We start from the raw sequence: 52,699 nt of genomic DNA, 5'->3' as shown, positions 1-52,699 counted from the left end.
CTGGACGCTCAGGAGGTTGCGCTGGTTAACCTGCGCGAGCGTACTCGTTATTAGCGCGATAGCATTGTTCTGAATACCGCCGCTGGCCTTATCAGTTTGTGCACCCAGCTCTTCCAGGCGTGATGCCATTGAGGAATCGAGGTCCGTGACAACCTGGCTAAGGTCAGTGATTGATGCTGTATTCTGAGCACCTACAGCAGCTGCTGAATCAGCTTTGTCAGATGCGGCCTGAGTGGTAGCCGTCAATTGACTTACCGCAGAAGCGCGCGCTTCAGTTTCCGTAGCTAACGCCTGGCGAACATCAGTAATACCCGCTTCATTCTGTGCAGTTTTCGCCTCTAGACGAGTAACATCCGTGACGCGTGCCTCCGTCTCAGTGGCGATCACCTCCCGGAGCTGTTCGAAGGTCGCAGAGTTAGCGCCCTGCTGGGCTGTCTGCCGCACGACAACATCAGCAATAGCAAGCGCGTTGCCGATGATTGCTTCTGCTGTCTGCTTATTCGATCCAACCGCCGCTGCAAGACCGTTTGCATTCTCTTTGATTGCATCAGCCAGTTCTGCGAACTTTTCACTGCTCTCCACCGCGCTCTCGATCAGGTCTTTGAACGTCTCGGAGTCTTTAATTTCCTCCAGGATCACATCTGTGATGTCGGAAACATCGATGCTGGCTTGTCCTCGCACCCATTCTGTGTACCCTGATTCGTTGCCGCTGCGGTCCACCAGCTGCGCGCGGTACCAGAAAATCTGCCCAGCCTTAAGGCCCATCTGCTGATATTTGCGCTGCGGATAAGGCACATCGGCCAGCAGCATCGCATCGTCTTCGGTACCGGTCAGGCTGTACTGAATTTCCGTCTTCAGCGTGTCGTCGGTATTCGCCGGGAATCCCCAGTTCAGCTCGATACCGAATACCACGTTTTCAGAAGCGATGAAGCCAACCGGCTTAGGTGGATTGCCCACTTTACCCGTCAGCGTTTTCTCTTCTGAATAGCCCCATCCGGATGAAATTTCTGCGGCATTGATTGCGCGCACGCGCACCAGGTAGCGCCCGGCATAAATCCCCGGGACGTCGAATGACGTGGTGGAGCTGCGCGGTACGTTAACCCAGTTCCCGTCGTTGCGGCGCCATTGCGCTTCATAGGCGATAGCGTTCTGCGCCTGGTCCCAGCTCACGCGCATTGTTTCGACGCTGATGTTTTGCTGAACCACGGAAAACGAGCTGATCACGATGTTCGCAGGCGGCGACTGGTTACCCGGCGGGATCACGCTCACCGGCCGCTGGTCAATGATGGCTCCGGTATCGATACGGGCATATTTATCCGGATCGTGCGACGCGCCGGTGATTGAGAAAGTGCCATCCCCGTTGTCGGAGACGCTGACAACACGATACTGCTGCGCGTAGAGCTCGTCCGATTCAACCACCCAAACAGCTTCGGCCTGTGGCGTCTCACTGTATGCCGTGGTGACCGTGACTGATTCCCCGTTCACGGCCTGAATGGTCCTGCTCTGCGACGCTCCGGAAGGCAGGTTGAGAATAAGGCGATCACCTGCTGCTGCGTCTGCCACGCGGTCAAGTTTGATAACGCGACCGTTAACAGCGCTGATACGTCCGCCCATAACTTTTCCGGAAAGCAGCTCGTCTGCCACGGCGATGATGTAGCCTGGCTGCGGGATGTTGCCGTCCAGCCCGACATCAAACGAAACAACGCGATCCTTGTTGTTGGTGAGAATACCCCAGCGCCCCTTTCGGTTCGCTTCTGACTGTCTGGTGCAGCCGATGGCTGTCATTTCCAGCTGATTGAAGCCGTATCGCGCCACCAGCGCCTGCTCAAATACCGGCTCCATCGCGTCGGCATAAGCGTTACCCGGGTCTGACCATGAAACCAGCGCTGTGGTGTAGCGGCTTTTCGTGGTGCTGCTCGAATAGGTGAATCGACCGCCAACAACGTTAGCGCGCGTGTAGCTGTAATCAACATCGCGCGGCATGTCAGCCAGGGCCACAATCTGATCCCCGCCCCAGTAGGTCATGCCACGGAAGATAGCAGCAAAATCGCGCAGGACTGTGTAGGCGTCGTTCCGGTCCTGAATGTACACGTTGCAGGTGTAACGTGGCTCGGTACCGTTGCCTCCTTTGCCGTCTGGTACCATCTGATCACAATACTGGGCAACCTGATAAAGCGTCCATTTATCGATGTTAGCGGCAGTCAAACGGTGACCGAGGCCGAACCGGTCAGAAACAACCAGATCGTAAAAAATCCACGCAGGGTTATCCGTCCATGCCCACTTAAACGCCCCGGTCCATGTCCCGCTGTAAGAGCGGGTTTCCGGGTCGTAAGTATCAGGAACCCGAATAACGCGGCCACGAGGCTCACAGGAGATCTGAGGTATAGAGCCATTAAACTGGCTGGAGTCGAATTCAATGTAGAGAAGCGCGGTGTTCGGATATCGCAATTTCGCATCAATCACCTCAGTGAAGCTCTGTAGCGTCATCGTGTCGCCGATTTTCGCGCTGTTGGCGTCAGCGGTAATTTTGCGTAGTCTGATTGTCCAGGTGCTGCCCGCCTGAGGTAAATCAATACGGTGGCTACGTTCATAACCTGAGGTCGTTTTCCCGGTCACACTGGTATTGAGGACTGTCTGCCATGTCCCGCCGTCCGTCTGCAAGTCAATCGCATAATTAACCGAGTAACCAACCAGATCGCCATCGTCCTCCTGCTTGAAAAGCGAAGGCCATTTCAGGCGTAAACGAACCGCCGAAAGCTGTGTATTGGTGAAGGTTCGTGTCCACGCTGTACCGCTCGTTACCTCGGTTCCCACGCTGATTTCGTTTTCGGTACCGGGAATGCCCTGAATGTACTTCTGGGCCTGAGTACCCGAGCGAAATTCCCACGTAACGCCGCTGAAGTTTTGGGAGCCGTCGGCGTTCTCCAGCGCCGTTCCGTCCAGGTAGATATCCTTCCCGGTGAGCTGTCCAGCAAACTCCCCTTCCCCAAGCGCAACGAGGATCTTGGCCTTCGCTACAGATTGCAGATCATCAGGCTGTTCGGTAGGAGTTCGGGAGCTGGAACTCCCCCCTTTTCGTCCGGTAATTGTTTTAGCCATATCGCGCCCATAAAAAAAGCCACCCGAAGGTGGCTTGTAAAAAGGTTTGTTATCTACTGCTGATCTTCGACATAAATTCCTGCAGAAATAATCGCTCCGCCGATTCGACGCTTACCATAAAGCAGAGGCACCGGGTACCCCTGTGCCGCGGTGTTTGTAACACCGCCGAATGCATACGATGCACGGTTATCTGCGCTTTGTTTGCTGGCTATGCCTGATGGCTGTGGTGAAAGAAGCTGAATAACCCCACCGAGGACCAACGAGGCGCCAGTGGCAGCAGCAAACCCCGTCAATCCACCAGCAGCGAAAGCAGCGCCAATACCGCCAGGGCCAGTCAATACAGCAGCAGTAATAAGCACGGCCCCTAGGATTGTCTGCAAAAGACCAGCCTTTTTACTCCCTATTACTACAGGGACAATCCGGATCACTTCGCCGGTGACGGGAAAGCCGAGATCATCAACGCCAATATTCTTTTTATCTCTATAAACGGCATACGTCAGCCCTCGGGCTTTGCTTGTGTTTAAGAATTTCTCGAATCCATTGATGGTTTTCGCGAGTGCATTAATGGCTTCAGCAGTAGTGCGAACCAGACGGTGATGAACCCTTCCATATGTCTTAGCTAGCACGCCACTTAGCTCAATTCTTGTCATTACCTCTTGCATGCTGCCCCCATAAAAAAACCACCCGTAGGTGGTTTGTTAATTTACGCTCTCAAAGCCCAGCTTTTTTCCTTGCTTCTTCAAGGTAGTTTTCTTTCGACTGGTCTTTGTTATTTGCCTCGAAGTTTGGATCTACTATTTTTGATAATTTCTGGTCGATAGACTCAAGTAATTCAACCTGCCTGTTCGCTCTGACGCTGGCGCGGTTGATGAAAAACCAGAGAATTAACCCAATAAAAATACCGACGAAGATCCAACCAAACCCAACTGTATACATATCGTTCTCCTTGCTGTGTACTACACGATAGTATCAGTGACAGTTTGTTAAATAAAATTCTGATGTCTAAGAATCTTCATCGTCCTTTCCTGCCAGTAGCCCCCATACGGCACGCGCTGGCTCAGATGTCCGTACAGGTGGTGCAGCAGCATATTTCCCTCCAGCAGAATTCCCGCGTGGTTCCACTTATCAGCCTGGACCTGCATGATCACCATATCGCCGGGTTTCGGTGGCCCGTCGAATTCACGGAATCCGCACTCATACCAGCAATCCTGATAGAAGTTGTCTGGATAGTCGTTTTCCCACCAGGGATAATCCACACGGTAATCGTGGAGCTCGATACCATGCGTTTGCCGGAAATAGCTCATTACCAGCCCCCAGCAGTCGAAATGTCCAAGCACAAACGGACGCTCCAGCAGCGGCAGTTCTCCGCGCGGCTGGATGGTGCGTAAATCACCCTCCGGCCAGCTCACAATATGCCAGGGTAAAAGCGTTGCGTCGCATTGCGCTTTATCCAGTTCGCTCGGTTGCGTTGTGGCGTCAGGGTGACTGTGAACGATGGCGATCACCGTTCCCCAGTCTTCAGCAGTTGCATAGTCTTCGGGGCAAAGGACAAAATTGTCTTCCGGCGCCGCGGCAAGATTCCGGCACGGGAAATAACGTTCAACGCGGCTTTTCTGCGCCACCACGCCGCAGCACTCGCGAGGGTATTCAGCAGCAGCATGCGCCATAATCGCATCGATGGTTTTCTGACGCATATCAACTCCTGATCAAAGACGTGCCCGGGAAGCCACCAAATGAGAGTTCGTTATTTTCGCCGAATCGGAGTTTGCAGGCCGTCAGCGTGCCGTTGCATTCATCCAGCGACGGATCGCTTACCGGGTTGTTGTTTTTGTCGAAATAGCGGGTGCCGGCATAGTCGCAGCCGTCGCCGGTACGATATTTATTCCGGATGCACCAGGTACACAGGGAATGAAGCTGTCGCGTCGGGATCATTTGCCCCTGCAGGTCCATCGGGCTGGACAGAGCAAATTCAACGGTTTCACCGGCAAGCTCGCCCGTTTTCCCGTCGATATACCAGACCTGCAGCTTCTCCTGAGTCGGGTCTGCTGTGGGGTTGCCGTCTGCGAAATTTCTGGCATCGAGATATTTCTCTTTTGTGTCGTGAATAGTGACTTTCGCCTGCAGCAGATCGTCATAGGCAAGACACAGAGCAGAAATGGAGCTTTCGATGTTCGCAACCGTCAGTGATGGTGTTGCATTACTCCCACTGGTTGATTTCTCCAGACCTTCCAGTTGATACGGCCAGGCGGCGTATTCATTTCCCTGCCACCAGATTGGTTTCGCCGGAAGCTTGGACTCATCCCCACCAGCGGCGATTATTTCCGCTTCCGTGTGGGGAATGCTGTAATTGTGAAAGCGGAGAACGTCCGTTAGCCCAAAGGAAGAACCGTCCACCTCAATCAGACGAACATCGTTTCCGGATTCCAGCTTCTGATAATCTGCGTTTAAGCTCATGGTTTAAATGCCTGGATGAATGTTGCTTCAAGGTTGAATTTTCCCGCGCCAAGCCCGGTGGGTTTATACGTTTCGCAACGATACAAACCCAAAGGTTCGAGCGGTGGCTTCCACTGAAAGGCTTTCGTTCCTTCATGCCTGTCGAGAAAAGTCTTTATGGCAGAAATGTAGGTTTCGTTGCCAGTGAAGTTGAGCGTCCATTGCTGACTCCTCGGGTTTAGTCCATCCCCTGAAACCTGCTCATATCCATCGCCAAACTGGGCTTTTCTGACGCGGAAACTTGTATCAGCCTCCGCGTTAATCCGTGGGCACCAGGTGAAAGTTTCAATGGCCATAATTATCGGGTTCCTTTCATTGCGTTCCAGATGTCGCCGCCGGGACGAATGTCACGCATCACATTCTGCTTATAACGCTGATCAACGAATCGACCGACATCAGCGCCAAATTGCTCAAGTCCAGGTGAAGTTTGTGTAGTGGTATTTCCGTTCCCGTCGATGGTTATATAGACCTGCGGTGCAGAAGATGTAGCCTGTCCGCCGCCAGTTCCAACAGAACGAACACCGAGAGAACCATCCGGCGCGCGGGTCAGCGGCATGATCGCCTCCGGCCCAGCCTCGCCCATGATTCCTGCCCCGCCTTTTGCGAAAGCGAACATCGTGGGGTTTCTGACGATCCCATTACTGAAAGCGCTCAGAGAGGGGGAGTCATAAACGCCGCCTTTGGCGTTAAACTGGAAGTTCGATCCGTAACTGGAAACCGCCGTACCGGTGCTGGCTGATGCTCCCGCCCCGCCCCCGAAGAAGCTGCCTACACTGCCGATGAGAGAGCCAAAGATGCCAGAACCGGAAGAGGCCCCACCCATCGCGCTAACCACCGCCATCTGCAGAGCCACTTTTTCGATAATCTGCAGGACAGAAATACCCCACGATTTCCAGCTAACCTTATTGCCTTCTAGCATTGAGGTGACGTTACCAAAAGCGCTGTCGAGTGTGGTTTTCACCCCATCAGAAACCGTGCCGGATACGTTACTGATTTCATCAAACCAGTTTGCATAGCCGCGTGATACTCCGGACATCCAGTCCGCTTCAGCTGCTGCAATAGCCTTGTATTTCTTATCCAGAGCATCGAGGGCTGCGGCGCGCTGCGCGATGGCCTCGGTACCGCCGTCCGTTTTAGCAAAAACACGGTAGATCTGTTGCGTCTCGTCGAACCGGCTGCGCTGGCGATCGCTCATGCCTGCGGTTTCGGTTGTCAGCGCTGCATCATCGTTAAATTTGCGCGCGGCTTCCGTCAGGTCTTTCAGCGCGTCGGCCTGCTCACGCACTTTTTTAACGTGATCGTCAGCGAGTTGCGTCAGCCTGGCGAGTTCAGCAGACTGAGCCTGAATGGCTTTACGCTGCTCATCCGTCCATTTTGCGCCGGTCTGGTTTGCGGCGGCATAAAGCTCGGCGGCCTGCTCACCTTCTGAAGCACGGACTTTCTGTACTTCAATCGCAACACTGAGATCAGCCATTTTACGGCTGTACTGCTCAGCCTGCTGGGCGGCATCTCGATCTGCCTTTTCAGCAGCGCGCGTGGCGTCTGATTTTGCCTTCTGCGCAGCAGCAACATTTTGAGTATTGTTGTACTCATCCTCTGCGGCTTTGATATAGGAGGCTGCATAAGTGGCATTTTCCGGACCGGTGCGCCCCATCTTTTGCAGATCGTACTGAGCCTGCTGACGTACCTTTTCAATACCCGTTAAACTTGCAAGGCTGGCTTGTTGCTGTTTCTGCAATAATGTCTGCGCATCTTTGTCAGAAACAGTAGCCTGCGGCAAACGGAATGGGCTGGCGGTCAGCGAATTATTATGCTCAATGGCGGCATTGATGCCATCGAGGACCTGCCTGAATGCTGCCCCCTGCCCGGTCATCTGCAACAGGTTGCTGTAATACACATTCGCCGCTGCAGCATTCTGACGCAACAGAACATTATGCCTGTCGGTTGTGGCGACTAACTGTTTTGATACCTCGTCACGCCGACGCTCAGCATCGGCAAGTTGACCATTAATCTCAACCAGCGACTCCTGGGCTGTATTGTATGACCAACTCCCCTCTTCGCTGTTTTTCATCGCAGCACGGGCGTTGTACTGCTGCTGCGTCAACTCTGCGATTTTGCTGTTGAGCTTTGAGATCTCTTCAGCCTGTGCCCTCATTGATACAGCAGTTTTATCAATCTCGTTGCTGTTATTCCCCTGCACCACCAGACCTGAGACAGGCTTTGCATTGGCGATCGCCTCCCCATATTCCAGAGCGGATTTTCTGGCCTGTTCATTCTTTTCATAGACATAAAGCCAGGCGGCACCCATCGCAAGAATGGCCCCAGGGATGCCACCAACAAGAGATAACAAGCCATTAGCCCCTGTCCTGAGCATGCTGACGGTGCCTGTAACCTTATTAAGGCTATCCTGGGAGGCAGAAACTGCCCGGTTAGACTGGATAAGACGCGCATTCGCAGCAATCATTTCGCTGCGTTTTTTTATCAGATTGTCTGTCGCAATCATCGAGGCGTTAGAGCCTTTTGCAACATTCGTTTCTGCCAGGGCAAGGTTATAAGCTGATGTTGCTGCTTCTGCATCGGCAGCAGCTTTGCGCTGAACCTGAGCAGCAGCGTAAGCCTGCGCGCTGGCAAGGCTCACCTGGCTTTTATAGTTGTTGAGTAATTCACTGGTTGCCGTCGCTGCACTACTGGCCACATTACCAAAATAGCGGGCAACGCCAACGGCAGTTAAAACACCGAGTCCGTTAGCGACTCCGGTAATATTATTGGCGAGGCCGTCAAGTACACCAGCTAGAGCAGAGGAAGCCCCGACAGCATCATTCGCGCCTCCTACCCATGCCATGAAGGCATTTTCAACTTTCTGCGCCGATCCGCTGACACTGGCTGGCAGCGTATCGAACTCCTTGCGAAGTTGATCGACGTTGGTCAGCAGTGGCATGATTTTTTCGGTGGTCAGCTGGCCGTTATTTGCCATGTTGCGCAAGCCGCCGACCGTCGTACCCAGCCCGTCAGCAAGTAACTTCGCCAGTCTTCCGCCGCTCTCCATGATGGCATTAAACTCTTCCCCTCGCAGAACGCCTGAACCCAGCGCCTGGCTCAACTGTGTGATAACGGAACTCGCCTCTTCTGTGCTTGCGCCAGACAGCTTCAGTGAGGTTGCTACGGTTTCCGTAACTTTTGCGACGTCAGCAGAAGCGTAACCGGCATCACGAAGGGACTGCGCAATTCTGCTGTACAGGTTGCTGTTTGCCTCGAGGGATGTTCCGGTACGCTGGCTAATCTCCATCAGCACGCGCTGGGATTGCACGTAATCCTCGCTGGAAGAGGACGCAAGGCGAAGACGCCCGTTCAACTGGTTCCACGTGTCGGCAAACTGAATCAGCTGATGCGTGGCAAATGCACCAGCCCATGCACCGGCAAGCCCGGCAGCTGAAGATCGCACGGCTGCAAGCTGAGAGTTCAGGTCAGCCAAAGAACGCTGAGTTTCACGCGTTGCCGCTGCAGCTTTTTTCCCGCCCTGTTCCATAGTGCGGTAGTAATCGGTTCCCATGCGGGACGCTCTGGCGATCTCTGACTGGAAAGAAGATGAGTTCGCCGAAATTTTGATGATTAGCTCGCGCAGCGTTGCCATATTTCACCCATAAAAAAGCCCGCAGCCGCGGGCATCAAAGACTGGACATCCATTCTTCAAGTTTAGAGACTTCAGCGCCTTCTTCCTGCTCACCCCATTTCAGCATCACGTCAGGAATGGTGAATTTCCCGCCCTGAGAGTTCAGCATTGCAACGGAGATCTGCGCCGCCTGAGCATCGGCGCGCCAGTCACCAATCGGACTGATGCGGTCGAACTCGATCCACATTTTGAGCTCGCTGGCGGTCATGGTCTGGAGCAGTTCGTGGAGAGTGCGCCCCAACCGGAGCGCCAGCGACATCAGGAAGAAGGTCAGCGGCTGCTTTACGGCTTTCCCGCTTCTTCCTGGCTCATGCCGAGGTTGAGGGCCTGAGCCAGCAGGCGGGAGTGCACCGGGCCATAAATCTCAGAAACCTGAGCCTGATCGTCATCGCCGAACACGCGTTCACCGTTTTCATCCAGTAAAACGTCAATAAACAGAACGACGTCGGCCTCTTTGTTACGCAAAAACTTCTGCGATTCGGTCAGCAGAGGCGGCTCTTCACCTTCCGGGATCTGAGGATTGACGATTTCCCGGAACTTTACCCAGGCATCGCCGGAAGGTTCGCGCAATGTGACCTTTGCACCGTCCCACTCGGGCACGGTAACACCCGGTTTTGTGCGATACGCTTTCGATGCAGTAAGCGCCACGTTGCGTAATGAATTCTGTGATTTCTTTTGCGCCATTTCATTCTTCTCTTTTTCTGGATCGGGAGATTAAAAAAAAAGCGGCCGAAGCCGCTCAGGAACCAGGTGCGTAAATGCGTTTTGGCTTGCCGCGTACACGCAGGGAATAGGTCGCACCGACAACAGAAGAGGTTGCCGCAGACCAGGAACTCTGGCGAACTTCCACAAGAACATAAAAACCGTTACCTGACGGGAACTCTACGCGGAGTGCGCGCAATTCATCGTTTTCATATGCTACCTGTAAGGCTTCCTGCGCAGCTTCATCACCAACCCAGTTACGGGTAATGCTCATTTCAGCAGGCGCGGCGAGGCCGTTGGTTTGCTCCTGCTCAGTTGAGCAGAGCGTAGTGACGTCGATATCCCCTTTCTGCCCGCCGGTGAAAGTGATTTCCTTCGTTGCGCAGGCGGCTTCCAGCCAGGTAACACCAGCGCCCGGGAATGTTGAAGAGTTAAAATCCTCTGCTGTAACTGGTGCGCCGGAGACGGCAAAGGTCATCCCCTTAGTGACTTCATACTTACTGGTCATGATTTCTCCAGATGAAAAAAACCGCCTGAGCGGTCTGTTGTGGTGAGTTAGCTTAAACGGTTACCTGAAATTCGAGCGTGGCCCGGTGATAGCGCAGATCCGGCTCATAGCCGGGCGTTTTTACGATGTTAGCTGGCTCAAGAACCTGCATGGCATCGAGCGCCATATTCCTGATCGTGCGCGCTTCAGTAATGGTGCGGGAATAAACATCGACCTGCACCGAAACAGAAGATTCAGCCTGGCCGCAGAGAACATCAGCGGCCGCGTCGGTGATAATTGAGAAAATTACCCAGGGCGGCGAGATTGAAGGATTCCCGTCACTGCCGAGCGGTGCAACGTAGGGATAAACCTGCCCCCCGGCCAGCGGCGCCAGCAGAGGATAGAGATCGTCTTCCGTCATTTGCTTAATGCCTCGTCGATGGCCTGGTTCATTCGCCTGATTGCAACCTCTGTCGCCTGCTCCTGGCGAACATCAAACGCGGAACGGATGAAAGGATGTGGCGGCATATTCACCGTACCCATTTCGACGAATCGCCAGTAAAAGGCGTTTCTCGGGTTATTCGCCTTCATCGTGTTATCGCTGTTCCCGGTGCGCGGGTTAACACCACGAATGTGGACACCGGAAGAAATTTCCCCGCGGCGGCGGCTTTTTTGGGTCACCACCACCACGTTTTTTTTCAGTTTCCCGGTGCGCACCGGTGCACGGGCGATCACTTCTTCCTTAAGCACTTCGGCGCCGGCGCGCGTGGCATCACGCAGAACCCTGTTATTCTCAGCGCGGCTGAGCGCCTCAAGGTCTTTTGCGATGTCATTTAAACCAGAAAAGTCGAGGCTCGTTTCAATCATTTTTCAGCTCCCGTTTTGCAAAGAATTTCCAGGCGAGTGCCAGTCGCATTTGCTACAGGAGGACCGATGATATTTAGCACCTGACCTTTATACGGGCCGCTGAGCACTTCCAGACGAGAAGAGGCATTCAGCTCTGACCTGAAGCGCATCCAGACGCGAATCGTTGCCTGCGCCGTTTCCGCGCCGCCTGAAAGCTGCTCTCTGCCGCTGATCCCCTTTACCTCAGCCGGGACCGGGTTGCCACCTGTCCACGATTCAACCGGCTGACCAGATGGATCGCGCGAAGTCGTGAAGGTGAGAATTTTTACCCGGTGCCTGAATCGTCCAGGTTCCATCAGGAGCCCTCCTCAGGTTCAGATTTACCGCGCCAGTTGCGATGGATGAACATCATGCGTTCTGCTGCAGCGTTCTCATATAGCTGTATTTCGCTTTGCGCGGTGCGGTGTTCAAACATGTCAGCAAAGACAAGGAGAACGGCGCCCTTAACGGCTGCAGGAATATCAGCTGCAACTTTCCATGCTGGTTCATCGCACCAGCGTATGCAGTAGTCAAAAGCTGCCTGAGCGTACAGGGTAATCAGCTCGTCCCTGTCGTCTTCCTCAAATTCAATCTGCTGCTTAAACAGGCGGAGGCCAATTACATCCAGAACATCTATCGCCATACGTTAAAAGGGCGGGTCTCCCCGCCCCCTCCATCATGAGCCAGAAGAGAAACTGCCCTTGATGATTGCCGTCGGGCGATAGTGCGCCAGCGCCAGGCGTTCTTCACACAGGATGGTCAGCATGTTTTTCACGAAGTTGTCGCGATCTTCGCGGCTGACTTCTACGGTGGCATCCATGCGATCCCAGACCTGAGATGCCATGTCGAAACCGCCCACAGTGAAGGTACCCGCTGCCTGTGCCTTGGTCGGTACCACCGGCAGGCCCCACATGATGTTGCTGGTAAACGCCTGAGGACCACCGAAGATATAGCGGCCTTCGTTGTCTTTCAGCAGCGCAATGTTGTGCCAGTCGCGCGGGTTCAGGACGATACCGGAAGCGCTAAACTCAGACTCTGTCACCTGATAAATGGCGTGAGCGATAATGTCGGCGCGGGTGTCGCCGGTTGCATTCAGCGAGGTGTCGTAGGCGGTTGCCACTTTGTTCAGACCTTCCAGGTTATCCCCGGTACCGTCGCCGTTCAGCAGCTGGCCTTCTTCCTTCAGCGCCAGACCGTACATGAGGCGGTTGTTGACGTATGACTGCAGCATTGGCGCATCATCCATAACCTGACGTGACGCCTGCACCCAGTGGGCGATGGTCTTCACGTTCGCGGTCTGCTTACTGAAGGTAATATCCGATTCAGGTTTCAGCGCCTTCTCGGCCACCACATCGGCGTTATTGGTAAACACCTCTTCACGGACATATTCCAGGGAGTTACTGGAAATGCGGCCCTGCGCCAGCAGATCACGAATGGTCAGACGGCGCAGGCCCGGCATGATGATGCCTGGAACCTGCATCGGCTGGATCAGGCTACCTGCAGAATCAGAATCACTGCCCAGCGACTTGTTAAAGGTTTTCGCGTCGAAGCTGCCTTTGCTGCCGTTCCAGGACTTCTGCAGTTCTTCCGCTGCGCGTTCGGAGAAGGATTTCTTCTCACCCGGATTTTCGGCACCGGAGGCCAGTTTCTGCTCAAGATCGAAGAGGCGAGTGCCGGATTTGGTCAGTTCTTCCTGTACTTTCGCAAGGTCCGACTGCAGCTGTTTGGATACCTTACCCGTGCTTTCGATTTCAGCTTTCTGTGCATCGAAAAGCTGGGACATTTTCTGCTGGGACTCTTCGATAGCTTTTTGAATGAGAGCGAGTTCAGACATAATTAATTACCTAAGTTAGAAGGGAAAGATTTGATGCTCTGAAGCAGAGCGTTTATTTGTGCTTCGTTTCCGTCGCCCTCGGACTCGCTCCGAATCGCTGACTTAAACCGGGCTATTAACCCTACTGCCTGTGATTTGGTGAGGCCGACTGAATCCCTCAGCCAGTTCTCCACATCACGGATCGTTTCAATGCCATCGACACTTTTCATGGCTGCGATGCCAGCCTGTTCGTTGGCCGGGAAGGTGCAGACGCTTATTTCGCGCAGTGCCTGGACATTCTTGAAAATGCGGCCGGTGGGAATGATGGTGTAATCATCTTTTGCAACCGAAAAGCCAACTGACATCCCCTCAACCGTACCGTGCTGCATTGCAGCTTTCAGGTCGGTGGCCCCGCTGTGCCCTGGCGTCAGTTGACCGCGCACATACAGTCCTTTTTGGTCTTCTGCCAGGTTGTCCCATTTACCTACCGGCAGTTCCCACGTCCTGTGGTTGAAAAACATCGCCACTTTGCGGGTCTGGTTCGCCAGCGCGTTTTTAAATGCCCCGGGCAGAATGATGTCGCCATCGGAATCGGTGTTGTTAAAAACAGAGGCGTAGCCTTCAAAAATCCCCTGTTTACCGTCACCGGTGAATTTGATTTCTGTCTCGTCGAAGGACAGCGTTTTTACGATTTCAGGCATTACGGCCCCCATAAAAATTAAGCCCCGTTATTACGGGGCTCTTTGTTGGTTCCTAAGTCGGTGATCGGCACGTATTGCGACTGGCGCATTGCCACATCGCCACCCTGCAATGGCGGGAGGTTGTCCGTTCGTCGCATCTCGTTGATGGTGCGTAACCCTGCTTCTCCCATTGCCTTCATAAAAGCAGCGCGGGATGCCGAATCGCCCCTCAGCAGGCCGTCGAGGTTGTGCTCAGCATGAATGCGGCCAACATCCTTAGCAGGAATAAGCCACCGCTGAATGCTGTTTTCCCACCGGGAGATATAGGGCTGCAGGGTGTACTGCAGGAAGCCGAGATTCTGCTGCTCGATGCCCGATCCCCAGCTCGTTGATTTCTCGACGTCGCCGACAAGGTGAGGCGGTACGCCAAAGAACCGCGCCAGTTCACTTACCTGAAATTTTCGAGACGCCATCATTTCGGCATCCTGCGGCGTTACGCCAATTGCCGATGTGGAAAAGCCCGCTTCCAGAATCCAGAGGCGTTTTTTAACCGGACCGCCGGCGATCTCTTTGAAGTTCTCTTCGACCTGCGATCGCTGCTGTTCAGTCAGCACTTTCTCGCCGGTTGAGAGGATTTGCGGAGACTTGGCGCCGTTGGCAAAGAAATCTCGCTGCTGGTCCTCCATCGCAACTGCCACACCTGCCGATTTACAGGCAAAAGCAATGGGTGACAGGCCGACCAGCCCGGTGAATCCGAAGCCTTTAAGGTGAAAAATCTCTCTCTGCGAAAAGTCGGCGTATTCGCTGTCGCGTTGATAGCGATAAACCACTTTTTTTCCGACGAGTTTCACATCCATATTGGCAGACTGAAGCGGGAGAAGGCTTATCACGTCACCCGCGCTGTTGCGGTCCACCAGTGCATACGCGTTACCGTAGAAACAGAGCTGCATCGTCATGGCCTCCCTGAATTCCTGGGCGGTCATGTACTGATTCGGTGAGTAGCGCAGCAGTCGCGCCAGCGGATTGCTCAAACCCACTTTTTTGCGGTTGTCATTCTGGTCGGTTTCTAAGACATCAAGCGGTAAGCATGCCGTGAGCGTTGAAATCAGGCTCACGCAGCGCCAAACCGTCGAAATTTGCAGTATCCGTTCATCGTTAATGGATGAATCGCCCAGGTGTCCGTGGGCCGAAACAGGCCCCGTCTGTGAGCCCTGATTTGGGGTGACTAAACGCCCGCCGACAAACCAGGACTGCAGCCTTGCCCACCAGCCGTTATTGGTTCGCAGGTCAATCGTGTATTTAGGTTCTTCCATCACATGCTCAGCGGTCGGAAAATGAAGTCATCGAAGTCACCACCCTGTTCGGTAACTTCCCCATTAGCAGCACCAACGGACATTGTCATTGCGACCATGCCATCAATACGGCCTGTTGCTTTGGACTTATCGAGCTTGCGGTTGCCTGCAGCATCTTTAACCACCACCGCATTCACAGCACACATCGTTAATACGGGGTGCATACCATGCCTCACGCGACCGTTAAGCATTAGAGACTCCAGCGTGTCTACAGCTGGCCCCATATCCTTAAAGCCCTGGCCGAACTCGACCAGCGGGAGGCTCAGCCCAATGGCATCGGCATCCTTCCTGAACTGGTCAATGCGCCAGCGGTCAAAAGCCATCGAGGTAATGTCGAAATCACCGATAATTTCAGCGATATCCGCAACGACGAATGAGTAATCAACCGAAGCGCCTGGCGTGGTGCGCAGCAGCCCTTCTCTCACCCAAACGTCATAGGGTGCGCGGTCCGTTTTGGTTCGCTCTTCAAGAGTCTTTTGCGGTGTCCAGAAGAAGGGGAAAACATCCCAGACACCATCATCTGCTTCGCCAGCGATAACCAGCGCCGTTAAGTCGTTCCTGGCTGACAGATCCAGCCCCGCGTACCACTTCCTCGGGGTGTTAATCGGCATCTCTCCGCAAAGCTCCCACACGCTGCGGGAGATAAACGGCGATACGGTAGAAACGCGCTGATTGAGGTTGAGATTTCGGAAGGTGTTTTCGAAGCTTGGCATTCGGCCTGCTTTCTCGGCCTGGCGCGCCATGTCTTTTTCTGACCTGAATGTTCCCAGTGCCGGGTTCGCAGCCAGCCAGGACTCGCGTTTACTGATATCAGCGTCCTTTGGCGCTTCATAAACGTGGCACACGATGTGCGGATCTTTCGATTTGACCGCATCATCAATCCAGATGCTCAGCAGGTCAGCATCGTTTGCTGCCTGCGTACTGATAACAATCAGCAGCGGGTTTTCATGCGCCCCCTGCGCGGTAGTTATTGCATCGATAAAATCATCCTGCGGCCCCCTAACCTGCCCGGTTTCATCGAGAATGGCCAGAATGGGGGAAAGGCCGTGCGTCGTCTTTCCTTCTGCGGATAAAGCCTTGTATTCGACGTTACACGGCAGGCCGATCAGCTTTTTGCCGCTTGGCGTAATGTGCACAATCTCCTGCAGCTTAGGGTTCAGGTTGACCATCTTCACCGCGAGGTTAAAAACGATGGCCGCCTGTTCCCGGCTAAGTGCACCGCTGACAATCTGCGTGTTCTGGACCGCTTCAGGACCCACCAGGTGAGCCAGCAGGATTCCAGCGATTAAGCCTGTTTTACCGTTTTTTCGGGCGATGCTGAGGATCGCCATATCCGTTCCGGCTGGATTGTCGTAAACCGCCAGGATGAAATCTTTCTGAAAGGGGTCCAACCGCATAGGCTGGCCGATAAGCTTGCCTTCCGGCACGATGCAAAAGCGCTCAATGAACGCTATTACACGCTCACCTCGCGTCATAGTCTTTTATCCGTGCTTGGGAAAGGCGATCAGGTTGTCGTCCTGGTCCTGATGCTCGGTTTTGGTATTTCGTGCATCACGATCATTCTGATTGCGTTTCTTCTGGTCGCGGCTTTCGCCGTTGGTTGCGTGGGAATGGATCTGGAGGTCACGGCGCTGAGCCAGAATAGTTCGCTGCAGCTCAACAATCTGCTTGCGTAGGTCTTTGATAAGCCCTTCGTCGCGGCCCTCTCCGCGTGCTCGCTCTTCTTTGCGTAAATCCTTACGTAAAACCGTTATATAGAGCTGGTTATTTGCCAGTTCTACAGCGGCCAGAAGGTCGGCCGGCGTCCAGCTGTCCAGAGCTTTCGATCTGATATTGTCATGCCAGAATGGTTCGGCTTTTTTTTCCAAACCTGCATGGGACGGAGGATCGATGGTGTCCACTGCTGCATTTTTCATGGCCTGAACCGCTGCCGCCGAACTGTCGGAACGGGTTCGTTTATCTGCCATATGTCAACACCTTAAAACTAAAAAAATCGGGTTAGCGTTAAAATCAAACTTTGGCGGCGGTCATTTGGGGCAAAGGTTTTGAAGATTTGATCCCCCCCCCTGCCCTGATGCGATTCGTTCTCATTTAATTTCATTGCATATGAAATGATTTCACTCATTCATTATCCGCTTCACTTCATCATTCCAGGGCGTCTGTTTATCAACCTGTTCGAGTTTCTGATCGCCTTTACCGCGCCCGGAGACAACATGCCCTGAAATGGTCACCGTCGGCACCTCCTGCCCTACAGCGTGCGAGAACTGAATGGATGTCACGTCCTTCATCTCCACGCCATCAATCACCAGGCGAACGAATTTTCCATCGAGGTATTCAATGCTGAGGTCTTTCATTACGTGCTCCAGTGAGACGCAGGATCGAGCGGGTAGCCGTTGGCATCACAACCTATTACCGCGCCGCTCTTCTCCATTCTCTGTTTCGTTGAGTCATGATGCGCTTTGCACAGTGGCTGCCAGTTATCTTTACTCCAGAACAGGAGCTGTGCTTTCGATATGGCCAGAGGGTTACCTGACTTAAGCGCATCTTTAAGTTTGTGGGGCTCGATATGGTCAACCACCGTTGCTGGGGTTATGCGCCCCTGCTGCTCGCACATCACACATAGTGGGTGCTGCTGCAGGAAACGCAGACGGGCCTTATCCCATCGGCTGCCATATACGCGGGGCTCTTTGTTCATGCCAGTCTCCATGCGCGGCGGCGTTCCGTCCTCGGTTCGTTGTCAGGGTGACGCTCAACCGTCGGGAGGTCAGCGTGATCCACCAGCGAGTAACACGGATAAATCACCCGGCCACCGAATGCCTCACCGACGGCGTAATCAGCTGCCAGCGTTTTATTCCATGCGTTAAGCATGCGCGCCAGCCTGCCCCGAGGAGGGCTGTAACATACGCCGTGAATCAGTTTGCTAAGAACAAGGTAATCAGCGTTTACTCTGTCTGCTTCCACCAGCATTCCGGCAATCTCTTTCTGATACTGCGGCGGTCGGCCGGTACCGAGATAAAAGCTCAGCATGTCGTCAGGGAAACGCACCAGCCAGTCCTGAGCCTTATCACGAAAACCATCAACGGGTAATGCATCCTCTTCGATGATAATCACCCTATCTGACTGTTCAGCGGCCCAACTAAGAGCGCGAAGATGGTTTGCATTTGCACCAGCGCTATGTTCATCCATGAAGATACTGTCAGCCTCAAGCTTACTCGCTAAGTCATTAGCCATGTCTCGGCGAGAGTGGTGGGCCACGATAGCGATCAACATCTGTCAGCCTCATTGTGTGTGAAGTGCTCAAGTCTGGCAGCGACAGCTGCGTCCCTGGCTTCTTCAAGTGACACGAATGTTTTCCTTAGAACAAACTTGCCATTGAGCTTAACTTGCGCGAGCCAGCGCCTGTTGCCGCGATTCAGATAAGTAACCCCGAGTACTCCGGTTTTATTATTTTTCTTAGCGCCGCCGAGGTTCTGATTGTTCTCGCTTCTGCTGGCCAACCTGAGGTGATTGATATTGCAGCAGAGCCTGTTGCGACAAATATGATCGACATCCATACCATCAGGAACAGGACCGTTCACGGATTCCCAAACAAAGCGATGCACACGTAATGCCTTACCGCCAGTTCGTATGCTGCCGTAACCTGTTTTTAACTTTGCTCCGGTCCATACCTGGCATTCGCCTTCAATCTTTGTCCTGGCCTTAATTGCTTCCTGTGGCGAGCTATAAACTGTGTTCCTCACAACCAACGGATCACCGTATTTCCGCCATCTGAAATAGTGCTTTCCGCACATCCCTCTTTTTTCAGAACTATTATCGCAGTCATTCACGGAACATTTTTTAGTCATGTGCATATCTCGCAACCAATAAAAAAGGCCGCCGAAGCGACCTTGATTTATTTTTCAAACTATTTATGGCGAAACCACGCACACTCTCTACCGACACCATCAGTCTTAAAAACTGTGTGGATGCGCGGGCCGGTGACAATGCGATCGCCAAAAGACTTAGCGACAATGCCAAAAGCGATCATGTCACCCACCGCGGCGCCAGCCTGTTCTTTCTTCCAGAAACGATAACTCTCGATCCGGTAGTAAAGACGGATGATGCCGTGAGCGAACGCCATTACATCAGCGCGGGTGCCACCCAGCAGACCAGCGTTAAGCATCACATCGCCGCGGTGCGCTTCAAGGAACTCCTGATAGATACGCTCAGGATGATTCTGTTTCGCCCAGGTGTCGGCGTAGGTCTTCGGTTCAGAACCGACATACACCTTCCCGGGTTCCATTTCTTCCCACGGCGCGCGAAGCATTTCGACATCGGTACCATCAGTACACCAGACGAACCGGTATTCAGGGTGATCGCGCAGGTGCTGCCAGATATGCAGCCAGCGTCGGAAGTAGACATTCATCTTCAAGTCAGGAACGCGGTAAAGCTCAACGTCTGCCGGTGCCGTCTGCAGTTCATCCACCAGCGCTATGCGGCCACACTGTCGAAGCGAGGCCGCCCACTTGATCAGCATGTCAGGTGAGGCCGTCATTTTCGTGCCGCGTTGAGGGTCAGGCTGGCTGGTCAGTAACGTAGTGATAACCACGTCGCGCTGACGCCGATATTCAACGTAACCGGTAAAGCCGGTATCACGTCGTTCGTTGTGGATCTTCACATTACGTTCCACCAGCGCCTGGCGGTCGGGCCTCGGTACCGAACGCTCCACCGCTTCATGCTCATCGAGGGAATGAATCAGCTTGTCTGAACCGAGGACATCAGCATAAGCCCACGTAGTCAGTCCTGCATTATGGATGCGCAGGGCGAGGTCGCTGTGCTCGTACATGCCGCGACCATAAACCGGATCGAATCCGCCCACCTTCTCGATGGCGCTGCGGTGGTAATAAAGCATCACGCCGCGCTGTCCGGTATACGCCACATGCTGATCGTCACGGTAAAGCACCGAAAGGTCATTCAGCTTGTTGCGGCCAGCCAGATCGAGAAACTGGTAAGCCAGATGTGGCTCTGGCGATTGGATGTAAGGGAGGTGCCAGTTATCAGCGATGGCATACGCATCGTCATCCCACAAAAATAAATGTTCGCATCCTGAGTCCATAAGGCATTCAAGGCTGGCATTTTTCGATGCGACAATCCCAAGTGACTTATCGTGCCGGATTAACTTGCACCAATCCGGCACTTTTGCTGGAGGGTTGGACCCGTCATCGATGACGAATACCACAGCGCCGGTAGGTAAATGTTTACGATGTTGCTCAAGTGAATTTGCGAGTACCTGCGGCCTGTTATGCGTAGTTATCGCGATGCCGATTTTATTGTGAGAAACGCTATCGGCGCGGACATAAGGAACCCCATCAATAATGACGTCCATTATTTCCCCTCAAATTCGCATCGTGCTTTTTCAACCGCAGCCGTTGCTTCGGATAATGTCTCAAATTCCTTTTGGAGAATGATATCGCCATTTCTCGTCAGTCTCGCCCTGTACTTTCCGCTTTCCCTGAGAGATACACCCATCACTCCAGTGGAGCTAACTGGCTTTATTCTGTTCCAGACGTTTACTCTGTGCGTTACCACACTTAGGTGTTTTGGGTTGACACACTTTCGGTTATGACAGGCGTGATCAATTTCCAAACCTTCAGGAACATTCTTGACCAGTAGTTCATAACTGGCTTTGTGGGCCAGGGTCATCACCCCTTTATGTTTGAACATTCCATAGCCGTCTGGATTTATGTATGCAAGCCAGTTCCAGCATCCGGTTGACTCATCAACCATATACTTGCTTCTCAATCTATCGAGTGGTGATTTTGCTTTAAGGGAGCCGGTTTTATAGAGCCGAAGATAATGCATCTGGCACATGCTTTTGCAATGCGCTGGCCGTTCACATGAATTAACGGAACAGGTTTTACCTGCATTGCTAACAATCCCATTCATCGGAGCTACCTTTTAGTGATGAACCTTGTCGCACAGGAGATCCAGCCCTCAGAAGGCTCCGACGCCAGCCGGTTCCTCAAGGGTCATCCTGAAAGGTTCTGAGTAGAATGTGCGCGTGCGATGCGCATTAAAAAACCCCGCGGGTGCGAGGCAGTTTTATACCTTGTAGGGGATAAGTGTTGTCTTATCCGCTGAAGGGGATAATCAGAACTATTGCGAGGATCTGATTTCTTTCTGGCAGTTCGCCTGCCACTCTTTGTTATGCGCCAGGATGTCGCGCTTTGTCTGCCGATCCAGCACATCCCAGTCGTGCGCTGTGCCGTAGATGGGTTTAACCCAGTCGCAAGCCGTGTCCACTACCTCAACCCTTACGGGTCCAGTTGTCCCGCAGCTCGCGATCAACATCGTTATCAGGCAAGTGGTTAACAGTCTGCTGTACATTGCTGGCCTCTTTCGTTGTCTCTACACGGCGATCTGCTGCTGCGACCGTTGCAGCTGCGTTATCTTCGGTGCGCTGCTGATCGGCTTTCGCTTCCGCTTTGCTGGTTCCGCGTGAATGACCCAGGCCAAACGCGGCGGCAATAGCAGCAAACACCGCGACAACGAGTCCGGTAATTATCTCAAGCGTCATATAACCACCCGCTCCTTTACCCAGCCATAAACAAACGTTTCGTTCGCGCTGCGCTGTTCTGCCAGCTCAAGATAACGCTGACCCTGGCTACAATTCAGGGCCCGGAGCATAACCAGTTCGCCCTCTTTTCCTCGCCGGGAAAGATAGCTTTTTAACGCGCTGATAGTTCGCGGACCGATAAAACCATCTGCAATCAGATCGGGATAAAGCGTGCCCTGAATGTTGAACACGTTCAGCCAGCGCTGGAACCATTTGGTCTGAACTGATGGGCCCATGTTAACGCCGGTATCGCACAATTCGGCGGCGATGGCTGGTGATACCTCAGAAACAAGGTCGAAGCGTGGCCCTGCCCAGTAGTCAGCCGTCAGGATATCCAGCGCCTGCTGGCGGGTAAGGTTACGCATATCACCGCTGTAACCGTGGGCACGTGCTACCGCTTGCGTGATTCCCCAGTTTGTTGGGCCACCTTTATCGTCGGGGTGATTAACGTAACCGCCCTCTTTGCCAAGAATGGCGTCAAAAATTTCGTCTTTTGTCATTAGTGCCTCAGAAGATCAACCAGACGTGCCAGATTTCCCCGGACCTTCATAACAGCTGCGCATATCAGGAGGTTCGACATCACCACCAGCCAACTGGAGTCACGATAGAGGCCGAAGATGAATTGCCATGGGATTACTGCGTAAACCAGGATGGTTATATACGCCAGGATTGAGATAAAAGGACGGTGCCGGGCACCATGGCGCTGGTAGAACATCAGAACGACGACGATCACCGAGCAGATAAACGCGTTAAAGACAGCTGACGGGTCAATTACCATTTCCCCCTCCTCCGCGTAACCGTGAGAAAAAACCGAACAGGGTGTTCAGGTCCTGGTTATTAAGAAAAGTTAGGATTTTTATACACAGTGCAGACAAAATCACTGCACCGAGTGCATCCAGTGGTTTTTCATAACTCGAGGCAGCATTTAGCCATGAACCAACAAACCCGGCGCCAAGCACTCCAACAATGAATGATGTAAGGAAATATGCAGCCAGGCGAGCACGCGTAAGGTTTGCAGCTGTCGCGACGTAAAACACCGCACCACCAAACGCTCCAAACACCACGCCGAAATCTGTATGAGTAAAGACACCATACAGGACTGAACCCAGCAGGCCTCCGCCGATAACTGCACCAGTGCCGGTTAATGGATCGGACATTACGCCCCCTCTGTAATTGCTATGAATCCTCTCAGTAAGTTTGAGGGGAAATAATAAAAGCCCGCTGTTGATGGCGGGCTAATGAGTTGACTATTTGTAAGGTAGGTGTGAGTAAGACTTATGCTCAGAGGTGAAGCTGTATCGGCTGATTCACTATCGGTCCAGGAGAACCACCGGGCATTCAGTTACTTCCCACAACTCAAAGCGTAGCAGCAGTTTGCAAAACCATAAAAAAAGGCCTGCGTTTTATGGCAGGCTCTCAAGGAATTTGAAACTGTATTGTTGTTGTCATGGTGCCGGGTGCCTCCCGGTGACTCTACCCCAGTCAGCAAAGCCGCGCGCATACCTGCAGATAGCAGTTGACTGGAACGCCCTTTCGCTTAGAAAGGATTCACCACATTCATAATCTATGTTTGAGTCATAATCTGAGTCAATGGCAATTTAACAGGAGGCTAACCAAAAAGACGCCTGTCCGGGTAAACAGGCCGAAGTTTATTCACAACAGGAATTATTATAGTTAAGTGGCGCCGGGGGCCTCCCGGTGGACTCTCCAGACACGAAGTCCGCGATCTCGTTTACGATTCTCACCAGAGAAATTTTGACTGTACACCACGCCGCATACGGGGATTCACCACGACTGCAATTTACCTATGATTCATAAATATCGTCAATCTACCAAACGGTAGGGGTTGATATTTTTTAAACTTTATTAATTAATTTTTTAACTTACAGGATTGTTATTACCACCGTAAGGAACTAAATCCCAGCCGCCGGCTTTTACAACCACAGACAGAAAAATGTGAAAACGTTTTGGCGGGGGATGCGATGTCGTCCCCCGCTTTTTTGTATTCAGTAATGGCAATCGAGGTGGACATCCCCCCTCTTATTGCCGTGAGTCCTCTCAGAATGATGGGAAACAAAAACGCCACCGTGAGGTGGCCTATATATGATTGAAATTTATGATTTGGTAAGGCTTGATCAGACCGGCAAAGCCTTCGGCTTGCCCATGTGATATGTAATAAGGCTGCTTTTGCTGCCATCTTCCCAGACTGTAGAGCTCTCGGTGATCTTCAAAATCACCCAGCCTTTAGAAAGGCCCAAATTGACTTGCTCCACATCTTCTACCGTCCGTACTTCCTGGATTTTACTCAACAAGTTTTCATCTGCGCTCATCAACTGACCCTCAGTTAAAAAACACAACATAACAAACGCATTGAAGAAAAACCTTGCTGGAAATAAAAAAACCCGCACTCAGGCGGGTTTGATGTCGTGCAGGCGTAATATCCCACGATTAGAAGCATACAGGACAGTTTTATGCAAAGTCAACAGTAACGTGCAAAAAAGTGTCGCCATTTGCTCCGATCATATTAATAAGTTGTTGCCTTATCGAATTCTACTGCCGCGTGACGCTCCCACTGGCGCAGCGTGTCCACCAGCATTTCATAAAAGGGTTTCCAGTTGCGTGACCATGAGGACTGATGGAGGTCCGGGAGACGCTTCAGAATGGCACGGTGTACCGTCGCCGAGGAGATAGCAGAGAATCCGTTTCCACTGCAGCGCTCACAGGTTTTAAACACCGGCGCGCCGCGCTCGCTTGTGGCCTTGCGGTCGAGCACCTCTCCTTTACCACCACACCGACAGCGGGCGCTGATTGTTCCCTTGCCTTCGCAAATATCACAGATAGCCGGTACAACCTCTGTTACCTCAGTCCAATGCTCCCAGTCAGACGGACGAACGGCACGAGAGCGGTTAGCCCAATATGGCGCTTTACCCCATGGGTACGAAACTTTGCGGGTAATTTGCTCGCGGGTTGTTCGCCCGGTGCCACTGCAGCTGTGACATGTCACGCTGGTAGCCGCAGAACGGGAGTAATCAGCAAAGGCAAACTGCGCCAGCGTCAACATGCATGCTCCGAGCTTGTCGCCAGCGGCTTTGCGGACATTTTTAGGAGCGTTTTTGATAGCAACCTGCGCCAGCGCCTGAACTGCGAGCTGTTCATCTGTTTTGCTGATGCCGGCCTTGCCGAAGAAAGCAGCCAGGCCGAAGCGCGCTCGGCTGCTGGTGGTGCCAATCGCCGCCATTACGTCTGTTCCTGTAAGGCGGTCCGGAGAGGTTCCCTTCACGTCATCGCTTATGTGCATTCCCTGAGGACTAAAATGTTTGAGCGATGTTTCCAGTTTCATAAGGTTGCCCTCGTTGCTTTGATGTTTTTAATAGTCTGCATTGCTGGAATGCCTTTCTTTTGAATAACGTCTGGCCTGTGTTTTTTGCTGCGGCGCTGAACGCTGCTTTGCCTCCTCCTGGTTAATCGGTAGGAAGTGGCCGTTAAAGAAACGGCGGTAAATTGTACCAAGCTCTCCGTTGCGCTGTTTCGTCACATTGATCTCAGCAATTCCCCGCGCGGGTGATTCCGGGTTATAAACTTCATCCCTATAAAGCATCATTATCAGATCAGCATCTGCCTCAATCTCTCCTGAGTTTTTGAGATCAGAATTCATCGGGCGTTTATTAGGACGCGATTCAACGCCACGAGAAAGCTGACTAAGAGCAAGCACTGGCGTTTTATTGGATTTTGCCAGCCGCTTGAGCCCTTTTGATACCTCCCCCACAGCAAGGTCATAGCGCGCAGTGCTTTCAATTTTTATTAGCGCCAGGTAGTCCACAACCACCAAGGCTATTTCTGGATGCGCCATTTGCAGGCGGGTAGATATCTGTTGGATCTGTTCCACTGTCAGATCGGTTGAATCAACCATCCAGATACTGCGGCCTGTCAGCCGCTCGACACCATTTGTCAGCCTGGCCCAGTCTTCATCATCGAAATTAGCGGCCGCTTTCAGGCGAGAAACTGACATTCCACCGGCAGCAGATACCATACGCTCACCGATCTGTATGTTGGGCATTTCCATGGTGAAGAACAGGACGCCACGTCCCTGCTCTGAAACTTTGTCGATGATATCCAGCGCCAGCTCAGTTTTACCCATGGATGGCCGAGCTGCGATAAACACCAGGTCAGTTGGTTCAATGCCCCCAGTTTTGGCATCAAGCTCTTCAATACCGGTCATGAGGCTTCTGGCTTCCTCAAGCCCTCGGTTGCGTGCATCTACCCGGTCAACCACAGCAGGAAGGATGTCGTCGATATGGATTGGCTGAACCGTCTTTTCTTCAATTGAAATTGCGTTGATGCTGTTCTGTGCAGCTTTGAACGCCGCCAACGCAGCATCACCATTGTGAGCACTCTTGAGATCAGACAGTGCCTTTTCAATCACAGCTTCGGCATCGCGAACAGCTGCGTTACGCTCAAGCGTTGTAACGTAGGAAACGAGAGCTGACTTAGCCCATACAATGCGGCTTGACTGAAGAATAACCGCGCTGTGTTGGGGCATGCTTTCGCACAGTAGTACCGGATCAATCATTCCGGTACCACGCGCCTGACGGCAGATCCCTGAGTAAATTTCACGGTACTGAGGGACGGAGAAAGCGGTAGCTGGCAACCGTGAGAGAATATCTAATACCTCAGGATCAGCGTTGCGCAGAAATATCGCGCCAATAACTGCACCTTCCAAATCTTCATTTTTCCATACTGGCGTCATGATGAAGCTCCTGCCGCAATAGCACGGAAACTTCCCCAGCCAAATGCCAGGCGGTTACGGCCACCATCGGTAACCCTGTCCACGATACGTTCACCAATCGTCTCTTTCAGTTGGTCGAAAGTAAGATTGCTGATCAGGATTGTCGGCAGAATGCTTTCGTACCGTGCATTGATGATTTCTTGCAGAATAGTCATTTCAGTCGGGCTGCCGAACTGAACACCAACCTCATCGATAATCAGCAGATCCAGAGAAGCAAACCGCTCAATAACGTCCTCTTCTGTAACTTCTGAATTGTGGCGCCACGTGCTTTTCACTGCTCTGGTAAGACGCATAACGTCGGTGATTTCTACTTTAGCCAAGTGTTCACGGATGATGTTCTTTGCCATAGATACGGCGAGATGGTTTTTACCTGTTCCGCAGTTCCCTGTCATGACGAGTCCGGTTCCGGCCGTCAGGCGATCAGGCCAGCTGCTGGTGTAACGCTGACAGGAAGAGAGATTTTTGGCGGCATCCTGATTGATAGGCTGGTAGTTATCGAATTCACATGCTTCGAAACGTCGTGCGATCCCCGCATTGTCAATCAGGTCGGCCACTCGTAATGCACGCAGACTGGATTCAATTCCCGCCAGTTCTACTTTCACACACTCCGGGCACTGGGAATGCTTAACATTTTCAACACCCCGGAACGCTCTTCCAATGAGGGAAATACACTCATAGCCGCCATGTTGCTCGCAGGAAGCTGTGTGGCATTCACCAGACTCCCAGCTTCCCCATTGCCACGGTTTTTTATGCTCTACAGCGAAAGCCAGTTCTTCACGAAGCCCTTCTCGCTTCGCCACCAGAGCTTCCCTTTCTTCGCGTTGTTTAATACTCAGCATAGTGATTTCTCCTGCTTACCAGTTGCAATCTGACTGACCGTAGTCCTGTTCGCTGAACCCAGATACAGGGAGCATTCCTGGGCGTCCTTTTGTCGGGCCAGACGGAGCCTGCCATGACTCCTCAAAGTGACGATCAGGACCGAAGAACGTGGCAGCCTGTTTGACGAACTGAGTACCTTCGCTACCCGTTGCACGGACATATCCGGCATAACGTTTCACACCAGCCAGCATTACTTCACTGTTAGTCCCGTCTTTAATTCGTGCTTTCCAGGCTTTCCAGGCTGCAGCCTTAGGATTTCCACCTGCGCGTTTTGGGTACGCCTGCCATGCCTGCTCGAACTCAGTGGAATAGTTCTCTTTGGATGAGTCTTTTTTTTCAGAACCAGAAACCAATGAGCTAATAGATTTAGGTTCTATGACTGTTTCATTGACTGGTTCAATAGAGTGACTGGTTCTGGGGTCAGCTCCTGCCCCACCCCCTCGGTCAGCTCCTGCCCCACCCTCGGTCAGCTCCTGCCCCACCTCAGGCAGTTCTAGACCTAGGTCAGCTCCTGCCCCACTCTTTGATCCAAGGTTTTTTGGGGTATTCTCAAGGCATAAATAGAACAGGTTCGACTGGTTCAACTCTCCTTTACGTCTAAATTCACGACGCAGCATCCCCATCTCTTCTAATGCTCGGACATGGCTTTTTACGGTTGAGCGGCCAATCTCACACTGGTCAGCTATGTGCTGATAAGAAGGCCAACACTCCCCCTGATCATTTGCATTATCTGCCAACTTCAGCAGAACCAACTTTCGAAGCGGGTTTCCTACCTTGACCTTCATTGCCTTAACCATCAATTCCATGCTCATGCGACACCCGCCAACTCATTTTCGTTACTGAATTCAGCCACCAGTAAAGGTTTGCTGACGCAATAATGCCGTGACATGTCACACTCCTGATGCTGGGGGAAAAATATCCTCGATAGACAATTTCTTCCCATTTTTGCTTAATACCTCTACCAACTGATGGCATGTTTTAATATCAGGAGTTCGCCTTCCAGATTCGTAATGCCCAATTGAACTAATCGTTTGTCCAATTTCATCAGCCAAGCCACGCTGGGTAAGTTGAAGTGACTGCCTTAATTTTCTTAGGTTGTTCATGGTTCCTCCTCACAGAAGAATCAAATGTACATTATGTAGTTTACACAATCAAACAAATTGTACATATTGTGCATTGAGGAAAACTACACAAGGTGTATCATTTAGACCATGAAAAAACACTGGAACGAACTGGCTAAAACCAGACTGGCTGCGCTTGGAATGACCCAAGCAGAACTCTCTGAGAAGATGGGTGTGACTCAGGGTGCAATGGGCCATTGGCTTAACGGGCGGAGAAGTCCCTCGCTAGCAGACGTTGGCTCTATATTCCAGATCCTTGGAATATCTGGGGCTTCCATAAATCCAGATGGGACTTTCACTGTCTCTGAGGATCTAACCTTACCCCCTGTTAAGCAGCAGTATGAATATCCCCTATTTACAACAGTGCAAGCTGGTCAGTTTACTGATGTTGGAACGTTTACTGAGCGTGATGCGCTCCAGTGGATTCCTACTACCAGAAAAGCTGGACCTGACTCGTTTTGGCTTGAGGTAAGCGGGCACTCCATGACAGCTCCGCCAGGAACAAGACCTAGTTTCCCAGAAGGTATGTTGATTTTAGTTGATCCATCTGAGGACGTTGAACCTGGGGATTTTTGTGTGGCCGGCATACACAATGATTCTGAAGTTACTTTTAAGCGTTTCGTTCGAGAAGATGGTCAACCATGGCTTGAACCGCTAAATCCAAACCCTCGATACCAAAGCATACCATGTAATGAAAACTGCAGGATCATCGGCAAAGTAGTGAAAGCCCAATGGCCAGAAGATACTTTTGATTAACCCTTTCTACCCTTGAAGGCCGCAAATTATGCGGCCTTTTTTTTATCCAATAGTTACCAAAATTACATCATGTAATTTATTTCCTCTTAATATTCATACACTTTGTACAAAATCATAAAAATAATGTACGTTGCGTATAGACACATCCATGTACGTTTTGTAGTATTCATTCAACGGCAAATAACGGAGCCAAAAATGAATACAGAAACACTTAAATCGGAAAACGGTACTATTCATCAATTAGCTATGGATATTGATCGCGTCATTAACGCGCTTGAATATGCTGAATCAGATCCTGCGGTTGCATACAAGCCAGCAGCACTCATTAAAATCTGTATCAATCAACTTAAAAAAAATCTATCAGTTTTGAACAATGAACTTGGGCACGATTGGCCGGAGAATAAATGATGAATGACGAAACAATCACCTTGAATAAGGAAGAAACCAGCAGAACAATTCTTGACTGGTCGCATGATGTGCGATGCTGCTCATGTTCATTATGGATTCTTTTGGAAAACATGACGAGCATCGAAGAAGAAAGGGAACATGCTCTTATTACTTTAGTCGTTCAGACATTAGAGAAAGTGAATAAAAGCATTTGCGACTTCGATACCTATAAACTTTAAATAGCAAATGAATTAATTAACACCTTTGATGGTGTGAACAAACTCACCCCGAGGAAATGTATATGCCTAACGCCGTCGCAATTAACAAACCAGTTAAAACACCTCAAATGTTGTTCGGCTCCGACAACATTAGTGACTTTGGCAACCGGGTTCAGAGCTGCAGGATGGAAGGTGACTCTATGCAGCCAACTATCGAACCTTGTGAGGTGGTGGCTTTCGTTGATTGTGGGGGACTCGTTCTCACACCCGGCATCTATGTTTTTACGGGTGATGTTTTCGGCCATAGCTGCCTTTTCATTAAGCGAATAGAGCCAATGATGGGTGGTGCCTTAAAGATTATTTCTGACAATCACCATTACCAAAGTTTCACGCTTGAAGCAGACGAGCAAAAAGACATTTGTATTCACGTAAGAGTTGTCGCTTCTTTGGCTGTGAGGCACTTCGTATGACATTCATCAAAGACAAATCCGCATATAGAGCTGCCTGTCTTTATGCAGAATGTGGTTACGAGTTAATTGCTCGGCTTTATCTTAAAAAAGCATATGGATACTAAGCATGAATAATCCAATCATTGGCACTTATCGTCGTCGTATTTTAAAAGCGGCATTAATTCGTCACCAACGTAAAACAGGCAGCACTTGCATTGTTATTAGCTTTCCAAAAGGTGGGATCACAACACTCGAACTTACCGAAATAGTGCTGGATGGTTTGCTTTCTAGATTTGAAAAATTAGCCCGTGGTGAATATGGGTCAGTAAATGGTGAAAAGGCAATTATCGCTATTTATAAGGATGCGGTAGATGTCAATGGTTACGGCGAATATCTGACAGAAAGCGGAAAGGTGTTAATTGACGATCTCATTTCTGAGTTAGTCAAGTTTGCCAAAAAACAAAAAATGGAGGCTCCGAAAACGGAGGGTCATGAAATGGAGGCAGCAGATGGCACTGACAGCGATCCGAATTCCTGAGTGGGTTCACCTTAAAGCTGCTCACGTGTTGAGCCAGTTTAGGGCTAGCCGTATTCATCCATGCCGTATGCACGGCTCAGGAAATCTCAGCCTGAAGGTAAATCATCGCTGGCGGCTGCTTTCCAGAGACGGCGGCAAGAACTGGGAAGTCATGAGTCACGAACGATACAGCAAAGTTAAGGATCGGAAATGAAAAATAAACGCAGCACCACCAGCTCAATCGATAGTGCCTTTGCCAAAGAGCAGCAGCCGGTTTATGTCGTATCAAGGCACGGGTATTCGCGCCGTTTCCTCAGCAGAAGCGCGGCACTTAGCAACCTTGCTCACTACATGGTAACCAAAACATTTCGCCGGGCCGGTTTGAACACCAACGAACCAGACGAGCCAGTTTTCAGCAATGGTGTTCTCGTCAACCGCATGGGTCAGCACACACAGCAATATCTTTTTGCACATAACCGCTGCGTACGTCGTTTACGCCTCATCCTGGCTCGAAAGCGCGAAATGCAAAAGTGGACCAAAAAATACGACGCATGGGTAGCCCATCGTGACCAATTGATGAAACAGAAACCGTTTTAGGGGAAATCGGAAATGGCTATGAAAACTGAATTGGCACCGGTGGCCGCACGTGACCTGCAAATCATCGAGTATCGCGGCCAGCGGGTGGTGACCACTGAGCAAATGGCGGCGGGGTATGGTGCCACGGAGAAGATGATCAGCAATAACTTCTCGCGCAACCAAACTCGCTTTGTTGAGGGAAAACATTATTTCGATGTTGAAGGCGAAGAACTACTGACCCTGAAGAACTCCCCCTCATTTAGAGGGGCAGTTGATAAACGCACTCCCCGTCTACGTCTTTGGACAGAGCGCGGCGCGGCCAACCACGCGAAGATGCTGGAAACCGATCAGGCGTGGGGCTATCACGAGGACCTGGTGGACTTCTATTTCACTCAGCGTGACGCGATCAACGCACCGGCAGCCCAGATACCTATTAGCCGAAAAGAGTTGGCGCTGATGGTGATCGAAGCAGAAGAGCGCGCCGAAGCTGCTGCCATCGAAAATAAAACGCTAAGCGTCACGGTTGAGAACCTGGAAAAGCACTTTACCAAAGGCATGACACTTCCAGCGTTCTGCAAAGCACTTAACGGCGTTAACACCAGCAAAATCACCTGGTGGGCTTTCCTGCGGGGCTGGCTTTATAACGAACAACCAGACCCGGAGAAGGAACCTCGCTGGAGAGTTAAATCTTATGCTCGCGACAAGTATCTGACCGAGCAGGATATTCAGATTAAAGATGTCGGAAAGGAACCTTTTACCAAAAAGAAAGTTGTGCTGTTGCTGAAGGGTACGCACCGACTTTATCAGCTCTACCTCAAAGGCGAGCTACCAATGAAAGCTACATGGAACGGCGAATACAGCCACGACAAAGCCATTTACACTCCGGAGGTAAAATAATGCTCATCTATACCGACATTCTCCGCGCCGCCCTATGCTGCGTAGCCAGCGAAAAGGAAGAACGCACCTACCTGCGAGGGGTACGCATCACCCCTTCCCACATTCAGGCATGTAACGGGGTTGCGATGGTATCAATGGAGCACGGCGACAGTACCGACATTGACGGTGTTTTTCTGCTGAAAGGCGATATCCCGGATAACGCAGAGGTGACGATTATCGACCTTCTGAAAGATGGTTGGATGGCGATTCACTTTGATGAATTCGAGAAGGCTGTGGGCTCATCGACATTAGCGAAGATCGAATGCAGTTACCCGGATTTGGAAAAATTGATGACTCCCGGGCCTGAGCGATGCGACGAGTTACCAATGTTCTCCTCAACCCTTCTCGATCTTCCATATCGCATGTTTGGATCGGCTGCACTCAAATTCAAGCCACTCGGGAAATCTGCACCATGTCAGATAATGCTCGACCCGGTAATTAATGAATACTTCGGCAATCCCTTCCTGGCTTTGATGCCACTGCGGGAAGATGCCTTTGAGCAAATCTCAGAGGTTCTGAAATGATGGAACGCACAAAAATCAATACTGAGTCGCTGAAGACAATTACCGAATGCCTGGAGCAGCTGGCGCTGGCTGAAGAAAGCATTATCTCTATAGATGGCCAGCTCCTGAAGCAGGATGCCGATCTTGATTGGCGCAAACGGGCTGAAAATGCCAGACGGACAGTACAGCAAAAGAAGCGCATCGTTATGTCCCGCCTGGCTGTTCTGCGCCAGCAGGAAAAAGAACATAACCTGCAGCTGCACCAGCAGCACAGCGATTTTCTGGTTAAGGCCCTGCGCGAAATTGTAACGCCATCTTCTTTTGAGCGGTGTGTGCGTATAGCAAAAGAAAAAGTGGAGGAGATTCATGCAAACCAGTGCTGATATCGTTCTTCTGGTGCCGAATGACTGGGTTAGCGAAAAAGTTCTGATTGCGGTTACCGGGCTCAAGCCCGGTACCATCACCCGGGCCAGAAAAGAATCATGGCTGCTTGGCCGAGAGTACCTGCACATTTCGCCAGATGGTAATCCCAAGCCTTCCAGCGAGTGTATGTATAACAGGAAAGCCGTAGATCAGTGGATCGAGGCTCAGAAAAAAAATCAACCAGGTGCGAAGACAGCATGAAAAGCAGTACACTCGTCGATGCTCCTGGACGTCAGGAGGGATTAATGGCTTTAACATCATACCCAACAGGCGTCGAAAACCACGGCGGTTCGCTCCGCATCTGGTTTCTTTATAAAGGCAAACGTGTAAGGGAAAACCTCGGTGCACCTGACACTGCCAAAAATCGTAAGATAGCTGGCGAGCTTCGTTCTTCAGTTTGTTTTGCGATAAGAATGGGGAATTTTAACTATGCTGAAAAATTCCCAGACTCACCGAACCTTGCCCGGTTCGGTCAGGATAGTAAGGAAATTACTGTGCTGGAGCTTACCGATAAATGGTCAGAGCTGAAGAGAATGGAGATCAGCTCTAATACCATGAGTCGGTATGAATCCATCATAAAAAACATGCTTCCGCGCATCGGCGAAAACAAAATGGTTTCTGCGGTAACCACTGAGGATTTGCTGTATGTAAGGAAGGAGTTGCTGACGGGTTTTCATGTGATGAAGAAGGATCACCGGACTCAGGTAAAGGGCAGGAAGTCCTCTACGGTGAATAATTACATGATGCTGATGGCCGAGATCTTCCAGTTTGGAGCGGATAACGGTTACGCAAAGGAAAATCCGTTTAGTGGAATTAACCGCCTCAAGAAAGCGAAGGGTGAACCGGACCCACTCACTACAGAGGAATTCATCAGGTTCATCCAGGCTTGCGGCCACCAGCAGATGCAAAATCTCTGGTCGCTGGCAGTCTATACCGGAATGAGGCATGGGGAGTTGTGCGGTCTGGCCTGGGAAGATATCGATCTGCATGCCGGGACTATCACTGTAAAACGCAATCTTACCCAAACGGATGAGTTCACCCTGCCGAAAACCGAAGCAGGAACTGACAGGGTGATTTATCTCATTCAGCCAGCTATTGATGCTCTGAAAAATCAGGCCCAATTGACACGCCTTGGCCGGCAGTATGAGGTTGAAGTGAAATTGAGGGAGTATGGCCAGTCGGTCATTCACCCATGCACTTTCGTATTCAGTCCTCAATGCGTCAAACGTGGGCCTCGTACAGGATATCACTACGCGGTTAATTCCATTAATAAAATTTGGGCACCGATAATCAAACGTGCAGGTATTCGTTATCGCAATGCCTACCAGTCACGACACACCTACGCGTGTTGGTCACTGTCTGCTGGTGCTAACCCAAATTTTATAGCCACTCAAATGGGCCATACCGATGCTCAGATGGTTTACAAGGTGTACGGGAAGTGGATGTCTGAGAAGAGCGCCGAACAGGTTTCTCTACTTAACCAGGCTCTTTCACGCTTTGCCCCATCACTGCCCCAAAGCAAGGTAGCAGCACAGTAGAAATTCCTAAATTCAAGTGGTTAGCATCATTACTGCTACATTTATATAACACGGGGCACAAAATGCCCTCGACCCTTAAACGCGCTTATGTTGTGATCGGGGTTCAATAAATCACTAAACAAGGTATACTCCGGAGTTGTTTATTGTACTAAACGCTCCTGTGAGAGGATGCTACTGCGCACCTATGACTCAATTCGCTTCTCCTGTTCTGCATACGTTGCTGGATACCGACGCGTATAAACTGCATATGCAGCAAGCCGTTTTCCACCATTACTATGACGTTCATGTCGCGGCGGAATTCCGCTGCCGTGGCGACGACTTGCTCGGTATCTACGCAGACTCCATTCGTGAACAGGTCGATGCTATGCAGCATCTGACGCTGCAGGACGACGAATATCAGTGGCTTTCTGGCCTGCCTTTCTTCAAAACCGACTATCTGAACTGGCTGCGCGATTTCCGCTATAAGCCGGAGCAGGTGACCGTGGTTAACGATAATGGCAAGCTGGATATTCGCCTTGAAGGCCCGTGGCGGGAAGTGATCATGTGGGAAGTGCCGCTTCTGGCGGTAATCAGCGAGCTGGCCCACCGCTACCGTTCGCCGGAAACAGGCGTCGCGCAGGCGGTTGCCTCGCTGGAAAACAAACTGGCCGGCTTCGCCACGATGACTGAAGGGCTGGATATGTCCCGCTTCCGTCTGATGGACTTTGGCACCCGTCGCCGTTTCTCCCGCGACGTTCAGGAGGCGATCGTGAAACGTCTGCAGCAGGAGCCGTGGTTCGTGGGCACCAGCAACTACGACCTGGCCCGTCGTCTCGACCTGACGCCAATGGGAACCCAGGCGCACGAGTGGTTCCAGGCGCATCAGCAGATAAGCCCCGACCTGGCTAACAGCCAGCGTGCGGCACTGGCCGCTTGGCTTGAGGAGTACCCGAATCAACTCGGGATCGCCCTCACCGACTGTATTACGATGGATGCCTTCCTGCGCGACTTCGGTCCCGAGTTCGCCGAGCGTTACCAAGGGTTACGCCACGATTCCGGAGACCCGGTTGAATGGGGCGAGAAGGCGATTGCCCATTACGAAAAGCTGGGTATTGACCCGATGAGCAAAGTGCTGGTCTTCTCCGATAACCTCGATCTTGCGAAAGCCGTTGAGCTCTACCGTCATTTCAACACCAGAGTGAACCTGAGCTTTGGGATTGGTACCCGTTTGACCTGCGACATTCCCCAGGTGAAACCGCTGAATATCGTCATAAAACTGGTGGAATGTAACGGCAAGCCGGTGGCGAAGCTCTCCGACAGCCCGGGCAAAACCATCTGTCATGACAAAGCGTTTGTTCGCGCGTTACGCGAAGCGTTCGATCTCCCCCAGGTTAAAAAAGCCAGTTAAGCGCTCACGGGAGCCTTAACTGGCTCCCCTCTTCTTATTTATTTCTTAAATCTTCTCTTTTGACTGCGAAATTTACTTGTCTGATAGCGGATGGCAGGTAACATAGATATCCCCCATAAGGGTGGACAAGTGTTTATTTTTTCCGACTATTAACAGAGAGAATATTATGAGCGTTGTGCCTGTAGCCGACGTACTCCAGGGCCGTGTCGCCGTTGACGCCGAAGTCACCGTGCGCGGATGGGTGCGTACCCGCCGAGATTCTAAAGCTGGCATCTCCTTCCTTGCCGTCTATGACGGTTCCTGCTTTGATCCTGTACAGGCCGTCATTAATAATTCTCTGCCCAATTACAATGATGACGTTCTGCGCCTGACAACGGGTTGTTCCGTAATTGTGACCGGCGTTGTGGTGGCATCACCGGGTCAGGGCCAGAGTTTTGAAATTCAGGCCACGTCCGTTGAAGTCACCGGCTGGGTTGAAGATCCGGACACCTACCCGATGGCGGCAAAACGTCACAGTATTGAGTACCTGCGTGAAGTTGCGCACCTGCGCCCGCGTACCAACCTGATTGGTGCGGTTGCCCGTGTGCGTCACACGCTGGCGCAGGCGCTGCATCGTTTCTTCGATGAGCAGGGTTACTTCTGGGTTTCGACTCCGCTGATCACTGCGTCTGATACAGAAGGTGCAGGTGAAATGTTCCGCGTCTCTACGCTGGATCTCGAAAACCTGCCGCGCACGCCAGAAGGCAAAGTGGACTACGACAAAGACTTCTTTGGTAAAGAAGCCTTCCTGACGGTCTCTGGCCAGCTCAACGGCGAAACTTACGCCTGTGCGCTGTCCAAAATCTATACCTTCGGCCCAACCTTCCGCGCCGAAAACTCCAACACCAGCCGTCACCTGGCGGAATTCTGGATGCTGGAGCCGGAAGTGGCGTTCGCTAACCTGGACGATGTCGCGGGTCTGGCAGAAGCGATGCTGAAGTATGTCTTCAAAGCGGTGCTGGAAGAGCGTCCGGACGACATGAAATTCTTCGCTGAGCGCGTAGACAGCGATGCGGTGGCCCGTCTGGAGCGTTTCGTCTCCGCTGATTTTGCACAGGTAGACTATACCGACGCCGTGGCGATCCTCGAGAAGTGCGGTGAGAAGTTCGAGAACCCGGTTTACTGGGGCGTTGACCTGGCGTCTGAGCACGAACGCTATCTGGCTGAGAAACACTTCAAAGCACCGGTTGTTGTTAAAAACTACCCGAAAGACATTAAGGCCTTCTATATGCGCCTTAACGAAGACGGTAAAACGGTAGCAGCGATGGACGTACTGGCGCCGGGCATCGGTGAAATTATCGGTGGCTCGCAGCGTGAAGAGCGTCTGGACGTGCTGGACGCGCGCATGGAAGAGATGGGGCTCAACCCTGCAGACTACAGCTGGTACCGCGATCTGCGCCGTTACGGCACCGTACCGCATGCCGGTTTTGGTCTGGGCTTCGAGCGTCTGATCGCTTACGTGACAGGTGTTCAGAACGTTCGTGACGTGATTCCGTTCCCACGTACTCCGCGTAATGCCAGCTTCTAATCGGTAAAACAGAAAATGGCCAGCTCATGCTGGCCATTATTTTATTCTGCATTGTCAGTTTTCGTCAGCGTAAAGTCAGCATCTTTAAACCTTCTCCCCGTCACAACCACTACCTGTTACGTTTTGTTTCCGTGAAATATCCAGCCACAAAAAATAAACCCCATTCTTATTGCGATTAATACACCCTCAAGCAATAGCACAAATTTCAACCACTTTTTAAGCCATCCAGACGTCTTTATTGCGCCATAAGAAAAAGCGAGTCGTTTAAGGTCTGTTTATATGAAATGCCTTTATCCAAATTAATCATAAGGAATTCATATATATAGGAAACACCCTGTTGTTTAATTCGCCAGCGAGTTCTGAAGTTTGAGATGGTTCACAAAGTTCCGAAAAATACATATTTAGTTACACATATTTTCTTGTTGTTACTTAATCTTGAGATTTGTAGCACTTTGAGGCTAGCGAAACGCTTCGGTGAATGGAAAGATGCCTGTCAGATACATAAAGACACCAAACTCTCATCAATAGTTCCGGAAATATTTATTGACAGAATTTATTGACGGCAGTGGCGAGTGTCATAAAAAAACCAATAATGATGAAGCGCAATATTCTGGCAGTGGTAATCCCTGCCCTGCTGGTAGCCGGTGCAGCTAACGCTGCAGAAATCTATAACAAAAACGGCAACAAACTGGATCTGTACGGGAAAGTTGTAGGTGAGCACGACTTCGTGACTTCAGGTGACAACACTGACAGCAGCGACGCAACCTATGCTCAGATCGGTTTCAAAGGCGAAACTCAAATTAATGACCAGCTGACCGGTTACGGTCAGTGGGAATACCGTGCGCTGGCAAGCCAGGCAGAAAGCAACCAGACTCAGCGTACCCGTCTGGCGTTCGCTGGTCTGAAAGCCGGTGATGCAGGCTCCATCGATTACGGCCGTAACTACGGTATCGTATACGATGTAGAATCCTATACCGATATGGCCCCATCCTTCTCTGGTATGACCTGGGCTAACTACTCTGATAACTTCATGACTGGCCGTAACTCTGGTCTGCTGACCTACCGCAACTCTGACTTCTTCGGTCTGGTTGACGGTCTGAGCCTGGGCCTACAGTATCAGGGTAAAAACGAGCGTACCGACGTGAGAACGGCTAACGGTGACGGCTTCGGTACCTCTCTGGGCTATGAATTCGGCGAAGGTTTCGGCCTGATCGGTGCTTACAGCAACTCTGACCGTACTAATGCGCAGAGCGCTGACGGTAAAGGCGAAAAAGCTGAAGCATGGGCAGTTGGCGCGAAATACGACGCGAACAACATCTACCTGGCGACCACCTACGCTGAAACCCGCAACATGACCCGTGAAGCTGACGGTTCATTCGCGAACAAAACTCAGAACTTCGAAGTGATCGCTCAGTACCAGTTCGACTTCGGTCTGCGTCCGTCCGTGTCCTACGTTCAGTCTAAAGGTAAAAACCTGGCGCAGCGTGGCACCTTCTCTGGCGGCGATGCTGACCTGCAGAAATTCGTTGAACTGGGTGCGACTTACTACTTCAACAAAAACTTCAACATCTATGTTGACTACCAGCTGAACCTGATCGACGACACCGACTACTCTCGTAACGTCGGCATCGTGAACGGTAAAGACGACCAGGTTGCAATGGCTGTGACCTACCAGTTCTAATCAGAACACCATTATGTTATATGCTTAATGAACAGGGCTTCGGCCCTGTTTTTTTATGCCCGACAGAAAATAATAGCGACTTTTGAAAAGCCGCACGCTTTTCGTCGCAAACGGTTGGCATTTTGTAAATCTACCGTTAACCTGATAGCGGATTTCACTTCTGTAATCACAATGGAACTTCGTCATGTTTGAGAACATTACCGCCGCTCCTGCCGACCCGATTCTGGGCCTGGCCGATCTGTTTCGTGCCGACGACCGCCCTGGCAAAATCAACCTGGGTATTGGTGTATATAAAGATGAAACCGGCAAAACTCCGGTACTGACCAGCGTCAAGAAAGCTGAGCAGTATCTGCTGGAAAATGAAACCACCAAAAACTACCTCGGTATTGATGGTATCCCTGAATTTGGTCGCTGCACCCAGGAGCTGCTGTTCGGTAAAGGCAGCGCAATTGTAAGTGACAAACGTGCCCGTACAGCACAGACCCCTGGCGGTACCGGTGCTCTGCGCGTGGCGGCGGATTTCCTTGCGAAAAACACCTCTGTTAAGCGCGTCTGGGTGAGCAACCCAAGCTGGCCAAACCACAAGAGCGTCTTCAACTCTGCGGGTCTCGAAGTGCGCGAATATGCTTACTATGATGCGGCAAACCACTCTCTTGACTTTGACGGCCTGCTGGCAAGCCTGAGCGACGCGCAGGCAGGCGACGTGGTGCTGTTCCACGGCTGCTGCCACAACCCAACCGGTATCGATCCAACGCTTGAGCAGTGGGAACAGCTGGCTAAACTTTCTGTTGAGAAAGGCTGGCTGCCGCTGTTTGACTTTGCCTACCAGGGCTTCGCCCGTGGTCTGGAAGAAGACGCCGAAGGTCTGCGCGCGTTCGCAGCCGTCCATCAGGAGCTGATTGTTGCAAGCTCCTACTCCAAGAACTTCGGTCTGTATAATGAGCGTGTAGGTGCCTGTACGCTGGTTGCGGCAAACGAAGAGACCGCTGAACGTGCCTTCAGCCAGATGAAGTCGGTTATCCGTGCGAACTACTCTAACCCACCAGCACACGGTGCCTCTGTTGTTGCCACTATTCTGAGCAACGATGCGCTGCGCGCCATCTGGGAACAAGAGCTGAACGATATGCGTCAGCGTATCCAGCGCATGCGTCTGCTGTTTGTGAACACTCTGGCGGAGAAAGGTGCTGACCGCGACTTCAGCTTTATCACCAAACAGAACGGTATGTTCTCTTTCAGCGGCCTGACCAAAGAGCAGGTTCTGCGTCTGCGTGAAGAGTTTGGCGTGTACGCCGTGGCGTCTGGCCGCGTGAACGTTGCGGGCATGACGCCTGACAACATGGCGCCATTGTGCGAAGCGATTGTCGCCGTACTGTAATATGCGCCCATAAAAAAGCCTGCGTTATGCAGGCTTTTTTTATTTCAGGTTACCAGACAGGCATTTCATCCTGAAGGAACGGGTTGTGGAGCCGTTCATAGCCCAGCGTCGACATCGGGCCGTGTCCAGGGATAAACGTCACGTCATCACCCAGCGGTAACAACTTCTGTTTAATCGACTGAATCAACTGCCCGTGATCGCCGCGCGGAAAATCGCTGCGTCCTACGCCACCTTTGAAAATCACGTCGCCGGAAATCAGCAGACGGGACTGGTCATCAAAGAAGACAATATGGCCTGGCGTATGCCCAGGACAATGCAACACCTGTAAAGTCACATTCCCTACGTTAACGCGCTCTCCTTCGTTTAGCCAGCGATCGGGCGTCAGAGGCTGACACTCATCAAGGCCAAACATGCGGCTTTGGGCAGGTAACCCCTGCAGCCAGAACTCATCTTCTTTTTCCGGACCAATCACGGGCACGCCATAATGTTGTGCCAGTTCCGCCGCTGCGCCAACATGATCAAGGTGACCATGCGTCAGCAAAATTTGCATCAGCGTCACACCGCTGTCGGCGACTTCCTGCTTGATTTTCTCAGCGTCGCCGCCGGGATCGACAAGCGCGGCCAGATTAGTTTGTTCGCACCAGATAAGTGAACAATTCTGGGAGAACGCGGTAACCGGAATAATACGATAGTTCATACTGCTCCTGTGTTTCGTTATTACCAGTGCCGGACCGGACCGGTATCAATATGCACAAAGTTGCTGCTGGGGTAATATCCTACACCACCTGCGCGCATAGATAACGCAGCTTTGCGAATATTGGCTAACGAAACGCCCTCAATATGGAAATCCATTGCCTGTCCCTTCGTGTGGTAGCTTTTTTTCGCTACCCCGCGACTATGGGCGCGCAGCTCATTATTGGTATCAATGGAACGATAACCCGAAATAAGCTGCACCGGCTTGCTGGTACCCAGCAGGCCCTGAAGGCGGAAAAGCTGGTCAAACAGTCCTGGATCGATGGCTTTTACTTTATTCGCGCGGAAATCACGGAAAAAATGGTTAAGTCTTGCTAATTCATCCTGAATATAGCCTCTGCCATCGAAGAACTCCGCTTTTAGCGACTCACCGGTGTGAAGATTGTTGAGCGTTAAAACTCGCGGACGAGGTGTCGAGAGGGTGGCAAATGCTGGCGTCGGCAAGATGGCCGCTGCGCCAAGCGCAACACCACCTAACGCCAGCAGTTTGCGGCGATTAGCGTCAAATTTGTCCATGATAATCAGGTCTACAGGTCAAAGAAATCGTAATATGCTTAGCGCACGAAGGGCACCATAACTGGCAAAACCGGGTACGTCAAGGCGCCCAACCCCAGTGAACACGCGGCTTACAGCGATATAGCCCCGTGTTCACCATAACTTACGACAATCATTTTTCCCGAACTGCTTCATTTACCTGATTAATTGTTCCGCTTTTGGCAAAATTTGTGCACCGGATCGCGCGGTGAGATCATAATTGTAAATATCTGTACGGTACTGGGTACGCCCGTCTTCGCCAACAAACGCCGTCAGGTAGTAAAGATTGACCGGAATATTGTGTCGAATATTAACGTAACGCGTATCCCCCTGTTTCAGAGCATCCGAAATACGGGTGTCATTCCAGCCCGCATCCTGCAACAGCATATTGGCCAGCTCCGAGGCTTTGTTCACGCGTACACAGCCAGAACTTAGCGCACGGGTCTCTTTCTGGAACAGGTTGTGATTCGGGGTATCGTGCAGATAGATCGCTTCTGAACTCGGCATATTGAATTTGTAACGTCCCAGCGAGTTATGCGCCCCGGGAGCCTGCTGGAAACGGAACGGCAGATTCGACGGCGTGATCGTCGACCAGTCGACCATATAAGGATCGATTGCTTCTTTGCTGTTCCAGCCGCGCATCACCGTATAGCCATGACGTTCCAGATAACCCGGATCGTTCCACACCTTCGGCAGAATGTCTTTACGCGCCAGCGTCGGCGGCACATTCCACGGCGGGTTGACGACCACGTTATTCAGTGCACTGCTCATCAGCGGTGTTTTGCGATCCGGCCGCCCGACAATGACGCGCGACGCCAATACTTCGCTGCCGTTCTGGTAATAGACCAGCGAATACGCCGGAATGTTAACCATTATCCCGGTGGAGAGCGTGCCCGGCAGCAAGCGCAACCGCTGGATGTTCAGCGCCAGCACCCCGGCGCGTTGCGCAGGTGAAACGTTCAGCCAGTCACGTGTTGATTTACCGATTACGCCGTCCGCGCCCAGCCCCTGAGCCGCCTGGAACTGTTTAACCGCCGCAACCAGTTCCCGATCGTAAGCCGCAGGCTTATCACTCAACCTATTCTCTTTTACCGAGGCTGACGGGCTAACCACCGCGTCTTGCGCCTCATCGCCTGGAAGGGCTATCTTCGGTCCGCTGTCCAGAAGACCGGAACGTTTCAGAATTTCACGCAGGGCGGGAACATCGCTGCTCCACTGTCCCGGACGCAGCGTCGCGGTACCGCGCATCTGCGGCCACGGACGGGAATCCGCCACCAGCGTAAGCAGCGACTGATGCATCGTGGCATATTGCGGATGCGCCGGCGCGAGGCTGGCAATAAACTGCGGCAACTGACCGTTGTCCAGGGCCAGTTGCCACTGATTAATCACTGACAGGGCTGGCGTCGCCAGCTTGTAAGGCTTATCACTGTACAACCAGCGGTTGCCGTTGACCGGAATACCTGCCACAAACTGCAGGTAGCCCATCATGGCGTCAGACAGCACCACATCCCGTGCCTGACCGGTGACGGCCGGGTCAGTTAGCAGTTCCACCCACTGCGTAAACTGAGGCTGGAAACCTGCTATCGCCACTTCCGCCAGCTGTTGCTGGAAGGCGCGCACGGCATCTCGGTTTTCCCACATGGGTTTCATATCGCGCGCAGCATACAGCAGCGTGAGCTGGTTAATATAGGCGGGTGTGTATCCGGCAGGAAGCCCGGAGCGCAGCTGCTGACTAAGAGACTCTGCGTCGATACCTTCCGGTAGCGGCCTGATGCCGGCCATAATCGCCGTCGCCGGAGATTGGTCCAGCGGTTGCGACAGCGACGTCGGCTGCGCGCCGGTCGTGGCGGAACTGTCAGTCGGCACGATTTCAGGCTCATCGGCCTGAGCGGTTAACAGTGGAGCAAACATCACTGTCAGGCACAAACCGAGTGCTGACAGCTGACGACCACATTGATTCTTTAGCAACATCCCTTGCCCCCTGTTTTCTCACGACATGCCCATCACAATGGGGCTTTTCTTCATTATAGAAAGGCTTAATCAGTGTTGCCTTACCTTATGTAAAGAAGCTTAAAGATAACGCAGCGGAAGAAAGAAGTTAAGTGATAAGAGAAAAACCCCGCAGCAGGGTGGCTGCGGGGGGAAGGAATTACTCTACGGTTAAGAGAGTATTGAGGTGATAACTTAATAGCCGAGCCTGGGTATTGTAGTCCTGGCCATCAAACGTAATCACGCCCTCATAGATCCCCTTAGGTAACGACGGATTGTCGCTTGCGTAATAATTCAGTTGCGGTTTATTACGTAAACTTTCGCAGACAGTGGCGTCGTTAAACGGCATAGTAGCACATCCCTCTGTCTGTCTGACGCCTTTAAATACAACGCTATGAACAACACCGTTCTCATCCCTCATCGGCACGGTCAGGGTCGTTGCTAGCTGACCCGAACGTCCGCTTTTATATAAAGATGTTGGTCCCTCCGTATCACCTGTGGCGATAAATCCGACCGATGAATAATCCGTAATAACGTCACCTTTATATTGTCCTGATGCACCCGTGATAGTCCAGTCATAAGAGACAGTATCAAAGAAATCCACACTGCGGTCTTCCAGCGTGATTCCGCCTGCCGTAGCCGTTACCGTCACCCCCCCACGGGTCCCACCTTTCAGCGTTACGCTTGTTTTACCGGAACTGTTAGTCGTGGTTTCCGTTGCAGACAATGTATTCATAGTGGTTGTCCAGGTGACCGTCTCCCCCTGTAACGGGTTACCGTTAGCATCAGTTACCACTGCGGTATAGGTAACCCCACTCCCGTTTATTGGCACATGGGTGGAAGACGGCGTCAGGGAGACCACCGTTGCTGTTTTGACATCTCCGATAAATGTCACCGCACCGTCGGTTTTCTTACCGCTGGTGTTCGTCGCTGGCGTTGCCGTCACCTTGACCGCCGTGCCCGCTTTCACTGAGGTTCCCGCAGTGGTCGCCGTGCCATTAACGTCAGTATCGCTACTGGCTGGCGCAAGCGTCACACCGTCCTGGGTGGTGCTCCAGTTGAGGGTGGTCCCCGTCACCACGTTATCGTTCGCATCCGTCACCGTGGCCGTCCAGGTGATCACATCGGCACCGTCAGCCACCGCCTGCGTTTTATCTGCCTGGATGCCAGTGACCTTCGCTGTCGCAGCGTCCGCCACGAAAGTCACCTTATTCGCCGCCTTTGGCGTCGCCTCGCTGGTCTGCGCCGTTACCACCACATCGCCGGCCTTAACGGAGGTAATCGTAATCTGCGACGTGCCGTCTGCGGCACTGGTGGTCTGCGCGGCACTCAGCTTCACATCGCGGTTATCCGCCGACCAGTTCACCGTCGCGCCCGCGATCGCGTTCCCCTTCGCATCTGTCACCGTGGCTTGATAGGTGATGCTGTCCGTGCCGTTTGCCACCCCTTGTTGCTTGTCGGGTGTAATCTGGCTGATCACTACCGTGCTGGTATCCGCCACAAAGGTGATCGGGTTCGTTTCCTGGGTGGTGCCGTTGACTTCTGCATTCACCGTAATGGTGCCGGTTTTTGACGACTTCAGGGACAACACCGCATTACCGCTGCTGTCGGTGGTCGATGTTTTCGTGGCAACCGCCGTATCGTCCATTTTCACCGTCCAGTTCACCGTCACGCCGGAGACCGGATGGCTGTAGCCGTCCGTGACCTGCGCCGTTACCACGCTAGTGTCGGTATTGTTCGCCACCACCCTGTCTTTCTCACTGTCAATCGCCACCACTTTTGCCGTGGACATATCAGCAGTGAACGTCAGTGATGGCGAGCTCAGAGCATTGCCGCCCTGCAATTGCGCCGTCACCACCGTGGTAATGACATCCTTACTGGACACCTGGATTTGCGCGGCGCCGGTCTCATCGGTACTGGTCTGAGAAGCCGAAAGTACCGCCTGAGCACTGTCGGCAGACCAGTTCACCACGGCATCTTTCAGCACCTTGCCGTACTGATCCGTCACGTGTGCCGTCAGAGTGATAGGCGCGCTGCCGCTCGCCAGCGCGCTGTTTGCGGAGGTATCAAGCGTGGTTAACTGCGGTAAAACGGCCGTCGCCTCTTCAATCAGCGTCGCGGTGGCCAGTGTTATGGTGCCATCAATCAACGGCTGAATGGTCAGGGTGTCCGGCGTAGTACCGCTGATCAGCGTGGCCGTGTAAATGCCACTGCCTGACTCCGTAAAGGCCCCCATCGTCGGCGCCTTGTCGGTTATCGCCCCCGCGGCTTTCGCAGCAGCGGTGACCGATGAAGTCAGCGTGGCCGTCAGACGTGAAGCCAGGCCCGTTGCGGCTTCACCCGCGCTGGTTTTGAGCGTCACGCTCACCACAGCAGTGCTTTTTCCGTCTGCTGGTACCTTAGCCGACGAAACCGTGGTCGTGGACTGCAGGGTGTTGACGTCGATCCCGTTCACCGTAACGTTTATCCGCTCCGGCGACGAGGCATTGCCCTTTTTATCCCACGCGGTGGCGCTCAGGGTGTAGCTGTTGCTGCCGCTGCCCTGCCAGACCGGCAGCGTCATGACAACCTGTTCCGGGCTGCTGCCCGCCGTGATTTTCCCGCCGTGGCTGAAGAAGCTGTCGCCCCGCCATTCAATGCGGTCGAGACCGTGCTTCGCTTTCACCTTCGCCGTCACGGCCTGTTTTGACTGCTCCGCCCCTTCCAGTTCCGGTGGCAGCGAGAGGGAAATCAGCTCCTGCTTGCGGTACTCCAGTACGATGTTATTGTTGCGATCGACCAGATCCATCCGGCCCCCCTGCAGAGTGCGGCGCTGCGCCACCTGCGACGGATCGAGCTGAGCACTCAGCGGCACACCCGGCGTCCAGGTCAGCGCCAGGTTCACCTGGGTGTCATTCTCACCGCTCTTGCCCATCTTCTGGTTCAGACCCATCGTCACCAGCGGTACCGGCGTGTAGTTCACGCCGACCGTGACGGCATAGGGATCTTTTTGTCTGTCGTCTTCGTCATCGCCAAACAGTCCGACGCTGTCGCCAAAATACTGTTCGTAAATAATATTCGCCCCTAACTGCGGGTACGCCGGTAAATAACCGGTGGCGCGAATATCAAATCCGTTCGCCACGCGCTCATCGTAATCTTCATAGCGGGAAGAGGACATCCAGTCGCTCAGACGTAAATAACCGTTCGCGGACAACTTCAAGTAATCCCATCCCAACTCGGTGCCAAAACCGAGACGCTGATGCTCATTACCGGAAACCTGCCGATCGTAGAAAATATTGGTTCCCCACATCCAGTCATCATTAAAATGGCGATAGCCAAACCCGCCATTGACAATATTACGGTCATCGTGACGGCGGCCACCTAACTGGGTGAAAAGCAGGTTTTCTTTTCCGTTATATAACGGAAGCAGTAAATCCAGATCGGAATCATTAAGCGTGAAATGTTCATCGGTGCTGATATTCACCCGGGCGGTACCGAACTGGCTCAGCCACTCCTGCACGCTGGAGGCCGCCTTGCCGGTGGCGGCGTTGACCACCGTGCTGACGAGGGCGTCAGAGGCGTTGTCGCTGCTGAGCAGGGAGCCAGCCTGAACGGCCGTCTGCGCGATGCTGTCTGCACCTTGATCTGAATTTTTTGCCGATACTTTTTCAGGAGAAGATATTTTTTCCTGCGCGCTGGCGTTAAATACCGGAGACAAATAAAGTACTGATGAGGGAGGAAGCAGCTGTAACGCAATTTGTATGACAGCGAACAACTTCCTTGTTCCTGATTTCATAATATTACCATTTCCATTAAAAGAAGATTGCAAATTATTATTCTATTGTTCACTCAGAACGTTTTCAATACCACTCGGGAAGAGAGCTTTGCGTATAGAGAGGGCATTCCGACTGCTACCAATAAATCACATCAATATAAAAACAAATAATTTTATTTATGATACGTAAATACAGCCAGATTCATTTATGGCGTGAATAAATTGCAGCGACAATGTTGTTATCAGAAGGTCTTTATATTTACTTAATAAAAACTTTAAAACATCTTACATTAAAATAAAAACGCAACCCGGGGGTTGCGTTTAAAAAAGACATGTTGTGCGTAGCACCGCCCGGCAGGACAGACGGCTACATTATTGATAAAAATACGCTACGAAGCGCCAGCCGCATCCGGCAATGACTCCGGCGGCTGCGGGGCAAAACCGCGCAGCCCGACAACGTGTACGTGCTCACTGTTCTGGAACACCTTACGCACCAGTTTATAGGTGGTCCCTTTTTCCGGGCTGATGTTTTCCGGTGCCGCAATGATGAGCTGCATATCGAGACGTTCGCAAAGCTCAAACAGCGTGGCGATGGATCGGGCGTCGAGACGCGCCGCTTCATCCAGGAACAGCAGTCGGCATGGGGAGATGTCTTTCCCGCGCAGACGACGCGCTTCATCTTCCCAGCTCTGTACAACCATCACCAGAATCGACATCCCGGTACCGATCGCTTCACCGGTGGAGAGCGCGCCGGATTCAGCACGCAGCCAGCCGTCGGAGCCACGGTTGACCTCAACTTCCATCTCCAGGTAGTTACGGTAATCCAGCAGCTCTTCACCGATGGTTTGTGGCGTACGCTGCCCCATATCAATCTGCGGGTTCAGGCGCTGATACAGCTTCGCCAGCGCTTCAGAGAAGGTCAGACGGTTGCTGTTGAACAGGTCCTGATGCTGCTCATGCTGCTCAGACAGCACCTCCAGCAGCGTCGCGTGGGCTTCACGCACGTTGACGTTGAGGCGCACGCTGTTCACCTGACCAAACGACACGCTCTGCAGCCCCTGGTTCAGCTGACGAATACGGTTCTGCTCGCGCTGAATGGTTTTGCGGATGATGTTCGCCACGCTGCGGGAGCTGATCGCCAGCTTCTGTTCACGGGAGGTCAGCTCTTCCGTCAGACGCCCCAGTTCGATCTCCATCTGCTCGATGGCTTCAACCGGATCGTCGGTACGGATAATGTCCTGACGAATACGTTCGCGCAGGTGCTGGTAAACCGCCACGAAGAACTGAATTTTACGTTCCGGACGCTTCGGATCCTCTGACATCCGCAGAACATCGCGCAGATGCTCGTTATCTGCCACCGCCAGACGCAGCGCACCCAGCGCCTTATCCGACATGGAACGCAGCTCATCGGCAGAGAGGTAGGCCAGTTCACGGCGGTGCAGATGACGCTCAACGTTATTGTCTTTCACCATCCGCATGACCGCGCACCAGCCCGCCTTCGCACTCACGACCTGCTCACGCATTTCATGGTAGTCGCGCTCCAGCTTGCGCAGGCGACGGGTCAGGTTATCCATTTCCGCTTCACAGAAGGTCAGCGCTTTTTCCAGCTGATTGCGACGTGCGCGGTTATTACTGAGCTGGGCATGCAATTCGTCACGACGAATGCGCGCCCGCTCTTCTGCCCCGCTGTCAGCACGCACGCCGATGTCCTGAAGCTCTTTGTGCAGATCGTTGAGCAGCTCTTTCTTGGTATCGAAGGAGCTTTTCAGTGAAGCCAGCACCTGGTTGTACTGGTTCAGCTGAGCGGAGTGGCTGCGCATCGCTTCACGGGCGCGGGTACGTTCCGCTTCAGCCTGCTCAAGGCGCTGACGCAATTTTTCGTTCAGATCGCTGTTACCGCTCAGCATTTCGGCCGAGTCGGAGTAGCCGAAGTGGGCACGGCGCTGCACCACTTCCGTCAGGGCAAACGCCTGCTGGCGCGCTTCACGCTGCACCTGCTGCGACCAGGCATAATCTTCTTTTAACTGCTCGAACTGTTCCGGGTCGCTCTGCAGCACAGACACGACGGGCTCCAGCTTCGCCAGCTGGTTACCGTGCTGCTGCACAAAGCGGGCGGCTTCCTGCGCTTCATCCAGACGTTCCTGGATCTCATCCACACGGTCAGCCAGCGTGTCATCGGCCAGCAGATTCAGGCGCGGCAGGATACGGTTAAGGGCCGCAACGCCCTCTTTCGCCTGCTCGAACTGGACGCGGCTCTGCTGGTTATCATTTTCGTGCGCGGCAATCGCACGCTCCAGCTCACCACGGCGGGTGTTGAGCTTGCGAATTTCCGCTTCCGGGTCAGCTTCAAAGGCCACAGCCAGATGGCTACCGATAAAGCGGCTGAACGCCTGGTGCAGGCGCTGGGTTTTCTGGACGTCAAACGACAGAGTCGCAAAACGTTCAGACAGCGTTTCACGTTCGGCGTGCAGGCTTTCAATGCGGCTTTCACGCGCGGCGCGGCCAAACAGCGGCAGTTCCGGGAAGCGGGAATAACGCCACTGGCGATCGGCGATTTTCACCACCACCGCTTTTTCCAGCTCATCGACGCTGAATACGCTGTCATCAAATGACTGCGGATCCCCTTCAATCAGGTAGAGATCTTCCGGGCAATCTTCCAGACCGGCAAGCTGCTCAGAAATTAGCGACAGATCCGGGACCACAATCGCGTTACGAGACGGGCCATACAGCGCCGAGAAGTACGGCGCATCATCCAGACCGACATCGTCATAAATTTCGGACAGCAGCACGCCGCCAAAACGCTCCGCCAGGGCATTGAGACGCGGGTCTTCCGCACCGCCCGGCTGGCTTAAGCGCTCAATTTCTTCGTCGACGTCACGCTTGCGCGCACCCACTTCATCACGCTCAACAATCGCCTCGCGCTCGCGCTCCAGCAACTGCTGCAGGTATTCAGTGACTTCCTGGCTGGATTCGAACTGCTCGCCACACTGCTCACTCAACTGGTTAAGGCTGCTCTGGGCCGCCAGCCAGACCGGCGCACGCTGCAGCAGCGCCTGAGAGCGGGACTGAAGCTGCTCCAGCTCCTGGCGCAGGGTCATGCGCTGTTCGCTGGCGCTGGATACGGAATCGGAAAGCGCGGCAATACGGGCTTCCAGCTCCTGATGCAGGGCTTCAAGCTCGTCGAAATCGTAATTTTTTCCCTGGCGCTTACAGAACTCCGCCAGCAGACGCTCGGCTTCCTGCTGCTCGCGCAGGCGCTGCTCCAGTTCGTTAAGACGCATACGCAGCGGCTGAACCTGCTCGGCCAGATGGCGCTGGTTCACCCCATCGCGCAGCAGCTCGCGGGCAACGTCCCACGCTTCGTTACGGGCCAGCGGGCCATTAATCGCCACCACCAGCTGATAGGCCTGCTCAAACTGGCTGTGCGCCGTTTGCGCGACGCTCATTTTCTGTTCGAGGGAAAGCAGTTTTTCCGTTGCTTCCTGCTCTTTTGCCTGGAAGGTTTCCAGCCATTCGTCGGCGCTGTCCGGCGTTAAGTCGGGCAGATGGCACAGCTCTTTTGCGCGCTGTAACGCCTGCAGGGCCTGGGTGTACTGAATCGCACGCGTCTGCTGCACGTCCAGCGCCTGCTGGTAATCGGCAAGCTGGCTTTTCAGCTCATCCACTTCCAGCTCGGCGGCTTCGGCGCGGGCTTCGTTCTCTTCCTGCATCTCGGCGGCTTCGGCCACCACTTCATTTTGCTCTTCGAGACGAATTTGCAGTTCATCGAGATCCGCTTCATAGCGCTCGATTTTTTCCTGCTGACGCAGTGCGGTTTGCACCAGGTTCAGGTGATCGCTGGCAGCCTGATAATCGGCTTCCAGATCGCCCTCAGCACCGTTGTGTTCGCCCAATTCACGCGCCATTTCAACGTGCTTATACTGCTCGGCCACCAGCTGTTTACGGGAGGTAAAGAGCTCGCGACGATACTCTAATGCCTGATCGAGATGCACGCGGCGCTCGTTGGCGTGACGCATGTAGTCCGCCGCCACGTAGTTAGTGGCCTCGCTGATCAGGTGTTTAAACAGATCGCGGTCAGACTGGGTAACGCGAATGGCTTCCAGCGTCATGCGGTTTTCACGCAGCGCCGCTTCCATATCCTGGAACGCCTTCCGTACCCCGCTGTTTTCCGGCAACAGATAGTCGCGCAGGGAGCGGGTAATGGCGCTGGAGATCCCGCCGTACAGGGACGCTTCGATCAGACGGTAATATTTGCTACGGTCAGATGCCGTGCGCAGACGACGCGCCACCACGCCCAGATCGAACATCAGGGAGTGGTAGTCGGTAATCGAGTTGAACTGCTTGAACTGCACGCCTTCGATAGTCTCAAGCTTATCTTTCAGCTCCTGCAGCGTCAGTACGCGCGCCTGGCGTTCATTCAGGGTTTCCGTCAGCAGCGCCGTCGGCTGCATTGAGGTTGGCAGTCCCTGAATGGCGAACGGTTTAATATCGACTTTACGGTCGCGCCCGGCCACCTGTTGCAGTCGAACGCCCACCACCACACGCTGATGACGGGAGTTAATGACGTCCAGCACCGAATAGCAGACACCGGCCTTCAGCTTACCGTGGAGGCCTTTATCGCGGGAGCCGCTTGTCGCCCCCGCTTCGGTGGTGTTACGGAAGTGGAGCAGCGTCAGGTCAGGGATCAACGCCGTGACAAACGCCGCCATGGTGGTGGATTTCCCTGCGCCGTTACCGCCGGAGAGGGTGGTCACCAGCTCGTCCAGATCGAACGTTCGGGCAAAGAAGCCGTTC

General features: G+C 52.7%; 56 protein-coding genes (1 of these 56 running past the window's edge). 15 read left to right on the top strand and 41 right to left on the bottom strand.

Annotation, left to right across the window (positions count from 1 at the left end):
* The 36 genes from C5687_RS06075 to C5687_RS05900 form a co-directional block, all read right to left on the bottom strand.
* Positions 1-3,099, bottom strand: a 3,099-nt coding sequence (locus C5687_RS06075; protein WP_238380450.1) for a TipJ family phage tail tip protein, incomplete at its 3' end; no start/stop codon positions are given.
* A gap of 53 nt (positions 3,100-3,152) precedes the next feature.
* The gene (locus C5687_RS06070; protein ID WP_001158650.1) at positions 3,153-3,761 is read right to left on the bottom strand and encodes a tail assembly protein; all 609 of its coding nucleotides are present in this window, start codon (positions 3,759-3,761) and stop codon (positions 3,153-3,155) included.
* A 49-nt stretch (positions 3,762-3,810) separates the two neighbouring features.
* A complete protein-coding gene (locus tag C5687_RS06065) occupies positions 3,811-4,035 on the bottom strand; it encodes a YebO family protein (RefSeq protein ID WP_015980116.1) in 225 nt (74 codons plus the stop codon).
* Positions 4,036-4,082: 47 nt separating this feature from the next.
* Positions 4,083-4,793, bottom strand: a complete 711-nt coding sequence (locus C5687_RS06060; RefSeq protein ID WP_104556603.1) for a C40 family peptidase — start codon at positions 4,791-4,793, stop codon at positions 4,083-4,085.
* A 1-nt stretch (position 4,794) separates the two neighbouring features.
* Positions 4,795-5,553 carry a phage minor tail protein L gene (locus C5687_RS06055; protein ID WP_000055653.1) on the bottom strand — a complete coding sequence of 253 codons (759 nt, stop codon included), beginning with the start codon at positions 5,551-5,553 and terminating at the stop codon, positions 4,795-4,797.
* Positions 5,550-5,888 (bottom strand): phage tail protein, encoded by a 339-nt coding sequence (locus C5687_RS06050; RefSeq protein ID WP_104556602.1) that lies wholly within the window; start codon positions 5,886-5,888, stop codon positions 5,550-5,552. The genes C5687_RS06055 and C5687_RS06050 overlap by 4 nt, the downstream gene beginning before the upstream one ends.
* A 2-nt stretch (positions 5,889-5,890) precedes the next feature.
* Positions 5,891-9,223 (bottom strand): phage tail tape measure protein, encoded by a 3,333-nt coding sequence (locus C5687_RS06045; RefSeq protein ID WP_104556601.1) that lies wholly within the window; start codon positions 9,221-9,223, stop codon positions 5,891-5,893.
* Between the two features lie 34 nt (positions 9,224-9,257).
* The gene (locus C5687_RS06040; RefSeq protein ID WP_104556600.1) at positions 9,258-9,521 is read right to left on the bottom strand and encodes a phage tail assembly protein T; all 264 of its coding nucleotides are present in this window, start codon (positions 9,519-9,521) and stop codon (positions 9,258-9,260) included.
* A gap of 23 nt (positions 9,522-9,544) precedes the next feature.
* A complete protein-coding gene (locus tag C5687_RS06035; protein ID WP_104556599.1) occupies positions 9,545-9,946 on the bottom strand; it encodes a phage tail assembly chaperone in 402 nt (133 codons plus the stop codon).
* A gap of 55 nt (positions 9,947-10,001) precedes the next feature.
* A complete protein-coding gene (locus tag C5687_RS06030; RefSeq protein WP_104556598.1) occupies positions 10,002-10,472 on the bottom strand; it encodes a phage tail tube protein in 471 nt (156 codons plus the stop codon).
* Between the two features lie 52 nt (positions 10,473-10,524).
* Positions 10,525-10,872: a tail completion protein gp17 gene (gene gp17 / locus C5687_RS06025; RefSeq protein WP_104556597.1), complete on the bottom strand. Its 348-nt coding sequence runs from the start codon at positions 10,870-10,872 to the stop codon at positions 10,525-10,527.
* Complete coding sequence (locus tag C5687_RS06020; protein ID WP_104556596.1) at positions 10,869-11,318, bottom strand: HK97-gp10 family putative phage morphogenesis protein; 450 nt, start codon at positions 11,316-11,318, stop codon at positions 10,869-10,871. The genes gp17 and C5687_RS06020 overlap by 4 nt, the downstream gene beginning before the upstream one ends.
* Positions 11,315-11,653 (bottom strand): phage head closure protein, encoded by a 339-nt coding sequence (locus C5687_RS06015; protein ID WP_016042205.1) that lies wholly within the window; start codon positions 11,651-11,653, stop codon positions 11,315-11,317. Before C5687_RS06015 ends, C5687_RS06020 begins: the two co-directional genes overlap by 4 nt.
* The gene (locus tag C5687_RS06010; RefSeq protein WP_080396471.1) at positions 11,653-11,979 is read right to left on the bottom strand and encodes a head-tail connector protein; all 327 of its coding nucleotides are present in this window, start codon (positions 11,977-11,979) and stop codon (positions 11,653-11,655) included. Before C5687_RS06010 ends, C5687_RS06015 begins: the two co-directional genes overlap by 1 nt.
* 33 nt (positions 11,980-12,012) lie before the next feature.
* Positions 12,013-13,170: a phage major capsid protein gene (locus C5687_RS06005; RefSeq protein ID WP_016066093.1), complete on the bottom strand. Its 1,158-nt coding sequence runs from the start codon at positions 13,168-13,170 to the stop codon at positions 12,013-12,015.
* Between the two features lie 2 nt (positions 13,171-13,172).
* On the bottom strand, positions 13,173-13,850 hold the full coding sequence (locus C5687_RS06000) for an HK97 family phage prohead protease (protein WP_104556595.1): 678 nt from the start codon (positions 13,848-13,850) through the stop codon (positions 13,173-13,175).
* Positions 13,851-13,867: 17 nt separating this feature from the next.
* Entirely contained in the window at positions 13,868-15,142 is a 1,275-nt protein-coding gene (locus C5687_RS05995; protein WP_104556594.1) for a phage portal protein, read from the bottom strand.
* On the bottom strand, positions 15,142-16,656 hold the full coding sequence (locus tag C5687_RS05990) for a terminase large subunit (RefSeq protein ID WP_104556593.1): 1,515 nt from the start codon (positions 16,654-16,656) through the stop codon (positions 15,142-15,144). Before C5687_RS05990 ends, C5687_RS05995 begins: the two co-directional genes overlap by 1 nt.
* 6 nt (positions 16,657-16,662) lie before the next feature.
* Positions 16,663-17,148 carry a hypothetical protein gene (locus C5687_RS05985; protein WP_032624428.1) on the bottom strand — a complete coding sequence of 162 codons (486 nt, stop codon included), beginning with the start codon at positions 17,146-17,148 and terminating at the stop codon, positions 16,663-16,665.
* A gap of 150 nt (positions 17,149-17,298) precedes the next feature.
* Positions 17,299-17,535 (bottom strand): hypothetical protein, encoded by a 237-nt coding sequence (locus C5687_RS05980; RefSeq protein ID WP_096218400.1) that lies wholly within the window; start codon positions 17,533-17,535, stop codon positions 17,299-17,301.
* Positions 17,535-17,876 (bottom strand): HNH endonuclease signature motif containing protein, encoded by a 342-nt coding sequence (locus C5687_RS05975; RefSeq protein ID WP_016063613.1) that lies wholly within the window; start codon positions 17,874-17,876, stop codon positions 17,535-17,537. Before C5687_RS05975 ends, C5687_RS05980 begins: the two co-directional genes overlap by 1 nt.
* Positions 17,873-18,451 carry a hypothetical protein gene (locus C5687_RS05970; RefSeq protein ID WP_104556592.1) on the bottom strand — a complete coding sequence of 193 codons (579 nt, stop codon included), beginning with the start codon at positions 18,449-18,451 and terminating at the stop codon, positions 17,873-17,875. Before C5687_RS05970 ends, C5687_RS05975 begins: the two co-directional genes overlap by 4 nt.
* Positions 18,445-19,026, bottom strand: coding sequence for an HNH endonuclease signature motif containing protein (locus C5687_RS05965; protein ID WP_158252218.1), 582 nt, complete (start codon positions 19,024-19,026; stop codon positions 18,445-18,447). Before C5687_RS05965 ends, C5687_RS05970 begins: the two co-directional genes overlap by 7 nt.
* Positions 19,027-19,085: 59 nt before the next feature.
* A complete protein-coding gene (locus tag C5687_RS05960; RefSeq protein WP_104556591.1) occupies positions 19,086-20,546 on the bottom strand; it encodes a glycosyltransferase family 2 protein in 1,461 nt (486 codons plus the stop codon).
* On the bottom strand, positions 20,546-20,947 hold the full coding sequence (locus tag C5687_RS05955) for an HNH endonuclease signature motif containing protein (RefSeq protein WP_158252217.1): 402 nt from the start codon (positions 20,945-20,947) through the stop codon (positions 20,546-20,548). The genes C5687_RS05960 and C5687_RS05955 overlap by 1 nt, the downstream gene beginning before the upstream one ends.
* Before the next feature lie 369 nt (positions 20,948-21,316).
* Positions 21,317-21,463 carry a hypothetical protein gene (locus C5687_RS05950; RefSeq protein ID WP_238380449.1) on the bottom strand — a complete coding sequence of 49 codons (147 nt, stop codon included), beginning with the start codon at positions 21,461-21,463 and terminating at the stop codon, positions 21,317-21,319.
* A 4-nt stretch (positions 21,464-21,467) separates the two neighbouring features.
* Entirely contained in the window at positions 21,468-21,737 is a 270-nt protein-coding gene (locus C5687_RS05945) for a hypothetical protein (protein ID WP_104556588.1), read from the bottom strand.
* Positions 21,734-22,276: a glycoside hydrolase family 108 protein gene (locus C5687_RS05940; RefSeq protein ID WP_032665922.1), complete on the bottom strand. Its 543-nt coding sequence runs from the start codon at positions 22,274-22,276 to the stop codon at positions 21,734-21,736. The genes C5687_RS05945 and C5687_RS05940 overlap by 4 nt, the downstream gene beginning before the upstream one ends.
* Positions 22,276-22,554: a phage holin family protein gene (locus tag C5687_RS05935; protein WP_023150207.1), complete on the bottom strand. Its 279-nt coding sequence runs from the start codon at positions 22,552-22,554 to the stop codon at positions 22,276-22,278. Before C5687_RS05935 ends, C5687_RS05940 begins: the two co-directional genes overlap by 1 nt.
* On the bottom strand, positions 22,544-22,933 hold the full coding sequence (locus tag C5687_RS05930; RefSeq protein WP_104556587.1) for a phage holin family protein: 390 nt from the start codon (positions 22,931-22,933) through the stop codon (positions 22,544-22,546). The genes C5687_RS05935 and C5687_RS05930 overlap by 11 nt, the downstream gene beginning before the upstream one ends.
* A gap of 978 nt (positions 22,934-23,911) precedes the next feature.
* Positions 23,912-24,106 (bottom strand): hypothetical protein, encoded by a 195-nt coding sequence (locus C5687_RS05925; protein WP_146086271.1) that lies wholly within the window; start codon positions 24,104-24,106, stop codon positions 23,912-23,914.
* Positions 24,107-24,300: 194 nt separating this feature from the next.
* Positions 24,301-25,116, bottom strand: coding sequence for an antitermination protein (locus tag C5687_RS05920; RefSeq protein ID WP_104556585.1), 816 nt, complete (start codon positions 25,114-25,116; stop codon positions 24,301-24,303).
* A gap of 27 nt (positions 25,117-25,143) precedes the next feature.
* Positions 25,144-26,523, bottom strand: a complete 1,380-nt coding sequence (locus tag C5687_RS05915) for a replicative DNA helicase (protein WP_104556584.1) — start codon at positions 26,521-26,523, stop codon at positions 25,144-25,146.
* Positions 26,520-27,401 carry an ATP-binding protein gene (locus tag C5687_RS05910; RefSeq protein ID WP_104556583.1) on the bottom strand — a complete coding sequence of 294 codons (882 nt, stop codon included), beginning with the start codon at positions 27,399-27,401 and terminating at the stop codon, positions 26,520-26,522. The genes C5687_RS05915 and C5687_RS05910 overlap by 4 nt, the downstream gene beginning before the upstream one ends.
* 15 nt (positions 27,402-27,416) lie before the next feature.
* Complete coding sequence (locus C5687_RS05905) at positions 27,417-28,253, bottom strand: helix-turn-helix domain-containing protein (protein ID WP_104556582.1); 837 nt, start codon at positions 28,251-28,253, stop codon at positions 27,417-27,419.
* Positions 28,254-28,331: 78 nt separating this feature from the next.
* Positions 28,332-28,544 (bottom strand): helix-turn-helix transcriptional regulator, encoded by a 213-nt coding sequence (locus tag C5687_RS05900; protein WP_104556581.1) that lies wholly within the window; start codon positions 28,542-28,544, stop codon positions 28,332-28,334.
* A gap of 108 nt (positions 28,545-28,652) precedes the next feature.
* On the opposite strand from C5687_RS05900, the gene C5687_RS05895 reads away from it, so the two are divergent.
* The 15 genes from C5687_RS05895 to C5687_RS05815 all read left to right on the top strand — a co-directional run bounded on the left by C5687_RS05895 (position 28,653) and on the right by C5687_RS05815 (position 40,875).
* Complete coding sequence (locus C5687_RS05895) at positions 28,653-29,318, top strand: LexA family protein (RefSeq protein WP_104556580.1); 666 nt, start codon at positions 28,653-28,655, stop codon at positions 29,316-29,318.
* Between the two features lie 195 nt (positions 29,319-29,513).
* Positions 29,514-29,726 (top strand): hypothetical protein, encoded by a 213-nt coding sequence (locus tag C5687_RS05890; protein WP_104556579.1) that lies wholly within the window; start codon positions 29,514-29,516, stop codon positions 29,724-29,726.
* Between the two features lie 280 nt (positions 29,727-30,006).
* Positions 30,007-30,393 (top strand): S24 family peptidase, encoded by a 387-nt coding sequence (locus tag C5687_RS05880; protein WP_104556577.1) that lies wholly within the window; start codon positions 30,007-30,009, stop codon positions 30,391-30,393.
* Between the two features lie 106 nt (positions 30,394-30,499).
* Positions 30,500-30,910, top strand: a complete 411-nt coding sequence (locus C5687_RS05875) for a hypothetical protein (protein WP_104556576.1) — start codon at positions 30,500-30,502, stop codon at positions 30,908-30,910.
* Entirely contained in the window at positions 30,864-31,103 is a 240-nt protein-coding gene (locus tag C5687_RS25340) for a ParE family toxin-like protein (RefSeq protein ID WP_420796101.1), read from the top strand. Before C5687_RS05875 ends, C5687_RS25340 begins: the two co-directional genes overlap by 47 nt.
* Positions 31,100-31,486, top strand: coding sequence for a hypothetical protein (locus C5687_RS05865; RefSeq protein ID WP_104556575.1), 387 nt, complete (start codon positions 31,100-31,102; stop codon positions 31,484-31,486). The genes C5687_RS25340 and C5687_RS05865 overlap by 4 nt, the downstream gene beginning before the upstream one ends.
* 12 nt (positions 31,487-31,498) lie before the next feature.
* Complete coding sequence (locus tag C5687_RS05860) at positions 31,499-32,362, top strand: ORF6N domain-containing protein (RefSeq protein ID WP_104556574.1); 864 nt, start codon at positions 31,499-31,501, stop codon at positions 32,360-32,362.
* Positions 32,362-32,925, top strand: coding sequence for a hypothetical protein (locus tag C5687_RS05855; RefSeq protein ID WP_104556573.1), 564 nt, complete (start codon positions 32,362-32,364; stop codon positions 32,923-32,925). The genes C5687_RS05860 and C5687_RS05855 overlap by 1 nt, the downstream gene beginning before the upstream one ends.
* A complete protein-coding gene (locus C5687_RS05850) occupies positions 32,922-33,287 on the top strand; it encodes a hypothetical protein (RefSeq protein WP_104556572.1) in 366 nt (121 codons plus the stop codon). The genes C5687_RS05855 and C5687_RS05850 overlap by 4 nt, the downstream gene beginning before the upstream one ends.
* The gene (locus C5687_RS05845) at positions 33,271-33,528 is read left to right on the top strand and encodes an excisionase family protein (protein WP_100776975.1); all 258 of its coding nucleotides are present in this window, start codon (positions 33,271-33,273) and stop codon (positions 33,526-33,528) included. The genes C5687_RS05850 and C5687_RS05845 overlap by 17 nt, the downstream gene beginning before the upstream one ends.
* Positions 33,529-33,572: 44 nt before the next feature.
* Complete coding sequence (locus tag C5687_RS05840) at positions 33,573-34,865, top strand: tyrosine-type recombinase/integrase (RefSeq protein WP_104556571.1); 1,293 nt, start codon at positions 33,573-33,575, stop codon at positions 34,863-34,865.
* A gap of 184 nt (positions 34,866-35,049) precedes the next feature.
* Positions 35,050-36,252, top strand: a complete 1,203-nt coding sequence (pncB, locus tag C5687_RS05835) for a nicotinate phosphoribosyltransferase (protein WP_104556570.1) — start codon at positions 35,050-35,052, stop codon at positions 36,250-36,252.
* Positions 36,253-36,418: 166 nt separating this feature from the next.
* Positions 36,419-37,819, top strand: coding sequence for an asparagine--tRNA ligase (gene asnS / locus C5687_RS05830; protein ID WP_095440933.1), 1,401 nt, complete (start codon positions 36,419-36,421; stop codon positions 37,817-37,819).
* Between the two features lie 592 nt (positions 37,820-38,411).
* Positions 38,412-39,500 (top strand): porin, encoded by a 1,089-nt coding sequence (locus C5687_RS05820; RefSeq protein ID WP_047958165.1) that lies wholly within the window; start codon positions 38,412-38,414, stop codon positions 39,498-39,500.
* Positions 39,501-39,684: 184 nt separating this feature from the next.
* The gene (locus C5687_RS05815; protein ID WP_095440932.1) at positions 39,685-40,875 is read left to right on the top strand and encodes an amino acid aminotransferase; all 1,191 of its coding nucleotides are present in this window, start codon (positions 39,685-39,687) and stop codon (positions 40,873-40,875) included.
* 49 nt (positions 40,876-40,924) lie between these two features.
* Here the strand turns inward: C5687_RS05815 and C5687_RS05810 are convergent, their stop codons facing one another.
* The 5 genes from C5687_RS05810 to mukB all read right to left on the bottom strand — a co-directional run.
* Positions 40,925-41,572 carry an MBL fold metallo-hydrolase gene (locus C5687_RS05810; protein ID WP_095451636.1) on the bottom strand — a complete coding sequence of 216 codons (648 nt, stop codon included), beginning with the start codon at positions 41,570-41,572 and terminating at the stop codon, positions 40,925-40,927.
* 20 nt (positions 41,573-41,592) lie between these two features.
* Complete coding sequence (gene mepK, locus C5687_RS05805; protein WP_025755997.1) at positions 41,593-42,144, bottom strand: peptidoglycan L,D-endopeptidase MepK; 552 nt, start codon at positions 42,142-42,144, stop codon at positions 41,593-41,595.
* A gap of 174 nt (positions 42,145-42,318) precedes the next feature.
* Positions 42,319-44,133 carry a L,D-transpeptidase gene (ldtD, locus tag C5687_RS05795; protein WP_104556569.1) on the bottom strand — a complete coding sequence of 605 codons (1,815 nt, stop codon included), beginning with the start codon at positions 44,131-44,133 and terminating at the stop codon, positions 42,319-42,321.
* A 178-nt stretch (positions 44,134-44,311) separates the two neighbouring features.
* Positions 44,312-47,848, bottom strand: coding sequence for an inverse autotransporter beta domain-containing protein (locus C5687_RS05790; protein WP_238380448.1), 3,537 nt, complete (start codon positions 47,846-47,848; stop codon positions 44,312-44,314).
* 446 nt (positions 47,849-48,294) lie between these two features.
* A protein-coding gene (mukB, locus tag C5687_RS05785; protein ID WP_104556567.1) for a chromosome partition protein MukB crosses the window boundary here: on the bottom strand, positions 48,295-52,699 show its 3' portion. 44 nt of this gene lie beyond the right edge of the window; 4,405 of the gene's 4,449 nt are visible here — the last part of the coding sequence; the start codon falls outside the window, past its right edge; it ends in the stop codon at positions 48,295-48,297.

It is taken from the genome of Enterobacter sichuanensis, from assembly GCF_002939185.1.
GTDB lineage: Bacteria > Pseudomonadota > Gammaproteobacteria > Enterobacterales > Enterobacteriaceae > Enterobacter > Enterobacter sichuanensis.
Note: the sequence above shows the minus strand (reverse complement) of the source record. Positions and strands in the feature narration are given on the sequence as shown.

What these genes read in the sequence shown, in the direction of transcription:
- C5687_RS06070 (WP_001158650.1), bottom strand. Translation starts at nt 3,761, where the DNA reads ATGCAAGAGGTAATGACAAGAATTGAGCTAAGTGGCGTGCTAGCTAAG.
- C5687_RS06065 (WP_015980116.1), bottom strand. Translation starts at nt 4,035, where the DNA reads ATGTATACAGTTGGGTTTGGTTGGATCTTCGTCGGTATTTTTATTGGG.
- C5687_RS06060 (WP_104556603.1), bottom strand. Translation starts at nt 4,793, where the DNA reads ATGCGTCAGAAAACCATCGATGCGATTATGGCGCATGCTGCTGCTGAA.
- C5687_RS06055 (WP_000055653.1), bottom strand. Translation starts at nt 5,553, where the DNA reads ATGAGCTTAAACGCAGATTATCAGAAGCTGGAATCCGGAAACGATGTT.
- C5687_RS06050 (WP_104556602.1), bottom strand. Translation starts at nt 5,888, where the DNA reads ATGGCCATTGAAACTTTCACCTGGTGCCCACGGATTAACGCGGAGGCT.
- C5687_RS06045 (WP_104556601.1), bottom strand. Translation starts at nt 9,223, where the DNA reads ATGGCAACGCTGCGCGAGCTAATCATCAAAATTTCGGCGAACTCATCT.
- C5687_RS06040 (WP_104556600.1), bottom strand. Translation starts at nt 9,521, where the DNA reads ATGTCGCTGGCGCTCCGGTTGGGGCGCACTCTCCACGAACTGCTCCAG.
- C5687_RS06035 (WP_104556599.1), bottom strand. Translation starts at nt 9,946, where the DNA reads ATGGCGCAAAAGAAATCACAGAATTCATTACGCAACGTGGCGCTTACT.
- C5687_RS06030 (WP_104556598.1), bottom strand. Translation starts at nt 10,472, where the DNA reads ATGACCAGTAAGTATGAAGTCACTAAGGGGATGACCTTTGCCGTCTCC.
- gp17 (WP_104556597.1), bottom strand. Translation starts at nt 10,872, where the DNA reads ATGACGGAAGACGATCTCTATCCTCTGCTGGCGCCGCTGGCCGGGGGG.
- C5687_RS06020 (WP_104556596.1), bottom strand. Translation starts at nt 11,318, where the DNA reads ATGATTGAAACGAGCCTCGACTTTTCTGGTTTAAATGACATCGCAAAA.
- C5687_RS06015 (WP_016042205.1), bottom strand. Translation starts at nt 11,653, where the DNA reads ATGGAACCTGGACGATTCAGGCACCGGGTAAAAATTCTCACCTTCACG.
- C5687_RS06010 (WP_080396471.1), bottom strand. Translation starts at nt 11,979, where the DNA reads ATGGCGATAGATGTTCTGGATGTAATTGGCCTCCGCCTGTTTAAGCAG.
- C5687_RS06005 (WP_016066093.1), bottom strand. Translation starts at nt 13,170, where the DNA reads ATGTCTGAACTCGCTCTCATTCAAAAAGCTATCGAAGAGTCCCAGCAG.
- C5687_RS06000 (WP_104556595.1), bottom strand. Translation starts at nt 13,850, where the DNA reads ATGCCTGAAATCGTAAAAACGCTGTCCTTCGACGAGACAGAAATCAAA.
- C5687_RS05995 (WP_104556594.1), bottom strand. Translation starts at nt 15,142, where the DNA reads ATGGAAGAACCTAAATACACGATTGACCTGCGAACCAATAACGGCTGG.
- C5687_RS05990 (WP_104556593.1), bottom strand. Translation starts at nt 16,656, where the DNA reads ATGACGCGAGGTGAGCGTGTAATAGCGTTCATTGAGCGCTTTTGCATC.
- C5687_RS05985 (WP_032624428.1), bottom strand. Translation starts at nt 17,148, where the DNA reads ATGGCAGATAAACGAACCCGTTCCGACAGTTCGGCGGCAGCGGTTCAG.
- C5687_RS05980 (WP_096218400.1), bottom strand. Translation starts at nt 17,535, where the DNA reads ATGAAAGACCTCAGCATTGAATACCTCGATGGAAAATTCGTTCGCCTG.
- C5687_RS05975 (WP_016063613.1), bottom strand. Translation starts at nt 17,876, where the DNA reads ATGAACAAAGAGCCCCGCGTATATGGCAGCCGATGGGATAAGGCCCGT.
- C5687_RS05970 (WP_104556592.1), bottom strand. Translation starts at nt 18,451, where the DNA reads ATGTTGATCGCTATCGTGGCCCACCACTCTCGCCGAGACATGGCTAAT.
- C5687_RS05965 (WP_158252218.1), bottom strand. Translation starts at nt 19,026, where the DNA reads ATGACTAAAAAATGTTCCGTGAATGACTGCGATAATAGTTCTGAAAAA.
- C5687_RS05960 (WP_104556591.1), bottom strand. Translation starts at nt 20,546, where the DNA reads ATGGACGTCATTATTGATGGGGTTCCTTATGTCCGCGCCGATAGCGTT.
- C5687_RS05955 (WP_158252217.1), bottom strand. Translation starts at nt 20,947, where the DNA reads ATGGTTGATGAGTCAACCGGATGCTGGAACTGGCTTGCATACATAAAT.
- C5687_RS05945 (WP_104556588.1), bottom strand. Translation starts at nt 21,737, where the DNA reads ATGACGCTTGAGATAATTACCGGACTCGTTGTCGCGGTGTTTGCTGCT.
- C5687_RS05940 (WP_032665922.1), bottom strand. Translation starts at nt 22,276, where the DNA reads ATGACAAAAGACGAAATTTTTGACGCCATTCTTGGCAAAGAGGGCGGT.
- C5687_RS05935 (WP_023150207.1), bottom strand. Translation starts at nt 22,554, where the DNA reads ATGGTAATTGACCCGTCAGCTGTCTTTAACGCGTTTATCTGCTCGGTG.
- C5687_RS05930 (WP_104556587.1), bottom strand. Translation starts at nt 22,933, where the DNA reads ATGTCCGATCCATTAACCGGCACTGGTGCAGTTATCGGCGGAGGCCTG.
- C5687_RS05925 (WP_146086271.1), bottom strand. Translation starts at nt 24,106, where the DNA reads ATGAGCGCAGATGAAAACTTGTTGAGTAAAATCCAGGAAGTACGGACG.
- C5687_RS05920 (WP_104556585.1), bottom strand. Translation starts at nt 25,116, where the DNA reads ATGAAACTGGAAACATCGCTCAAACATTTTAGTCCTCAGGGAATGCAC.
- C5687_RS05915 (WP_104556584.1), bottom strand. Translation starts at nt 26,523, where the DNA reads ATGACGCCAGTATGGAAAAATGAAGATTTGGAAGGTGCAGTTATTGGC.
- C5687_RS05910 (WP_104556583.1), bottom strand. Translation starts at nt 27,401, where the DNA reads ATGCTGAGTATTAAACAACGCGAAGAAAGGGAAGCTCTGGTGGCGAAG.
- C5687_RS05905 (WP_104556582.1), bottom strand. Translation starts at nt 28,253, where the DNA reads ATGAGCATGGAATTGATGGTTAAGGCAATGAAGGTCAAGGTAGGAAAC.
- C5687_RS05900 (WP_104556581.1), bottom strand. Translation starts at nt 28,544, where the DNA reads ATGAACAACCTAAGAAAATTAAGGCAGTCACTTCAACTTACCCAGCGT.
- C5687_RS05895 (WP_104556580.1), top strand. Translation starts at nt 28,653, where the DNA reads ATGAAAAAACACTGGAACGAACTGGCTAAAACCAGACTGGCTGCGCTT.
- C5687_RS05890 (WP_104556579.1), top strand. Translation starts at nt 29,514, where the DNA reads ATGAATACAGAAACACTTAAATCGGAAAACGGTACTATTCATCAATTA.
- C5687_RS05880 (WP_104556577.1), top strand. Translation starts at nt 30,007, where the DNA reads ATGCCTAACGCCGTCGCAATTAACAAACCAGTTAAAACACCTCAAATG.
- C5687_RS05875 (WP_104556576.1), top strand. Translation starts at nt 30,500, where the DNA reads ATGAATAATCCAATCATTGGCACTTATCGTCGTCGTATTTTAAAAGCG.
- C5687_RS25340 (WP_420796101.1), top strand. Translation starts at nt 30,864, where the DNA reads ATGAAATGGAGGCAGCAGATGGCACTGACAGCGATCCGAATTCCTGAG.
- C5687_RS05865 (WP_104556575.1), top strand. Translation starts at nt 31,100, where the DNA reads ATGAAAAATAAACGCAGCACCACCAGCTCAATCGATAGTGCCTTTGCC.
- C5687_RS05860 (WP_104556574.1), top strand. Translation starts at nt 31,499, where the DNA reads ATGGCTATGAAAACTGAATTGGCACCGGTGGCCGCACGTGACCTGCAA.
- C5687_RS05855 (WP_104556573.1), top strand. Translation starts at nt 32,362, where the DNA reads ATGCTCATCTATACCGACATTCTCCGCGCCGCCCTATGCTGCGTAGCC.
- C5687_RS05850 (WP_104556572.1), top strand. Translation starts at nt 32,922, where the DNA reads ATGATGGAACGCACAAAAATCAATACTGAGTCGCTGAAGACAATTACC.
- C5687_RS05845 (WP_100776975.1), top strand. Translation starts at nt 33,271, where the DNA reads ATGCAAACCAGTGCTGATATCGTTCTTCTGGTGCCGAATGACTGGGTT.
- C5687_RS05840 (WP_104556571.1), top strand. Translation starts at nt 33,573, where the DNA reads ATGGCTTTAACATCATACCCAACAGGCGTCGAAAACCACGGCGGTTCG.
- pncB (WP_104556570.1), top strand. Translation starts at nt 35,050, where the DNA reads ATGACTCAATTCGCTTCTCCTGTTCTGCATACGTTGCTGGATACCGAC.
- asnS (WP_095440933.1), top strand. Translation starts at nt 36,419, where the DNA reads ATGAGCGTTGTGCCTGTAGCCGACGTACTCCAGGGCCGTGTCGCCGTT.
- C5687_RS05820 (WP_047958165.1), top strand. Translation starts at nt 38,412, where the DNA reads ATGATGAAGCGCAATATTCTGGCAGTGGTAATCCCTGCCCTGCTGGTA.
- C5687_RS05815 (WP_095440932.1), top strand. Translation starts at nt 39,685, where the DNA reads ATGTTTGAGAACATTACCGCCGCTCCTGCCGACCCGATTCTGGGCCTG.
- C5687_RS05810 (WP_095451636.1), bottom strand. Translation starts at nt 41,572, where the DNA reads ATGAACTATCGTATTATTCCGGTTACCGCGTTCTCCCAGAATTGTTCA.
- mepK (WP_025755997.1), bottom strand. Translation starts at nt 42,144, where the DNA reads ATGGACAAATTTGACGCTAATCGCCGCAAACTGCTGGCGTTAGGTGGT.
- ldtD (WP_104556569.1), bottom strand. Translation starts at nt 44,133, where the DNA reads ATGTTGCTAAAGAATCAATGTGGTCGTCAGCTGTCAGCACTCGGTTTG.